Source organism: Streptococcus sp. HMSC072G04, assembly GCF_001813295.1.
In the GTDB taxonomy this organism is placed as follows: Bacteria; Bacillota; Bacilli; order Lactobacillales; family Streptococcaceae; genus Streptococcus.
This window is the reverse complement of the sequence record NZ_KV812027.1, coordinates 105,408-163,078: the sequence shown is the minus strand read 5'-3', so window position 1 is coordinate 163,078 and position 57,671 is coordinate 105,408. Positions and strand designations below refer to the sequence as shown.

At 43.8% G+C, this 57,671-nt stretch carries 55 protein-coding genes and 1 pseudogene (1 of these 56 only partly in view); 52 read left to right on the top strand and 4 right to left on the bottom strand.

All coding sequences use genetic code 11. The features are described from left to right. From HMPREF2904_RS06530 to HMPREF2904_RS06490, 9 genes are all read left to right on the top strand, one after another. Positions 1 to 980: the 3' portion of an alpha-mannosidase gene (locus tag HMPREF2904_RS06530; protein WP_070661179.1), read on the top strand. It extends 1,666 nt beyond the left edge of the window; the window shows 980 of its 2,646 coding nt (coding positions 1,667-2,646); its start codon lies beyond the left edge, outside the window; the stop codon is at positions 978 to 980. A gap of 90 nt (positions 981 to 1,070) precedes the next feature. Continuing rightward, on the top strand, positions 1,071 to 1,940 hold the full coding sequence (locus HMPREF2904_RS06525) for an ROK family protein (RefSeq protein WP_070661174.1): 870 nt from the start codon (positions 1,071 to 1,073) through the stop codon (positions 1,938 to 1,940). Continuing rightward, positions 1,934 to 3,814: a beta-N-acetylhexosaminidase gene (locus HMPREF2904_RS06520; protein ID WP_070661171.1), complete on the top strand. Its 1,881-nt coding sequence runs from the start codon at positions 1,934 to 1,936 to the stop codon at positions 3,812 to 3,814. Before HMPREF2904_RS06525 ends, HMPREF2904_RS06520 begins: the two co-directional genes overlap by 7 nt. Positions 3,815 to 4,040: 226 nt before the next feature. Continuing rightward, positions 4,041 to 4,970: an ABC transporter permease gene (locus tag HMPREF2904_RS06515; RefSeq protein ID WP_003009701.1), complete on the top strand. Its 930-nt coding sequence runs from the start codon at positions 4,041 to 4,043 to the stop codon at positions 4,968 to 4,970. A gap of 13 nt (positions 4,971 to 4,983) precedes the next feature. Next, positions 4,984 to 5,916: a carbohydrate ABC transporter permease gene (locus HMPREF2904_RS06510; RefSeq protein WP_003004100.1), complete on the top strand. Its 933-nt coding sequence runs from the start codon at positions 4,984 to 4,986 to the stop codon at positions 5,914 to 5,916. A 76-nt stretch (positions 5,917 to 5,992) separates the two neighbouring features. Beyond that, positions 5,993 to 7,474 (top strand): ABC transporter substrate-binding protein, encoded by a 1,482-nt coding sequence (locus HMPREF2904_RS06505; protein WP_070661169.1) that lies wholly within the window; start codon positions 5,993 to 5,995, stop codon positions 7,472 to 7,474. 169 nt (positions 7,475 to 7,643) lie between these two features. After that, positions 7,644 to 8,255, top strand: a complete 612-nt coding sequence (locus HMPREF2904_RS06500) for a YesL family protein (protein WP_070661166.1) — start codon at positions 7,644 to 7,646, stop codon at positions 8,253 to 8,255. Between the two features lie 2 nt (positions 8,256 to 8,257). Further along, positions 8,258 to 9,904 (top strand): sensor histidine kinase, encoded by a 1,647-nt coding sequence (locus HMPREF2904_RS06495; protein WP_070661162.1) that lies wholly within the window; start codon positions 8,258 to 8,260, stop codon positions 9,902 to 9,904. 10 nt (positions 9,905 to 9,914) lie between these two features. Further along, positions 9,915 to 11,219: a response regulator transcription factor gene (locus HMPREF2904_RS06490; protein WP_070661160.1), complete on the top strand. Its 1,305-nt coding sequence runs from the start codon at positions 9,915 to 9,917 to the stop codon at positions 11,217 to 11,219. A 39-nt stretch (positions 11,220 to 11,258) separates the two neighbouring features. Here the strand turns inward: HMPREF2904_RS06490 and HMPREF2904_RS06485 are convergent, their stop codons facing one another. Next, on the bottom strand, positions 11,259 to 12,113 hold the full coding sequence (locus HMPREF2904_RS06485; protein ID WP_070661157.1) for a putative RNA methyltransferase: 855 nt from the start codon (positions 12,111 to 12,113) through the stop codon (positions 11,259 to 11,261). 28 nt (positions 12,114 to 12,141) lie between these two features. Between HMPREF2904_RS06485 and HMPREF2904_RS11115 the strand changes: the two genes are divergently transcribed. The 5 genes from HMPREF2904_RS11115 to HMPREF2904_RS06465 all read left to right on the top strand — a co-directional run bounded on the left by HMPREF2904_RS11115 (position 12,142) and on the right by HMPREF2904_RS06465 (position 14,988). Beyond that, on the top strand, positions 12,142 to 12,258 hold the full coding sequence (locus HMPREF2904_RS11115) for a winged helix-turn-helix transcriptional regulator (RefSeq protein ID WP_080978262.1): 117 nt from the start codon (positions 12,142 to 12,144) through the stop codon (positions 12,256 to 12,258). Between the two features lie 124 nt (positions 12,259 to 12,382). Next, complete coding sequence (locus HMPREF2904_RS06480; RefSeq protein WP_049523746.1) at positions 12,383 to 13,249, top strand: ABC transporter ATP-binding protein; 867 nt, start codon at positions 12,383 to 12,385, stop codon at positions 13,247 to 13,249. Then, positions 13,249 to 14,091 (top strand): ABC transporter permease, encoded by an 843-nt coding sequence (locus HMPREF2904_RS06475; protein WP_070661153.1) that lies wholly within the window; start codon positions 13,249 to 13,251, stop codon positions 14,089 to 14,091. Before HMPREF2904_RS06480 ends, HMPREF2904_RS06475 begins: the two co-directional genes overlap by 1 nt. A gap of 18 nt (positions 14,092 to 14,109) precedes the next feature. Beyond that, entirely contained in the window at positions 14,110 to 14,565 is a 456-nt protein-coding gene (locus tag HMPREF2904_RS06470; protein WP_070661151.1) for a LytTR family DNA-binding domain-containing protein, read from the top strand. Between the two features lie 9 nt (positions 14,566 to 14,574). Continuing rightward, the gene (locus HMPREF2904_RS06465; protein WP_003004151.1) at positions 14,575 to 14,988 is read left to right on the top strand and encodes a DUF3021 domain-containing protein; all 414 of its coding nucleotides are present in this window, start codon (positions 14,575 to 14,577) and stop codon (positions 14,986 to 14,988) included. Between the two features lie 62 nt (positions 14,989 to 15,050). On the opposite strand, the gene tyrS is transcribed toward HMPREF2904_RS06465, so the two are convergent. Further along, the gene (tyrS, locus tag HMPREF2904_RS06460) at positions 15,051 to 16,307 is read right to left on the bottom strand and encodes a tyrosine--tRNA ligase (protein ID WP_003004779.1); all 1,257 of its coding nucleotides are present in this window, start codon (positions 16,305 to 16,307) and stop codon (positions 15,051 to 15,053) included. Positions 16,308 to 16,489: 182 nt separating this feature from the next. Between tyrS and pbp1b the strand changes: the two genes are divergently transcribed. From pbp1b to folK, 23 genes and pseudogenes are all read left to right on the top strand, one after another. Then, complete coding sequence (gene pbp1b, locus HMPREF2904_RS06455; protein WP_070661148.1) at positions 16,490 to 18,946, top strand: penicillin-binding protein PBP1B; 2,457 nt, start codon at positions 16,490 to 16,492, stop codon at positions 18,944 to 18,946. A gap of 351 nt (positions 18,947 to 19,297) precedes the next feature. Further along, complete coding sequence (gene rpoB / locus HMPREF2904_RS06450; RefSeq protein WP_070661145.1) at positions 19,298 to 22,867, top strand: DNA-directed RNA polymerase subunit beta; 3,570 nt, start codon at positions 19,298 to 19,300, stop codon at positions 22,865 to 22,867. A gap of 167 nt (positions 22,868 to 23,034) precedes the next feature. Further along, positions 23,035 to 26,688, top strand: a complete 3,654-nt coding sequence (rpoC, locus tag HMPREF2904_RS06445) for a DNA-directed RNA polymerase subunit beta' (protein WP_070661142.1) — start codon at positions 23,035 to 23,037, stop codon at positions 26,686 to 26,688. A 321-nt stretch (positions 26,689 to 27,009) separates the two neighbouring features. After that, positions 27,010 to 28,164: a non-hydrolyzing UDP-N-acetylglucosamine 2-epimerase gene (gene wecB, locus HMPREF2904_RS06440; RefSeq protein WP_070661138.1), complete on the top strand. Its 1,155-nt coding sequence runs from the start codon at positions 27,010 to 27,012 to the stop codon at positions 28,162 to 28,164. 30 nt (positions 28,165 to 28,194) lie between these two features. Beyond that, the gene (locus tag HMPREF2904_RS06435) at positions 28,195 to 28,953 is read left to right on the top strand and encodes a hypothetical protein (RefSeq protein ID WP_070661136.1); all 759 of its coding nucleotides are present in this window, start codon (positions 28,195 to 28,197) and stop codon (positions 28,951 to 28,953) included. Between the two features lie 9 nt (positions 28,954 to 28,962). Then, positions 28,963 to 29,103 carry a hypothetical protein gene (locus HMPREF2904_RS11755; RefSeq protein WP_003004308.1) on the top strand — a complete coding sequence of 47 codons (141 nt, stop codon included), beginning with the start codon at positions 28,963 to 28,965 and terminating at the stop codon, positions 29,101 to 29,103. Then, positions 29,096 to 30,406: a glycosyltransferase family 2 protein gene (locus tag HMPREF2904_RS06430; protein ID WP_070661134.1), complete on the top strand. Its 1,311-nt coding sequence runs from the start codon at positions 29,096 to 29,098 to the stop codon at positions 30,404 to 30,406. The genes HMPREF2904_RS11755 and HMPREF2904_RS06430 overlap by 8 nt, the downstream gene beginning before the upstream one ends. 8 nt (positions 30,407 to 30,414) lie before the next feature. Beyond that, entirely contained in the window at positions 30,415 to 31,518 is a 1,104-nt protein-coding gene (locus HMPREF2904_RS06425; protein ID WP_070661133.1) for a family 8 glycosyl hydrolase, read from the top strand. 222 nt (positions 31,519 to 31,740) lie between these two features. Then, positions 31,741 to 32,130 carry a DUF1033 family protein gene (locus HMPREF2904_RS06420; RefSeq protein ID WP_070661200.1) on the top strand — a complete coding sequence of 130 codons (390 nt, stop codon included), beginning with the start codon at positions 31,741 to 31,743 and terminating at the stop codon, positions 32,128 to 32,130. An 87-nt stretch (positions 32,131 to 32,217) separates the two neighbouring features. Beyond that, a complete protein-coding gene (gene comGA, locus HMPREF2904_RS06415) occupies positions 32,218 to 33,159 on the top strand; it encodes a competence type IV pilus ATPase ComGA (protein ID WP_070661130.1) in 942 nt (313 codons plus the stop codon). Further along, complete coding sequence (comGB, locus tag HMPREF2904_RS06410) at positions 33,092 to 34,123, top strand: competence type IV pilus assembly protein ComGB (RefSeq protein WP_176744612.1); 1,032 nt, start codon at positions 33,092 to 33,094, stop codon at positions 34,121 to 34,123. The genes comGA and comGB overlap by 68 nt, the downstream gene beginning before the upstream one ends. Continuing rightward, positions 34,120 to 34,437 (top strand): competence type IV pilus major pilin ComGC, encoded by a 318-nt coding sequence (comGC, locus tag HMPREF2904_RS06405; protein WP_003004178.1) that lies wholly within the window; start codon positions 34,120 to 34,122, stop codon positions 34,435 to 34,437. Before comGB ends, comGC begins: the two co-directional genes overlap by 4 nt. Then, positions 34,427 to 34,831, top strand: coding sequence for a competence type IV pilus minor pilin ComGD (gene comGD, locus HMPREF2904_RS06400; RefSeq protein ID WP_083307541.1), 405 nt, complete (start codon positions 34,427 to 34,429; stop codon positions 34,829 to 34,831). The genes comGC and comGD overlap by 11 nt, the downstream gene beginning before the upstream one ends. Then, positions 34,797 to 35,084, top strand: coding sequence for a competence type IV pilus minor pilin ComGE (comGE, locus tag HMPREF2904_RS06395; protein ID WP_042766464.1), 288 nt, complete (start codon positions 34,797 to 34,799; stop codon positions 35,082 to 35,084). Before comGD ends, comGE begins: the two co-directional genes overlap by 35 nt. Further along, on the top strand, positions 35,074 to 35,526 hold the full coding sequence (gene comGF, locus HMPREF2904_RS06390; protein WP_049513861.1) for a competence type IV pilus minor pilin ComGF: 453 nt from the start codon (positions 35,074 to 35,076) through the stop codon (positions 35,524 to 35,526). The genes comGE and comGF overlap by 11 nt, the downstream gene beginning before the upstream one ends. Further along, entirely contained in the window at positions 35,513 to 35,950 is a 438-nt protein-coding gene (comGG, locus tag HMPREF2904_RS06385) for a competence type IV pilus minor pilin ComGG (protein WP_256263245.1), read from the top strand. Before comGF ends, comGG begins: the two co-directional genes overlap by 14 nt. Positions 35,951 to 35,980: 30 nt before the next feature. Further along, complete coding sequence (locus tag HMPREF2904_RS06380) at positions 35,981 to 36,934, top strand: class I SAM-dependent methyltransferase (RefSeq protein WP_070661120.1); 954 nt, start codon at positions 35,981 to 35,983, stop codon at positions 36,932 to 36,934. A gap of 51 nt (positions 36,935 to 36,985) precedes the next feature. After that, positions 36,986 to 38,179 (top strand): acetate kinase, encoded by a 1,194-nt coding sequence (locus HMPREF2904_RS06375; protein WP_070661117.1) that lies wholly within the window; start codon positions 36,986 to 36,988, stop codon positions 38,177 to 38,179. A gap of 72 nt (positions 38,180 to 38,251) precedes the next feature. Next, positions 38,252 to 38,983: a CPBP family intramembrane glutamic endopeptidase gene (locus HMPREF2904_RS06370; protein WP_070661112.1), complete on the top strand. Its 732-nt coding sequence runs from the start codon at positions 38,252 to 38,254 to the stop codon at positions 38,981 to 38,983. 162 nt (positions 38,984 to 39,145) lie between these two features. Then, entirely contained in the window at positions 39,146 to 40,096 is a 951-nt protein-coding gene (gene folP / locus HMPREF2904_RS06365; protein WP_049505966.1) for a dihydropteroate synthase, read from the top strand. Further along, a pseudogene (locus HMPREF2904_RS06360) lies at positions 40,097 to 41,320 on the top strand (folylpolyglutamate synthase/dihydrofolate synthase family protein); the annotation flags it as partial. It lies immediately after the preceding gene. Between the two features lie 96 nt (positions 41,321 to 41,416). Next, the gene (gene folE, locus HMPREF2904_RS11750; RefSeq protein ID WP_003019101.1) at positions 41,417 to 41,971 is read left to right on the top strand and encodes a GTP cyclohydrolase I FolE; all 555 of its coding nucleotides are present in this window, start codon (positions 41,417 to 41,419) and stop codon (positions 41,969 to 41,971) included. A 25-nt stretch (positions 41,972 to 41,996) separates the two neighbouring features. Further along, positions 41,997 to 42,806 carry a 2-amino-4-hydroxy-6-hydroxymethyldihydropteridine diphosphokinase gene (gene folK, locus HMPREF2904_RS06350; protein WP_070661107.1) on the top strand — a complete coding sequence of 270 codons (810 nt, stop codon included), beginning with the start codon at positions 41,997 to 41,999 and terminating at the stop codon, positions 42,804 to 42,806. A 327-nt stretch (positions 42,807 to 43,133) separates the two neighbouring features. Here the strand turns inward: folK and HMPREF2904_RS06345 are convergent, their stop codons facing one another. After that, positions 43,134 to 44,618, bottom strand: coding sequence for a DUF1846 domain-containing protein (locus tag HMPREF2904_RS06345; RefSeq protein ID WP_070661105.1), 1,485 nt, complete (start codon positions 44,616 to 44,618; stop codon positions 43,134 to 43,136). A gap of 244 nt (positions 44,619 to 44,862) precedes the next feature. Continuing rightward, positions 44,863 to 45,927: a glutamyl aminopeptidase gene (pepA, locus tag HMPREF2904_RS06340; protein ID WP_070661102.1), complete on the bottom strand. Its 1,065-nt coding sequence runs from the start codon at positions 45,925 to 45,927 to the stop codon at positions 44,863 to 44,865. A 142-nt stretch (positions 45,928 to 46,069) separates the two neighbouring features. On the opposite strand from pepA, the gene HMPREF2904_RS06335 reads away from it, so the two are divergent. The 15 genes from HMPREF2904_RS06335 (at position 46,070) to groL (ending at position 57,556) form a co-directional block, all read left to right on the top strand. After that, complete coding sequence (locus HMPREF2904_RS06335; protein ID WP_003004245.1) at positions 46,070 to 46,360, top strand: DUF4651 domain-containing protein; 291 nt, start codon at positions 46,070 to 46,072, stop codon at positions 46,358 to 46,360. Beyond that, positions 46,357 to 46,674 (top strand): thioredoxin family protein, encoded by a 318-nt coding sequence (locus HMPREF2904_RS06330; protein ID WP_070661098.1) that lies wholly within the window; start codon positions 46,357 to 46,359, stop codon positions 46,672 to 46,674. Before HMPREF2904_RS06335 ends, HMPREF2904_RS06330 begins: the two co-directional genes overlap by 4 nt. A 9-nt stretch (positions 46,675 to 46,683) precedes the next feature. After that, positions 46,684 to 47,310: a YtpR family tRNA-binding protein gene (gene ytpR, locus HMPREF2904_RS06325; protein ID WP_070661096.1), complete on the top strand. Its 627-nt coding sequence runs from the start codon at positions 46,684 to 46,686 to the stop codon at positions 47,308 to 47,310. Between the two features lie 101 nt (positions 47,311 to 47,411). Then, entirely contained in the window at positions 47,412 to 47,807 is a 396-nt protein-coding gene (locus tag HMPREF2904_RS06320; RefSeq protein ID WP_070661092.1) for a single-stranded DNA-binding protein, read from the top strand. 188 nt (positions 47,808 to 47,995) lie between these two features. After that, a complete protein-coding gene (locus tag HMPREF2904_RS06315) occupies positions 47,996 to 48,979 on the top strand; it encodes a substrate-binding domain-containing protein (RefSeq protein ID WP_070661089.1) in 984 nt (327 codons plus the stop codon). Then, a complete protein-coding gene (locus tag HMPREF2904_RS06310; RefSeq protein ID WP_070661086.1) occupies positions 48,979 to 50,295 on the top strand; it encodes a sensor histidine kinase in 1,317 nt (438 codons plus the stop codon). Before HMPREF2904_RS06315 ends, HMPREF2904_RS06310 begins: the two co-directional genes overlap by 1 nt. 5 nt (positions 50,296 to 50,300) lie before the next feature. Then, complete coding sequence (locus HMPREF2904_RS06305; protein WP_037585171.1) at positions 50,301 to 50,984, top strand: response regulator transcription factor; 684 nt, start codon at positions 50,301 to 50,303, stop codon at positions 50,982 to 50,984. Continuing rightward, positions 50,981 to 52,279 carry an ABC transporter substrate-binding protein gene (locus HMPREF2904_RS06300; RefSeq protein WP_070661083.1) on the top strand — a complete coding sequence of 433 codons (1,299 nt, stop codon included), beginning with the start codon at positions 50,981 to 50,983 and terminating at the stop codon, positions 52,277 to 52,279. Before HMPREF2904_RS06305 ends, HMPREF2904_RS06300 begins: the two co-directional genes overlap by 4 nt. A gap of 140 nt (positions 52,280 to 52,419) precedes the next feature. Further along, positions 52,420 to 52,857 carry a PTS sugar transporter subunit IIA gene (locus HMPREF2904_RS06295; RefSeq protein ID WP_049472855.1) on the top strand — a complete coding sequence of 146 codons (438 nt, stop codon included), beginning with the start codon at positions 52,420 to 52,422 and terminating at the stop codon, positions 52,855 to 52,857. A 14-nt stretch (positions 52,858 to 52,871) separates the two neighbouring features. Beyond that, entirely contained in the window at positions 52,872 to 53,366 is a 495-nt protein-coding gene (locus tag HMPREF2904_RS06290) for a PTS sugar transporter subunit IIB (RefSeq protein WP_000261775.1), read from the top strand. A 56-nt stretch (positions 53,367 to 53,422) separates the two neighbouring features. After that, entirely contained in the window at positions 53,423 to 54,265 is an 843-nt protein-coding gene (locus tag HMPREF2904_RS06285) for a PTS mannose/fructose/sorbose/N-acetylgalactosamine transporter subunit IIC (RefSeq protein WP_070661080.1), read from the top strand. Beyond that, entirely contained in the window at positions 54,249 to 55,103 is an 855-nt protein-coding gene (locus HMPREF2904_RS06280; protein ID WP_037585172.1) for a PTS system mannose/fructose/sorbose family transporter subunit IID, read from the top strand. Before HMPREF2904_RS06285 ends, HMPREF2904_RS06280 begins: the two co-directional genes overlap by 17 nt. A gap of 101 nt (positions 55,104 to 55,204) precedes the next feature. Continuing rightward, positions 55,205 to 55,498, top strand: a complete 294-nt coding sequence (locus HMPREF2904_RS06275) for a hypothetical protein (protein WP_003013750.1) — start codon at positions 55,205 to 55,207, stop codon at positions 55,496 to 55,498. Positions 55,499 to 55,627: 129 nt separating this feature from the next. After that, a complete protein-coding gene (gene groES, locus HMPREF2904_RS06270) occupies positions 55,628 to 55,909 on the top strand; it encodes a co-chaperone GroES (protein WP_003013619.1) in 282 nt (93 codons plus the stop codon). 21 nt (positions 55,910 to 55,930) lie between these two features. Beyond that, on the top strand, positions 55,931 to 57,556 hold the full coding sequence (groL, locus tag HMPREF2904_RS06265) for a chaperonin GroEL (RefSeq protein WP_003004647.1): 1,626 nt from the start codon (positions 55,931 to 55,933) through the stop codon (positions 57,554 to 57,556). Positions 57,557 to 57,671 lie beyond the last annotated feature (115 nt).

The following is a 57,671-nucleotide window of genomic DNA, read 5'->3' as shown; positions in this document are numbered from 1 at the left end:
GAAATGAATATATCTACTTCCAACCAAAAGGAACCGAGCCGATCTATGCGAAGTTAACAGCTTATGAGGTTTTGGAAAACAATGCTCGCTATGCCAAAATCTTACTCAAGCATGACTTGACGATCCCGGTCAGCGCGGATGAACAATTGGATGCGGAGCAAAGAGGCATTATCGAGTTTATGAACCGCAAGGCAAGTCGCTCAGAAGAGGTGATAACTATCCCTCTTGAAACGGAGATGACCATTTTTGTAGATGATCCGCAAATTCGCTTCAAGACGCGCTTTACCAATACAGCCAAGGATCACCGCATCCGTCTCTTGGTCAAGACTCACAATACACGTCCAAGCAACGATTCTGAAAGTATCTATGAAGTTGTGACACGGCCAAATAAACCGGCTGCTTCTTGGGAAAATCCTGAAAATCCCCAACACCAACAAGCCTTTGTCAGCTTGTATGATGATGTCAAGGGGGTAACAGTAGCCAATAAAGGTTTACATGAATATGAAATTTTAGGGGATGATACCATTGCCGTGACCATTCTTCGGGCTTCTGGAGAACTTGGTGACTGGGGCTATTTCCCAACGCCAGAAGCACAATGCTTGCGGGACTTTGAGGTTGAATATGCAGTGGAATGCCATCAAGCTCAGGGCCGCTTCTCCGCTTATCGCCGGGCTAAAGCTTTGCAGACACCGATGACCAGCCTTCAAGTTGAAAAACAAGAAGGAAGTGTAGCAGCAACAGGTAGTCTCTTCAACCATCCAGCACTGAACTTGCCACAAGTTTGTCCAACAGCCTTTAAGGTAGCAGAAAATGAAGAAGGTTACATCCTTCGCTATTACAATATGAGCCAAGAAAATGTGCGCGTGTCAGAAGGACAACAAACGGTTGTCGATCTTCTGGAACAACCGTATCCGGTCCATACAGGTTTATTGGCACCGCAAGAAATCCGGACAGAATGGATTAAAAAAGAAGAAGTATAGCTGGTTGCAGCTGAAGAAACAATAAAAGGAAAGGAGGAGCGAAAAAGTAAGAACCGACTGCTGACTCGCTCCTTTTTACAGGTAAAAGCAATGACCATTGCAACGATTGATATCGGAGGGACTGGGATTAAGTTTGCTAGTCTCACTCCTGATGGAAAGATTTTAGATAAGGCCAGCACTCCGACTCCAGAGACTCTGGAAGAGTTGCTGGCTTGGTTGGAGCAACGCTTGTCCGAGCAGGACTATCGTGGGATTGCCATGAGTGTCCCAGGAGCCGTTCATCAAGAAACAGGGGTGATCGAGGGGATCAGCGCCATTCCATACATCCATGGTTTCTCATGGTATGAGGCGCTTGCTCATCATAAGCTTCCTGTCCACCTAGAAAATGATGCCAACTGTGTTGGACTGAGTGAATTGCTGGCGCATCCTGAGATTGAAAATGCAGCCTGTGTCGTGATTGGTACAGGAATCGGTGGAGCCATGATTATCAATGGGAAGCTTCACCGTGGACATCATGGTTTGGGCGGTGAGTTTGGCTATATGACAACCATCGAGCCGGCAGAAAAGCTCAACAACTGGTCGCAACTCGCTTCTACAGGAAACATGGTTCGCTACGTCATTGAAAAATCTGGTCAGTCTGACTGGGATGGCCGCAAGGTGTACCAAGAGGCGGTAGCCGGTAATGCCCTTTGCCAAGAAGCTATCAAGCGCATGAATCGTAATCTTGCTCAAGGACTGCTCAATATCCAGTACCTGATCGACCCAGATGTGATTAGCCTAGGTGGCTCTATCAGTCAGAACCCTGATTTTATCAAAGGGGTGCAAGAAGCAGTAGATACCTTTGTGTACAGATATGAAGAATATACCATCGCTCCAGTCATCCAAGCTTGCACCTATCAGGCAGATGCCAATCTCTATGGTGCCCTTGTCAACTGGTTACAGGAGGAAAACCAATGGTAAGTTTTACAGGGCTTAGTCCCAAACAAACCCAATCTATCGAAGTATTAAACAATCGCATCTCCCTACCAGATGTAGAAGTGGCGGTCGTTCAGTCTGACCAAGCTTCTATCTCTATCAAGGGTGAGAATGGGCAGTATCAACTGACCTACCGCAAACCTCATCAACTCTACCGTGCCTTGTCTGTGCTCGCAACAGCTTTAACAGAAGGGGATAAGGTAGAGATTGAGGAACAAGCGGCTTACGAAGATTTAGCCTATATGGCGGACTGTTCGCGCAATGCCGTGCTCAATGTCGCATCTGCCAAGCAGATGATTGAGGTCTTAGCTCTTATGGGTTATTCAACTTTTGAGCTCTACATGGAAGACACTTATCAAATCGAGGGACAACCTTACTTTGGCTATTTCCGTGGAGCTTATTCTGCTGAAGAGTTACAGGAAATTGAAGCATACGCCCAACAGTTTGACATGACTTTTGTCCCATGCATCCAAACCTTGGCTCACTTATCAGCCTTTGTCAAATGGGGGGTTAAAGAAGTCCAGCAACTCCGCGATGTAGAAGATATCCTCCTCATCGGTGAAGAAAAAGTCTACGACCTGATTGACGGTATGTTTGCGACGTTATCTAAACTACAAACTCGCAAGGTCAATATCGGAATGGACGAAGCCCACTTGGTTGGTTTGGGCCGCTACCTCATCCTAAACGGCGTTGTCGATCGTAGTCTCCTCATGTGCCAACATTTGGAGCGCGTGCTGGATATTGCAGATAAGTATGGTTTCCACTGTCAAATGTGGAGCGATATGTTCTTCAAACTCATGTCAGCAGATGGCCAGTACGACCGTGAGGTGGAAATTCCAGAGGAAACACGAGTTTATCTAGACCGTCTCAAAGACCGTGTGACCTTGGTTTACTGGGATTATTACCAAGATAGTGAGGAAAAATACAACCGTAACTTCCGGAATCACCACAAGATTAGCCAGGATATTGCCTTTGCTGGTGGTGCTTGGAAGTGGATTGGTTTTACGCCCCACAACCATTTCAGCCGTCTCATTGCAGTAGAAGCCAATAAAGCCTGCCGTGCCAACCAGATCAAGGAAGTCATCGTGACGGGCTGGGGGGACAATGGTGGGGAAACAGCCCAGTTCTCTATCTTGCCTAGCTTACAAATCTGGGCGGAGCTCAGTTACCGCAATGATTTAGAGCGTCTGTCTGCTCACTTTAAGGGCAATACAGGCCTCTCAGTTGAGGACTTTATGCAGCTGGATCTGGCCAATCTCTTGCCAGACCTACCAGCTAATCTCAGTGGGATTAACCCCAACCGCTATGTTTTTTATCAGGATGTTCTTTGCCCAATTCTTGACAAGCACATGACTCCTGAACAGGACAAACCTCACTTTGCCAAGGCAGCTGAGATTCTTTCTGACATTAAAGAAAAAGCGGGCGTCTACGCCTATCTCTTTGAAAGTCAGGCTCAGTTGAATGCTATTTTAAGTAGTAAAGTCGATGTAGGACGACGCATCCGGGAGGCTTATCACGCAGGTGATAAAGAGAGCTTGCAACAAATCGCTCAGGAAGAATTGCCAAAACTTAGAAGCCAGATTGAACACTTCCATTCTCTCTTTAGCCACCAATGGTTGAAAGAAAACAAGGTATTTGGTTTGGATACCGTAGATATTCGTATGGGTGGACTCTTGCAGCGGATCAAGCGAGCTGAAAGCCGTATTGAAAACTACCTAGCAGGCGAAATCCCTCGTATCGATGAACTAGAAGTAGAGATCTTGCCATTCAACGATTTCTACGGGGATCAGGACTTCGCAGCCACAACGGCTAACCAGTGGCATACTATTGCGACGGCTTCAACCATTTATACAACGTAAAAAATGCCAAGTTGGATGACAGAAGTCTCATCCACAGTGGCTAGGAGTAGAAGAGGAGCTGTCTTTACGACCACCCTTTTCTACTCTTTTTTAAAGCTATGTCATAAATTTGTAGAATTTTTTCTATAATTAGGAGTTTGAAAATGTAAATGGGCTATCTTATAATAGGTGATGTAAACGCTACCAAAGCAAATAAACACGCTCAAGGCTCAAAGGGGGGAGTTAAATGAAAAAGTTTGTAAGGACTCTGAGAGAAAATTTCATTTTTCTTTTAATGGTCTTACCTGGTGCAGCGTGGTTAATCTTATTCTTCTATATTCCGGTTTTTGGGAATATCGTAGCATTTAAGGACTATCATATCACAGGAGAGGGCTTCATCGACAGTGTCATGAAGAGTAAGTGGGTTGGCTTTGACAACTTCAAATTCCTCTTTAGTTCCAAAGATGCCTACATTATTACAAGAAACACGGTATTGTACAACTTAGGATTCATCTTCTTAGGATTGATTGTTTCCGTTGGGATCGCCATCATCTTTAGTGAGTTGAGATCAAAAAGAGTGGTCAAGGTGCTTCAAACCTCCATGCTCTTCCCATACTTCCTATCATGGGTTATCATCAGCTTCTTCACCGATGCCTTCCTTAACGTGGACAAAGGATTGGTCAACCACATCTTAACTTCATTTGGTATGAAAGCCATCAATTTCTATTCGGAATTGTGGATCTGGCCAGCGCTTCTCCTCTTCTTAGGAATCTGGAAAGGCTTTGGTTATAGCAGTGTCATGTACTATGCAACCATCATGGGAATTGACCCAACTTACTATGAAGCAGCGACTGTGGATGGTGCGTCCAAGTGGCAACGCATTCGCAACATCACCATTCCTCAGTTGTCTTCCTTGATTACGGTTTTGACTATTCTTGCAGTCGGAAATATCTTCCGCGCAGACTTCGGTCTTTTCTACCAAATCCCGCATAATGCTGGAGCGCTCTATAGTGTGACCAACGTTATTGATGTTTATGTCTACAACGGTTTGACCAAGTCAGGGGATATCGGGATGACAGCAGCAGCCGGTCTTTACCAATCGGTAGTCGGTTTGGTTCTTGTTTTAATCTCAAATATCATTGCCCGTCGCATTGATAAGAATGCCGCTCTCTTCTAGAAAGGAGGATCGTATGAAAAAATCAACCATTCAAAAAGAAAAAATTGATAATGTCGGGATCCATTCTTTCAGTAAGAAGAGCAACTTCTTCTTTACCTTGTTGTTGACCTTAGTCGGATTGACCTGTGTGCTTCCCTTCATCTTCGTTGTCATGATCTCTTTGACTGACGAACAAAGTTTGGCAGTCCATGGCTTCCAATTCTGGCCAGCAAAATTTGGATTTGATGGTTACCTCTTCTTGGTACAGTTCAAAGACAAAATCTTGCAAGCCCTCTTCATTACCTTGTTTGTGACCATTGTGGGAACAGCATGTAATGTCTTTATCACCACAACCTATGCTTACGCAATCTCACGGAGTACCTTTAAATACCGCAAGTTCTTTACCGTATTTTCACTCCTTAGTATGCTCTTTAGTGCAGGGTTGGTTCCAAGCTACATTGTGACCACTCAACTCTTGCAGTTAGGTGATACCATCGGGGCTTTGATTATCCCAATGTTGCTCAGTCCATTTAACATCATCTTGATGCGGACCTTCTTTAAACGGACCATTCCAGAAGCCATCCTTGAATCCGCTCGGATCGATGGGGCAAGTGAAACACGGATCTTCTTCCAAATCTGCTTGCCATTGTCTCTACCAGGGATTGCGACTATCAGTTTGTTCACTGCTTTAGGGTTCTGGAACGATTGGTTCAACGCCCTCCTCTATATTAAGAGTGACAACCTTTACCCATTGCAATACCTCTTGATGCAAATCCAAAACAATATGGATTACATCGCTAAAAACGTCGGGGTATCCGGCCAATTGGCAGGAGCTGTACAATCCATCCCACGGGAAACAGGACGTATGGCCATGGTGGTTGTGGCAACAGTGCCAATCGCCATTCTCTATCCATTCTTCCAACGCTACTTTGTAAAAGGCTTGACCATCGGTGGTGTGAAAGAATAGGAATCATCGAAAATCGACAAGATTTTCAACTTATCATTTAGTTTAAAAAGAAAATAACATAAAGGAGATTTTTCTTATGAAAAATTGGAAAAAATACGCGTTAGCATCTGCTAGTGTGATTGCTCTTGGAGCTACTCTTGCTGCTTGTGGAAGCCTTACAGGTAACAACAAGAAATCTGCAACAACTGAAGACGGTAAACCAATCATCAAGATGTACCAAATCGGTGATAAACCAGATAACTTGGATGTTCTTCTTAAAAATGCCAACAAGATCATTGAAAAGAAAGTTGGCGCAAAATTGGATATCCAATATCTTGGTTGGGGTGACTACGCACAAAAAATGAACGTTATCATCTCATCTGGTGAAAACTATGATATTGCCTTTGCTAATAACTACGTTATCAACGCTCAAAAAGGTGCTTATGCTGACTTGACAGAATTGTACAAGAAAGAAGGGAAAGACCTTTACAAAGCACTTGACCCAGCTTACATCAAAGGGAACACTGTAAACGGCAAGATCTATGCTGTTCCAGTAGCAGCCAACGTGGCATCTTCTCAAAACTTTGCTTTCAACGGACCACTTCTTGAAAAATATGGTATCGATGTTTCAAACGTCAAAGACTATGCTTCTCTTGAACCAGTCTTGAAAGCTATCAAAGAAAAAGATCCGAACGTTGTTCCATTTGCAATGAACAAGAGCTACGGTGGACCTTCAGATGACTTCGACTATGTGGCTGTTGATGGACTTCCATTCGTTGTTGACTTGAAAGGTGATACTACTAAGATCGTTGACCGTTACACAATTCCTCGTTATGTAGAAAACTTGAAGACTCTTCACAAATACTACGAAGCAGGATACATTCCAAAAGACGTAGCAACTAGCGACACTGGTTATGATCTTTCTCAAGATACATGGTTGGTTCGTGAAGAAACAGTAGGACCAGCTGACTACGGTAACAGCTTGCTTTCTCGTGTAGCAAACCGTAAGATCGAAATCAAACCATTTACTGAACTGTACAAGAAGAACAACACCACTCAAGTAGCTAACTTTGTTATCTCAAACAACTCTAAGAACAAAGAAAAAGCAATGGAAGTGTTGAACCTCTTGAACACTGATCCAGAACTCTTGAACGGCCTTGTTTATGGACCAGAAGGCAAGAACTGGGAAAAAGTTGCCGGCAAAGAAAACCGTGTCAAAGTCTTGGATGGCTACAACGGAAACACTCACATGTCTGGATGGAACACTGGTAACAACTGGATTCTTTACATCAACGAAAACGTAACTGATGAACAAATTGCACAATCTAAGAAAGACTTGGAAACTGCAAAAGAATCTCCAGCACTTGGCTTCATCTTTAACACAGATAAAGTGAAATCAGAAATCACTGCTCTTACAAATACTTTGAACCAATTTGCAGGTGCTATCAATACTGGTACTGTGGATCCTGAAGTAGAAGTTCCTAAGATGCTTGAAAAATTGAAATCAGAAGGTGCTTACCAAAAAGTGCTTGACGAAATGCAAAAACAATACGACGAATTCCTTGCTTCTAAAAAATAAGAACAGGTAGTTCGAAAAAGGCTTTGGAGGAATCTCCAGAGCCTTTTCATGTCTTTATGAAAATAGAACTGTAAATGAAAATCAATATTTCAATTTACCAATGCAAATAAGGGAAAGCGTTTTATTTTTATGGTATAATAGAATCACTAATTGGAAAAGAGGCTGAATGATGGGAAAAATCATCGAGTTCATTTTTACGAGAGTCTATGTTGCTATGCTGGTAACAGGGATTTTTTGGGTCTTGACGATCTGTGGGGGTGTTCTACTAGGAGTAGGACCGGCTAGTGCCACTATCATGAGCCTCTATGCGGAAAATGGCATGACCTACAAGGACTATCATTGGTCACGCGCTTGGGAACTCTTCAAAGAAAATCTACGCCCGGCTAATCAAGTCTTTTATACCTTCTTTGCCATTGAAGGGGTTATCCTCTATGGCATGTACCTCATGGTCCAGATTCCTCACTTGAATTTCTTCCAAATTTTGGTTCTCTTGTTTAATCTGGTTTTCCTCTTGGTTGCGCCTCTAGCTTACGCCGTTTATTTGAAATTGCAAGTTCATTTTGATCTCTCTTATGCCAACAGTATCAAGCTCAGTTTGATCGGAATGTTGCTGGACGTTCGTCCGGTTCTCAAGCTCATCCTTGGAACCGCGCTACTTGGTGTCATTAGCTACTATATGCCAGCTCTTCTCTTTTTCGTCTTGATCGGTGTATGGCATTTCTTTGTCAATGATATCTTTGACCCTGTTTATCAAAACATCCACGAAAAATTGGTATCCTAACGATGAAAAAAATCTGGTTAAGTACGCTTTTAAAATTCTACGCCTATGTCATGGTGGTCATTTTGACCATCATGGGCCTGGTCGTCGCGGGGATCTCTTGGAAAAACCAGCAAGCTGAAGCCGACCGGATCGCCCAACGGGTCTTAACCGAAGTGGTGACGGATCTTGAGACCTCTTATCAGCGGGTCACACAAGAAGGCCGTAGCCTCGTTGAAAACCCTGCAAAATTAGAAGGGGTGTATCGCTATTTTACCTTGTCGCCATCGGAGTATGAGACTTGGCGATTGAATGCCCAATTCCCTTCCTATATCCAATTGTCCCTACATAAGAATATTGACAGCCTCTATTTGAGCAATAAAAACATCGAGGGTATCGATGTCACCTTGTCTGATTACAAGACGGTATTTGTCTCTACTCGGCAATCAAAGGGAGGCAAGCAGGTCTCAGCGGACCATTACAAGGCTCCTGCGACAGCCATTCCGGTTCCTTTGACAGATCCGACTACGGGTGCTGGAGTTGGGATCGCTTATATGACGCTGGACCAGGAAATTTTGACGGCAGCGATTGATAATGCCAGAGGCGATCTTCCGATCGCTGTGTGGATCTTCACTCCCTTTGGGAAAGAGATGTACCATGAAGGGGATAAGGAGCAATCAAAAGATGTTAAATGGCAAACCCGTAGCACGATCTATGGCTACAAGGTGGATGTAGCTGTTTCTGAAAGTTATCTGGTCAAAAAGGGTCTAGCTAACCTGACCACTTTTCTCTCCATTGCTTTCCTAATTTTCTTGATCCTTTACTTGTTGTTACGGCAAATTTTCAAAAATTACCGGCGTCAAGTCCTCGATTTGGTCGATACCATGAATCAGATCAGTCAAGGCGATAGTGAACGACGGATTGATACCTCGACCAAGGACCAAGAACTGCTGGTTATTGGTAATATGATCAATACCATGTTAGACAATATGGATAAGAATATTCGGGATATCTACCAGTTGCAGCTCAGCCAAAAAGATGCCAATATGCGGGCACTACAAGCCCAGATCAATCCCCACTTCATGTACAATACACTGGAATTTATCCGGATGTACGCCGTCATGCAAGAGCAGGATGAATTGGGTGATATTATCTATGAGTTTAGTAGTCTCTTGCGCAATAATATTTCAGATGAGCGAGTGACGACAGTTGAAAATGAGCTCGAATTTTGTCGCAAATACAGCTACCTCTGTATGGTGCGTTATCCAAAATCGATTGCCTATGGCTTTAAGATTGATCCAGGCTTGGAAAAAATGAAGATTCCAAAATTCACTATCCAGCCTTTGGTCGAGAACTATTTTGCGCATGGAGTAGATCACAAACGCAAGGACAATGTGATTAGTGTCAAAGTCTTGCAAGGAGAAGGGCAAGTCATCATCTTGATCACTGATAATGGGCGCGGAATGGAAGAAGAGCAGCTAGAAAAAATTCAAGAGATACTAGCCAATCGCAATCCTCGCTCAGAAATCGAAGAAAAGAGTGGCCGGCAGTCCATCGGAATTGTCAATGTCCATGAACGCATGCTACTCTATTTTGGAGATCGCTACCATATCCAAGTCTTCTCCCAACCTCACCATGGAGTGACTTATACGATAACTATTCAAGATGAATAAAGGAGACAGAATGTACAAAGTCTTATTAGTAGACGATGAGTATATGATTACAGAAGGGTTAAAAAAATTAATCCCCTTTGACCACTGGAATATGGAAGTGGTCGCAACTGCTGAAGATGCAGATCAGGCTCTTGATTATGTGCGAGAACATCCGGTGGATGTGGTGATCACGGATGTCAATATGCCTGGAAAGACCGGACTTCAGATGATTGCAGAGATGAAGGATTTAATTCCAGATGCTGCTTTTATCATTATGTCAGGCTATCAGGATTTTGAATATGTCAAGACAGCCCTCAATTTGCGCGTGGCAGACTACCTGCTCAAACCTGTCAATAAGGTGGAGATGGGCAATATCCTAGAAAAAATCCAGCACCAAATCCAGCAACCAAGCCAAGAGTTGGCCAACCGCTTGATTCACGATGACATCTCTGAGGAAGAGTTTTGTCGGTATATCGCAGGCCGGAATTCACTGTGGATTGGGATTGCTAAGGAGAAAAAAGGTTTTATCAGCTCGTCTTACCAAGTTCTCGGGCAAAATCTTCAACTCTTTATCTCAGATCAAGAAGAAGAAGCCATGATTGAGAAGGCCTTTGAGCCACCCTATAAGGAGCACTTTCATCAATTTAAGGACCTAGTGGAGCGGAGACTCTTTTATGGAGCGACTCCTCTCAATCAAGACGAAGAGGTCTTCCGTTACTACGAGCCGGCCTACCGGGTGATCATGCAAGGAAATATCCAACAGATCTTAGAAGAACTGGACTGGTTGGAAAAAATGATCCTTGAGAAGACACCCAAGGTTTCGCTGACCAAGCAACTCTTTATCCAATTTTTGATGGATGTCTTTCATTTGTTTGAATACCTGCAAGGAGATGATTTGGCCGATGTGGTCAAGAAAGTCCAAGAAGCTGCTACCTTTAGCGAGATGATTAGCTTCATCCAGGAAGAGTTGTCCCGTTTCTTATCTCACTATCGAATGAACGAAAATGTAGCGAGTGTCCTCCAAGTGATTAGCCGTGATTACCAAAAAGAGCTGTCACTTAAGGACATCAGTCAGGCTCTCTTTATCAATCCAGTCTATTTAGGCCAATTGATTAAACGAGAAACCAATGCAACGTTCGCAGAACTCCTCAACAAACAGCGGATTAAGGCTGCCCAGCAGCTCCTCTTATCGACCAATGACAGTATTGAAGATATCTGCTATAAAGTCGGTTACAGCAATGTGGGCTATTTCTACAAGGTTTTCCGTAAACTCTGTGGAAAATCACCTAAAACCTATCGCTTACAAGTCATGACAGAGCATATAGAAGATGAGTAAAAGGCTGAGACGATTGTCTCAGCCTTTTCACTTTTCATTTTAAATCCTCTGTATCTTGATTTTCCCAACCAATATTTGGGCCTCAATGGTGATTTCTGTGAGTTGGGTCCAATCGATTTTTTCTTGGTCTACGTGAAATAGAAGAGGGGTCATGGCGAGGAGCGCCTGGCGTTCTTCCGGAGTTAAACTCTTGGTGAGGCTGACTGTTTCGGATGAGAGGATCTGGCAGTGGTCTTCAAAGTGCTCCAAAATTTCCTGGTTGGAGTAGGATTGCTTGGTCAATTGATCTTGGGCCAACTGACGAATCTCTTTCAGATGAGAAGAGGTTGGGACAACCTTAATGATCACCCCTTCATCCTTTAAGACACGCTCAAATTCAGCGTAATTAGCCGGGGAGAAGATGTCCAAAATGACCTCCATACTCTTGGATTGAATGGGTAGATGAGCTAAGTCTCCTACAAACCAATTGACCATCCAGCTAGCGTCACTCTTGGCAGCTAGTTGCACAGATTCCTTGGAAAGATCAAATGCATAGAAAGTAGCCTTGGGATAGGCTTCTTGTAGTTTTCGGGAGTAATAGCCTTCTCCGCAACCGATATCTAAAATCTTGGCATCACTGGTCGGAATTTTTTGTCCGATCGCTGTTAGAATCGGCTCATAAAAACCTGCTTCTAGGATCAGCTGGCGATTCTGGAAATTTTCTTTGTCATAGTCCTTCGATTGCTTGATCTGGGGAGCCAGGTTGACATAGCCAAATTTCGCCAAATCAAAAGAATGGCCCTTGGGACATTTAAAACTGGTCTCCACAAGTTCTAGGTCCAGTTGACAGATGGGACAGGCAAAAGCAGTCGCTGTTTGAAATCGTTGTAATTTTGGTTTGATCGGTGTATTCATATTAGTAGTGTAACAAAAGAGCCTCTAGATAGCAACCGATGCTCTAATAGAGCACCAAACAAAATATGAGCTGACAAAAAAAGGTAATTCACTGATGTCGATTTTAAAGGACTTGAATCAATGGGGAAAAGAATGGCTGCAATAAATTTTTTCCTCATTTTAATCTCTTCTATCTCGCCACTCATCTCTTCATTTTGACCACTTATCCCCAAAAGTCGTTTTTTAAACGTTTTTTTTGCTAGACTGGTTCTATCAAAAGGAGAGAGAACATGATATTACAAGCTAAAAACATCAGTAAACGATATGGAAATCATTTAGCCGTAAACAATATTCACTTACAGTTTGAAAAGGGAACCTTTAATGCGATTCTAGGACCAAATGGAGCAGGGAAATCAACAACGATTTCCATGTTGATTGGTTTGAAACAACCAACGCAAGGTGAAATCATCTATGAACCAGGTACTAAAATTGGTGTGGTCTTCCAGACTAGTGTCTTAGATGAGATGCTAACGGTTAGAGAAAATCTGACCATTCGTGCCAGACAGTATAAAGGCTTGAAACCCAATCGTGTATCTAGTCTCATTGATCGGCTAGGTCTATCAGCTTTCCAAAAGCAGAAATACGGGACGCTTTCAGGTGGCCAAAAGCGTCGGGTTGACATTGCGCGTGCCCTGCTCTCACAACCAGATATTCTATTCTTAGACGAACCAACGACAGGTTTGGATATCCAAACTCGGAAGTCTATTTGGGATTTGCTCTATCAATTGCAGAGAGAAGAGGGAATGACCGTTGTATTGACCACGCATTATCTTGACGAAGCAGATGAAGCTGATCAAATTTATATTGTAGACCATGGGAAAGTGATTGCTCAGGGATCAGCACTAGATATTAAGAGCCAGTATGCAAAAAACATCTTGAAGATTCGTTTCAAGGAGATGCAGCAGATAGAAAGTCTCAAATCTTCGGGAATGTCAGTAGAACAACAAGGACCATTAGAATATGTTTTTCAACCCAAGAGTGAAAGGGAAGCCATTGATTACCTGGCGCAAGTTAGAGATAATCTAGCCCATTTTGAGTTTCGTCCAGGGACCATGGATGATGCCTTTATTGCACTTACAGGAAGGGAGGTCCGCTAATGCTAGCCTTACTAAAGCGAAATTTTTTATTGTATTTTAGGAATCGTTCAGGAGTTTTCTTCTCCCTGTTGGGAGCCTTGATTTCCTTTGTTCTCTATATTATTTTTCTTCAAAAAAATCTAACAGATGCTTGGGCTCAGCTCCCCAATAGTGGTCCTGTGTTAAATAATTGGTTAATGAGTGGGACGCTGGCTGTGACAGGGATTACGACAAGTCTGGCTGCCCTGACTCAGTTAGTAAAGGACCGTGAACATCAAGTAGATCAGGATCTTTATTTATCCGATCAAGGAAAGTGGCGGTTGCCATTTTCGTATCTAACGAGCGCAATCATCATCTCTTTTTTCATGCAAGTCCTTATGTATGTGCTGATGTGTGGCTATTTTAGAGAAGTTCCAACCCTTTCTCTATTACCTGAAGTGCTCCTCATCATGTTGCTTAGTAGCCTGCTTTCTAGCTTAGTAAATGCCATTTTTGTTTATTTTTTCCAATCCGTAGACAGTCTTGGGAAGTTTTCGACCATAGTGGGGACAGCTTCTGGTTTTTTGGTAGGGACTTATGTACCTTTAGGTGTTCTACCTGATTTTGCACAACTACTAATGAAATGTACTCCAGCAACTTATATTGCATCACTTTATCGGCAAGTACTCATGAAAGAAGCATTAAGTGAGACCTTTAAAGGTCAAGATAATCTTCTTCAAGAGTTTCAAGAAAAAATGGGTGTTCAGCTCAAATGGCAAGCGTTATTGACAAAGGAACAAACATACCTTATAGTGTTAGGAGGCATTCTTCTAGCTTTGGGGATTTGGATTTCCTTAGCAAAAAGATCGAGTAAAAGAAAGTAAGTGAGAATTGGAGTAGGAATGAAGATTCGTTTTGAGGTAAAACAGGATATCCCAGAAAACGACCCTTGTGTGGTCATTCAAGCCAAGCAATTATCTGATCAAGCACGAGAGGTGATGGACTATCTCGAACAGTTTTCGACAGTGAATCAAGTAGTGATCCCTATCAAAACAGATGATCATTTGATCATGGTGAAAATTGATGACATTATTTTAGCCGAAATTGATAAGAATCAGCTAACCATTTATACGACAGACAAAACGTTCACCGTCAGAGATACTTTGACAAATTTTCAACACCGGATTAATCGTCGTAATTTTTTACAGATATCACGCCACGCGGTGATGAATATCGACCATTTGGAATCGCTATCGGATAGTTTTTCAGGCAATATGATGGCTAAACTGACACGCGGAGTAAAATCAAGTGTCAGTCGGAAATATGTCAAATCCTTGATGGATTATTTAGGGGTATAGGAGAAAGTGATGAAACGAGTTATAGCTTATTTTGTATCTGGTATGAGGACAGGATCCTTCTTTTATTTGTGTTTGGTGTTATTATCCCATGTCTATCCTAACATCGTCTATCCCGCTGTAAATGTCCGCAATATCCTGGCGATCTTTTTGATGAGTGGGACAATGGGGGTCTTGACATTCATTCTTGAGGAAGAAGAGTTTTTGACCTATAGTTTGCGTGTGGCCTTGCATTTAGTTGTGACAGCTGCCATCTTAGCATTAACCTACTTGTTTTTTGGCTGGGGGACAGCCTTACGGAGCCCGATTCCTTGGTTGATCTTTCTAGCCATTTACGGCCTGATCTGGCTGTACCAGATTTGGCAGCTCCATAAAAAAACTCAACGAATTAACCAAGCTTTGTTGCATCGCAGAAAAGGGAAATAGCCCCAGAAAAAAGTATATAAGAAAACCACGAAGTTTCGTATTAACTTCGTGGTTTTGCTTTCTTAATATGTCAAAACAAAGTATTTTTTCTTACCGCGACGGATAACGGTCAATTCATTTTCTAATTTATCGCTATCGCTCAAGACATAGTCAAGGTCTTGGATGCGTTCGCCGTTAACGTAGATAGCACCATTTTGAACATCTTCGCGGGCTTGGCGTTTAGAATTTACCACACCAGCTGTGACCAAGAGTTCAACAATGTTGAGGTTATCTTCTGCTTGGACCTGGTAGTTTGGCACACCACGAAGGCCTTGTTTGAGTTCTTTAACAGAAAGGTTTTTGATGTTTCCTGCAAAGAGTTGTTCGGTGATGTTGAGGGCTTCCTTGTAGGCTTCTTCGCCGTGGACGAGGGTAACCACTTCACGCGCCAAGATCTTTTGAGCCAAGCGTTCATGAGGAGCGGCCTCAAACTGTTTGCGGATCTCTTCAATCTCATCAAGTGACAAGAAAGTGAAGATCTTCAAGAAACGCACAGCATCCGCATCCATCACATTCATCCAGAATTGATACATTTCGTATGGAGATGTTTTGTCTGCATTGAGCCAGACCGCATTACCTTCTGATTTACCGAATTTCTTACCAGTTGCATCTGTGATCAAAGGCACAGTCATAACATGACCAGTTTTATCTGCTTTACGACGCATCAACTCAGTACCGGCTGTCATGTTTCCCCATTGGTCAGATCCACCGATTTGAAGGGTTACATTGTGTTCTTGGTTGAGGACGTAGAAGTCATAGCCTTGCATGATTTGGTAGGCAAACTCTGTGTAAGAAATCCCTGTTTCAATCCGTTTTTTAACAGATTCTTTACTCATCATAGCATTAACCGTAAAGTATTTTCCGACATCACGAAGGAAGTCAATAAAGCTAATGCTTCCGAACCAATCGTAGTTGTTGACCATTTCGGCTTTATTGTCACCATTTTCAAAATCGAGGAAACGAGACAATTGCCCTTGAATGGAGCGAACCCATTCTTGTACAGTTTCTTTTGTTTGGAGACTACGTTCAGCATCTTTGAAGGACGGATCACCAATGAGACCAGTCGCACCGCCAACGAGCGCATAAGGTTTGTGGCCTGCTAGTTGAAGGCGACGGCTCGTCAAGATGGCAACCAAGTGACCAAGGTGAAGGCTGTCAGCAGTTGGATCATAACCAGTATAATAAGAAACCTGACCTTCTTCCAGTGCTTTGCGTAAGGCTTCTTCATCCGTCGTTTGAAATACCAAACCACGCTCTTTTAGCTCATCAAAAATGTGCATGTGTCTTTTCTCCTTTATAAGTTTATTCATTTCTCTATTCTACCATAAACCACGGAAATGGCAATGGTTTCCATCATTTTCTTGTCCTTACCCAGGAAGAATGAGTGACGATTTCTACGCTCTTGTGATTGAAAACAAAGGGCCTAATCTGCTATAATATAGGGAACAAGGAGAAAGAATCAGTGAATCAATTAAAAGAGAAGCTGCAAGAGTTTTGGAAGAAAGTCCAAAAATTCTTTGCAAAGATGTATACAGAAACTCCGAATAAGGAAAAAAATGAGGAAAGTAGCTGGTCTGTCGGCGATATTTTTGCGACATTTTTGAGGACCCTCAAACTCTTGTGGGATGTCATGATCGCCCTGTTCGTGTGCCTCTTTTTATTTGGTGCAGGGATCGGGATTGGTTATGCGGCGAGCCTCTTTAGCAATGTCAAGGTTCCAAAGACAGAAGAATTGGTCCAGCAGGTCCGCAACGTCAGCAGTGTTTCAAAACTGACTTATTCCGATAAGAGCTTGATTGCAGAAGTGGACAGTGATTTGATCCGCACGCCAGTCGCAGGAGACGCCATTTCAGATAATGTCAAGAAGGCTGTGATCGCTACTGAGGATGAGAATTTTGAAAGCCACAAGGGGGTTGTACCTAAAGCCGTTCTTCGGGCAACACTTGGATCCGTAGCCGGTGTGGGTTCCTCTAGTGGGGGATCAACCCTGACCCAGCAGTTGATCAAACAGCAAGTCGTGGGAGACGCTCCAACCTTTACTCGTAAGGCGACAGAGATTGTTGATGCCCTAGCTTTAGAGCGGGGAATGGATAAAAATGAAATCCTAACCACCTACTTAAATGTTTCGCCTTTTGGACGAAATAATCGAGGACAAAATATTGCAGGTGTGGAAGCTGCAGCTCAAGGGATCTTTGGCGTCTCTGCAAAAGACTTGTCTGTTCCACAAGCGGCCTTTATCGCTGGCTTGCCACAAAGTCCGATTGTCTACTCTCCTTATGCTGCAGACGGTAGCCTAAAGAGCAAGGAGAATCTCGAGTTAGGTCTGGCGCGTGCCAAAGACGTTTTGTTCAATATGTACCGGACGGGAGTCTTGTCGAAAAAAGACTATGAGACCTATGCTCAATACGACTTGACCAAAGACTTCATGGCTCCAGATGGCATCGAGAAAACACCGCATGACTACCTCTACTTCCAAGCCATGGAAGAAGCAAAAGAGGCCATGTATGATTACTTGATCAAGCGAGACAATGTCACCAAGCAAGACTTGAAAAATAATGAAACCGTCAAGGCTTACCAAGAATTAGCTGAGAGCGAGTTGCGCGAAGGTGGCTACACCATTCAAACTACGATTAACAAACCGGTTCACAATGCGATGCAGGCCGCAGTAGCGAATTTTGGAAGTGTCTTGGATGATGGGACGGGTCTTGTAGAAGTTGGGAATGTCCTTATGGACAACCGGACGGGTGCTGTTTTAGGATTTATCGGTGGACGGAATTTTGACGGCAACCAAAACAACCATGCTTTTGATACAGAGCGTTCCCCAGGGTCGACTATCAAACCGCTGTTGGCATACGGAATTGCCATCGACCAAGGCTTGATGGGAAGCAATAGCATCCTTTCTAACTATCCGACTAATTTCTCAAGTGGTGAGCCAATCATGCACGTGGATAGCCGAGGGACAGCGATGATGGATCTCCGTGAGGCCCTCAATACCTCATGGAATATTCCAGCTTACTGGACTTACCGGACCCTTCGTGAAAAGGGTGTGGATGTCCCATCCTACATGAAGAAAATGGGCTATGATATCCCTGAATATGGCATTGAGAGTCTGCCGATGGGGGGAGGAATTGAGGTCACTGTTGCCCAACATACCAATGGTTTCCAAACCATTGCTAACAATGGGAACTACCTCAAACGCTACATGGTAGAGCAAATCATTGATCGAGATGGGGATGTAGTCTACAAGCACGAGGCAGATCCTGTTCGTGTTTACTCTCCAGCAACGGCAACGATTATGCAGGATCTCTTGCGTGGGGTTATTACGTCTGGTGCTACAACGACCTTTAAGTCACGAATTAGCCAAGTCAACCCAACGCTGGCAGGTGCTGACTGGATTGGAAAAACCGGTACCACTAACTCAAATGGGGATATGTGGCTCATGTTGTCCACCCCTAATGTTTCTTTAGGAGGTTGGATTGGCCATGACAACAATGCTTCTATGCAGACCTTGACTGGATACAACAACAATGCCCAATACATGGCGCAGTTGGCGAATGCAATCTACCAAGCAGATCCAAGTCTCTTTGGAATTCAAGATAAATTTACTCTCGATAAGAGTGTGATCCGCTCTGAAGTGCTCAAATCGACTGGTGAAAGACCGGGCCGCGTCAATGTCAATGGTCGGGATATCGATGTGAGCGGTCAAATGGTGACGAGCCTTTGGGCCAAAAACGGAGCGCCGACCACTCAATACCGCTTTGCCATCGGGGGATCGGATAGCGATTATCAAAGCGCTTGGGCGGCCATTCTCGGCAATAGCAGTGGAACTCAGTCGAATAATAAGAACAATTCGACAACCAATAGTTCATCAAGCAATAGTTCAAATCGAAACAGCTCAAATCGTGGCAATCGACGCTAGTCTGATCCAGTAGAAAACCTAGAGAAAGCCTTGATTTTTGGAGCAAAAAACGGTATAATAGTGATAACTAATTTGTCGTGTGCTTTATTTGAAATATTGTCCAAATAAGAGCTTACAGCAGTTAAATCTTACTTGAATAAGTCGATTTAGCTGCTCTTTTTGTGCCTATTTTTCAGGAAAAACCTAGTTTGTTACACAAATTTAATTTTTCTAAAAATTACAAAAAGCGACGAATGAGGTGAAGAGACAGCTCTTCACGTGATGCAAATCACACAATTGTAGTTAAAACCGGATAGGTGGTAAAGATTATTTTGCCAAGCTATCCTAGTATGGAAAAAGGAGCTAAAAACTTTGGCAGGACATGACGTTCAATACGGGAAACATCGGACCCGTCGTAGTTTTTCAAGAATCAAAGAGGTTCTTGATTTACCAAACTTGATTGAAATCCAGACAGACTCATTCAAAGATTTCTTGGATCATGGCTTGAAGGAAGTATTTGAAGATGTGCTTCCCATCTCAAACTTCACGGATACAATGGAATTGGAATTTGTGGGTTATGAAATCCGCGAACCTAAGTATTCGCTTGAAGAAGCGCGCATCCACGATGCCAGCTACTCAGCACCAATCTTTGTGACCTTCCGTTTGGTCAACAAAGAAACCGGTGAAATCAAGACCCAAGAAGTTTTCTTTGGTGATTTCCCAATCATGACTGAAATGGGAACCTTTATCATCAATGGTGGAGAACGGATTATCGTATCTCAGTTGGTCCGCTCACCAGGTGTCTACTTCAATGATAAGGTGGACAAGAATGGTAAGGTTGGTTATGGATCAACTGTTATCCCTAACCGTGGGGCTTGGTTAGAGCTTGAAACTGACTCAAAAGACATTGCTTACACACGTATCGACCGCACACGTAAGATTCCATTTACAACTCTTGTGCGTGCTCTTGGATTCTCTGGAGATGATGAAATCATCGATATCTTTGGGGACAGCGAATTGGTTCGCAATACCATTGAAAAAGATATCCACAAAAATCCAATGGATTCACGGACAGATGAAGCCCTCAAAGAAATCTACGAGCGTCTTCGTCCAGGTGAACCAAAAACAGCGGAAAGCTCACGTAGCTTGTTGGTAGCCCGTTTCTTTGATCCACGTCGTTATGACTTGGCACCAGTTGGTCGCTACAAGATCAACAAGAAACTCAATATCAAGAATCGCTTGTTGAACCAAACAATCGCAGAACCATTGGTAGATGCTGAAACAGGGGAAATCCTTGTAGAAGCTGGTACTGTCATGACGCGCGATGTGATCGACAGCATCTCAGAACAATTGGATAACGGTTTGAACAAAATCACCTATATTCCAAATGATGCTGCTGTTTTGACAGAGCCAGTAGAATTGCAAAAATTCAAAGTTGTCGCTCCGACAGATCCAGACCGTGTTGTCACCATCATCGGAAATGCTAACCCATCTGACAAAGTACGGATTGTGACTCCAGCTGACATCTTGGCAGAAATGAGCTATTTCTTGAACCTTGCAGAAGGTATTGGCCGCGTGGATGATATCGACCACCTTGGAAATCGTCGGATTCGTGCCGTTGGTGAATTGCTTGCCAACCAAGTGCGTCTTGGACTTTCACGGATGGAACGAAATGTTCGCGAACGGATGTCTGTACAAGATAACGACGTCTTGACACCACAACAAATCATCAACATCCGCCCAGTAACTGCAGCAATTAAAGAATTCTTTGGTTCTTCCCAATTGTCACAGTTCATGGACCAACACAACCCGCTTTCTGAGTTGTCTCACAAACGTCGTTTGTCTGCCTTAGGGCCTGGCGGTTTGACACGTGACCGTGCCGGATATGAAGTGCGTGACGTGCACTATACCCACTATGGTCGTATGTGTCCAATCGAAACACCTGAAGGACCAAACATCGGTTTGATCAACAACTTGTCATCTTATGGACACTTGAACAAATATGGTTTCATCCAAACGCCATACCGTAAAGTGGACCGTGAAAAAGGTGTAGTGACCAACGAAATCGTTTGGTTGACAGCCGATGAAGAAGATGAGTACATCGTCGCTCAGGCCAACTCTAAGTTGAACGAAAAAGGTGGCTTTGCTGAGCCGATCGTTATGGGACGTCATCGTGGTAACAACCAAGAGTTCCCATCTGATCAAGTCGACTACATGGACGTATCTCCAAAACAAGTAGTTGCCGTTGCGACAGCATGTATTCCTTTCTTGGAAAACGATGACTCCAACCGTGCCCTCATGGGTGCCAACATGCAGCGTCAGGCTGTGCCATTGATTGATCCAAAAGCCCCTTACGTGGGTACTGGTATGGAATACCAAGCAGCCCATGACTCAGGAGCTGCAGTCATTGCTCAACATGATGGTAAAGTTACTTATGCAGATGCAGACAAGGTAGAAGTTCGTCGGGAAGATGGAGCTCTTGATGTTTACCATATCCAAAAATTCCGTCGTTCAAACTCAGGTACGGCTTACAACCAACGTACCCTTGTAAAAGTTGGCGATGTCGTTGAAAAAGGCGACTTTATCGCTGACGGTCCATCGATGGAAAAAGGGGAAATGGCCCTTGGTCAAAACCCAATCGTCGCTTACATGACATGGGAAGGGTATAACTTCGAGGATGCCGTTATCATGAGCGAACGCTTGGTGAAAGAAGATGTCTACACATCTGTTCACTTGGAAGAATTCGAATCAGAAACACGCGATACCAAGTTAGGCCCTGAAGAAATTACCCGTGAAATTCCAAACGTTGGGGAAGATGCTCTTCGTGACTTGGATGAAACAGGTATTATCCGTATTGGTGCGGAAGTAAAAGAAGGCGATATCCTTGTCGGTAAGGTAACACCGAAGGGTGAAAAAGACCTTTCTGCTGAAGAACGTCTCCTTCACGCGATCTTTGGAGATAAATCTCGTGAAGTGCGTGATACTTCTCTTCGTGTGCCTCACGGTGGAGATGGAGTCGTTCGCGATGTTAAGATCTTTACACGTGCAAACGGAGATGAATTGCAATCGGGTGTCAACATGTTGGTTCGTGTTTACATCGCACAAAAACGCAAGATCCGCGTCGGAGATAAGATGGCCGGTCGTCACGGAAACAAAGGGGTTGTGTCTCGTATTGTTCCAGTTGAAGACATGCCTTACCTTCCAGACGGTACACCAGTTGATATCATGTTGAACCCTCTTGGGGTGCCATCACGTATGAATATCGGTCAGGTTATGGAACTTCACCTTGGTATGGCCGCTCGTAACTTGGGTATCCACATCGCAACACCAGTCTTTGACGGAGCAAGCTCAGAAGACCTCTGGGATACTGTAAAAGAAGCTGGTATGGATAGTGATGCCAAGACGATTCTTTACGATGGACGTACAGGTGAGCCATTTGACAACCGTGTCTCTGTCGGTGTCATGTACATGATCAAGCTCCACCACATGGTTGATGATAAACTCCATGCCCGTTCAGTCGGACCTTACTCAATGGTTACCCAACAACCACTCGGAGGGAAAGCTCAATTTGGTGGACAACGTTTCGGGGAAATGGAAGTGTGGGCCCTTGAGGCTTATGGTGCATCAAATGTCCTTCAAGAAATCTTGACCTACAAGTCAGATGATGTCAACGGACGTTTGAAAGCTTATGAAGCAATTACCAAAGGTAAACCAATTCCAAAACCAGGTGTACCAGAATCCTTCCGCGTTCTTGTCAAAGAATTGCAATCTCTTGGTCTTGACATGCGTGTCTTGGACGAAGATGATCAAGAAGTGGAACTTCGTGACCTCGATGAAGGGGAAGACGATGATGTGATTCATGTGGATGACCTTGAAAAAGCACGTGAAAAAGCAGCCAAGGAAGCAAAAGCAGCCTTTGATGCTGAAGAATCAGAAAAATAATCAGTAAAAATGATTGTCTTGTGAGAAACCAATGCTTCTGACAGGATGATTCGATAACAAGATACAGACACAAGGAGGTGGCAAGAAAGTTTTCTTTCTTTCTTTCTTTCCCCACCTAAGCTGTATCCAAATGAAACAAGTATGAAAACAAGGAAAGGTAAGAAATAGTGGTTGATGTAAATCGTTTTAAAAGTATGCAAATCACCCTAGCTTCTCCAAGCAAGGTCCGTTCATGGTCTTATGGAGAGGTCAAGAAACCTGAAACAATCAACTACCGTACATTGAAACCAGAACGTGAAGGTCTCTTTGATGAAGTCATCTTTGGACCTACAAAAGACTGGGAATGTGCGTGTGGGAAATACAAACGGATCCGTTACAAAGGGATCGTTTGTGACCGCTGTGGGGTTGAAGTAACACGTGCCAAGGTTCGTCGTGAACGTATGGGACACATCGAGTTGAAAGCGCCTGTATCACACATCTGGTACTTCAAAGGCATCCCTTCTCGTATGGGATTGACCTTGGATATGAGCCCTCGTGCCCTTGAAGAAGTCATTTACTTCGCAGCTTACGTGGTGATCGATCCAAAAGATACACCACTTGAGCACAAATCCATCATGACAGAACGTGAATACCGTGAACGCTTGCGTGAATACGGACCAGGTTCCTTTGTAGCTAAGATGGGTGCAGAAGCGATCCAAGACCTCTTGAAACAAGTGGATTTGGAAGCTGAAATTGCTCTCTTGAAAGAAGAATTGAAGACTGCAACTGGTCAAAAACGTGTGAAGGCTGTTCGTCGTTTGGATGTCTTGGATGCCTTCTACAAATCTGGTAACAAGCCAGAATGGATGGTTCTCAATATCCTTCCGGTTATTCCACCAGATCTTCGTCCGATGGTCCAATTGGATGGTGGCCGTTTTGCTGCCTCTGACTTGAACGACCTCTATCGTCGTGTGATTAACCGGAACAACCGTTTGGCACGTTTGCTTGAGTTGAATGCCCCTGGTATCATCGTGCAAAACGAAAAACGGATGCTCCAAGAAGCCGTTGATGCTTTGATCGATAACGGTCGTCGTGGTCGTCCGATCACAGGACCAGGTAGCCGTCCATTAAAATCATTGAGCCACATGCTCAAAGGGAAACAAGGACGCTTCCGTCAAAACTTGCTCGGTAAACGGGTCGACTTCTCAGGACGTTCTGTTATCGCCGTTGGTCCAACTCTTAAGATGTACCAATGTGGTGTACCACGTGAAATGGCGATCGAGCTCTTCAAACCATTTGTGATGCGTGAAATCGTTGCGCGTGATATCGTGCAAAACGTCAAAGCTGCAAAACGCTTGGTCGAACGTGGAGATGAACGCATCTGGGATATCCTAGAAGAAGTGATCAAAGAACACCCAGTTCTCTTGAACCGCGCACCGACCCTTCACCGTTTGGGGATCCAAGCTTTTGAACCTGTATTGATTGACGGGAAAGCTCTTCGCTTGCACCCACTTGTCTGTGAAGCCTACAATGCCGACTTTGACGGGGACCAAATGGCCATCCACGTACCGCTTTCAGAAGAAGCCCAAGCAGAAGCTCGTATCTTGATGTTGGCTGCTGAGCACATCTTGAATCCAAAAGACGGTAAACCAGTTGTTACCCCATCTCAGGATATGGTATTGGGGAACTACTACCTCACTATGGAAGAAGCTGGTCGTGAAGGCGAAGGCATGGTCTTTAAAGACCGTGATGAAGCGGTCATGGCCCTTCGCAATGGCTATGTTCACTTGCATACCCGTGTCGGAATTGCGACCGATAGCTTGAACAAACCATGGACAGAAGCGCAACAACACAAGATTCTCTTGACAACTGTTGGTAAGATTCTCTTTAACGATATCATGCCTGCAGAACTTCCATACCTTCAAGAGCCAAATAATGCCAACTTGACAGAAGGCGTTCCAGCTAAGTACTTCTTGGAGCCTGGTCAAGATGTCAAAGCAGCGATTGAAAAATTGGAATTAAACGTTCCATTCAAGAAGAAAAATCTTGGAAATATCATCGCAGAAATCTTCAAACGCTTCCGTACAACTGAAACGTCTGCTTTCTTGGACCGCTTGAAAGACTTGGGTTACCATCACTCAACCCTTGCTGGTTTGACAGTGGGGATTGCCGATATCCCGGTCGTTGAAGACAAGGCAGAAATCATTGAAGAATCTCACAAACGTGTGGAACAAATCACCAAACAATTCCGTCGTGGTTTGATCACAGATGACGAACGCTACAATGCCGTTACAGCTGAATGGCGTGCAGCCCGTGAAAAATTGGAAAAACGCTTGGTGGATAACCAAGATCCGAAGAACCCAATCGTTATGATGATGGACTCTGGAGCCCGTGGTAACATTTCAAACTTCTCGCAACTTGCCGGTATGCGTGGTTTGATGGCCGCTCCAAACGGACGGATCATGGAATTGCCAATCCTGTCAAACTTCCGCGAAGGTTTGTCAGTACTCGAAATGTTCTTCTCAACTCACGGTGCCCGTAAAGGGATGACCGATACGGCCTTGAAGACAGCCGACTCAGGTTACTTGACGCGTCGTTTGGTTGACGTGGCCCAAGACGTCATTATCCGTGAAGACGACTGTGGAACAGACCGTGGACTTGTGATCCGTGCCATTACTGATGGTAAGGAAATGATCGAGCCACTCGAAGAACGTTTGACTGGTCGTTATACCAAGAAATCTGTTAAACATCCTGAAACAGGTGAAGTCATCGTTGGTCCAGATACCTTAATTTCAGAAGACCTAGCACGTGAAATTGTCAAAGCTGGTGTGGAAGAAGTCACTATCCGCTCTGTCTTTACATGTAACACCCGCCATGGTGTCTGCCGTCACTGTTATGGTATCAACTTGGCGACTGGTGATGCGGTTGAAGTGGGTGAAGCAGTCGGAACTATCGCTGCCCAATCTATCGGGGAACCTGGTACACAGTTGACCATGCGTACCTTCCACACGGGTGGGGTTGCCTCAAATACCGATATCACTCAGGGTCTTCCTCGTGTCCAAGAAATTTTTGAAGCCCGCAATCCAAAAGGGGAAGCGGTCATCACTGAGGTCAAAGGGGAAGTCACAGCCATCGAAGAAGATGCTTCTACACGGACCAAGAAAGTCTTTGTTAGCGGAGCAACTGGTGAGGGCGAATACGTTGTCCCTTACACTGCCCGCATGAAAGTCGAAGTGGGAGATCAAGTTTCTCGTGGTGATGCTCTGACAGAAGGATCTATTCAACCAAAACGTCTCCTTGCCGTTCGTGATGTCTTGTCAGTTGAAACATACCTCCTTGCGGAAGTACAAAAAGTATACCGTAGCCAAGGGGTAGAAATCGGCGACAAACATATCGAGGTAATGGTGCGTCAAATGATCCGTAAAGTACGTGTCATGGATCCAGGAGATACAGACCTTCTCATGGGTACTCTGATGGACATTACAGACTTTACAGATGCCAATAAGGATGTCCTTATCTCTGGTGGAGTTCCTGCAACTGCTCGTCCAGTCCTTATGGGAATTACCAAAGCCTCTCTTGAAACCAACAGTTTCTTGTCAGCGGCTTCCTTCCAGGAAACAACTCGTGTCCTTACTGACGCAGCGATCCGTGGTAAGAAAGACCATCTCCTTGGACTTAAGGAAAATGTTATCATTGGTAAGATTATTCCTGCAGGTACAGGTATGGCTCGTTACCGTAACTTGGAACCACAAGCAGTCAATGAAGTTGAAATCATCGAAGAAGTGCCATTAACAGATGGAACAGTCGATGAAGTTCAAACAGCTGAAGTCGTAGAAAAATAAGAAAATAAGTCGGAACTACAAGTTCCGGCTTTTTTTGAAAAAATTATAAAAATTTATTATTTAAAAAATAATTGTATAATTATTGAATTGTTTTTTTACCAAAAATATTAGCCCGGTAGAACCCATGCTGTAAATACTTGCAATTAGTGATTAAATGGATATGTATTCTAAACGTCAAAATAATAAAATGACTAACTATTAGTAATTTCTTTATAAAACCAAAAATCGGTTTGACAATTAAAGTCATTGGGGGTAGAATGGAAAAAGATATACACAATTTAAAAAAATGTTGAATTACATGCATGTCAACGGGGGAAGTTTATGGGAAAATTGAAAATTATGGTTGTGTTTGGAACCCGACCGGAGGCCATCAAAATGGCCCCTTTGGTACTGGAGTTGCAAAAACAAAAGGAGGTTATTGAGACTATCACAGTGGTCACTGCCCAGCACCGTCAAATGCTGGACCAGGTCTTAGAAACCTTTAACATCGTACCTGATTACGATTTGGATATTATGGGGAGAAGCCAGACCTTATTGGACATTACTTCTAAAATCCTGAATCAATTAGATCCAGTTATCAAAAAAGAAAAGCCGGATATGGTGCTCGTCCATGGAGATACGACAACCACCTTTGCGGCGAGTCTGGTTGCCTTTTACAATCAAGTCCGCATTGGTCACGTCGAAGCTGGTTTGAGAACCTTTGATAAATATTCTCCATATCCAGAAGAGATGAACCGTCAAATGACGGATGATTTAGCGGATCTGTATTTTGCGCCGACGGGCGAAAGTAAGGCCAATCTCTTAAAAGAAAATCATCCGGAATCCTCTATTGTGGTGACAGGAAATACTGCCATTGATGCGCTGAAACTCACGGTTCAAGAGGACTATCACCACGAAGTGTTAGATCAATTAGATCCAGCTAAAAAAGTCATACTGGTCACCATGCATCGAAGAGAAAATCAAGGCCAACCCATGCGAGCGGTCTTTGGGGCTCTGAGAGAAATGGTGGATCAAGAACCGACTATTGAAGTGGTTTACCCAGTGCATCTTAGTCCAGCGGTCCAAGAGGCGGCAAACGATCTATTAGGAGATCATGATCGGATCCACCTCATTGAGCCTCTAGATGTGCTGGATTTCCACAACTTAGCTTCGAGAAGTTACTTTATCATGTCGGATTCAGGTGGGGTGCAAGAGGAGGCACCATCATTAGGAAAACCGGTATTGGTATTGCGCGATACAACGGAACGCCCAGAAGGGGTCAAAGCGGGGACTTTGAAATTAGTTGGTACGGATCCTACCGTCGTCAAATCCACGATGACAGAGCTCTTAACCAACGAAAGCCTGTATCTTCAAATGGCAAATGCCCGAAATCCTTATGGGGATGGAAAAGCTTCTGAGCGAATCGTACAAGCCATTAAACATTACTTTGGCCAGGGAGAGGCTGCCGAAGAATTTCATGAGGGAGAGAAAGAATAAATGAAAAAAACGTAAAAGTTAAGTAGATGGTTGCTGATTTTGATTGTTTTCGAAGTACTTCTTTTACTTTACTGCTTGTTTTTTGCAAGAGAGATTCTGATTGAAGAAGGATTATTCTTTGTTTTAGGATTATTTTCTGCTATTGTTTTATCGGATTTATTGTTGACATGGACCATCCTGTTGTCATTTGCCCTTGGGATTGTCTTTTTGGTGGCGGGTGTTGCCTATATCCCATTTCATCAAGCCTTGCTCTTGCTCTTTAGTTTTCCGATCTTGATTGGAATCTTGACCCGAATTCGCTATCACCTCTTTAAAGAGATTGCAAAAGTGAAGGATCAAGAGGCAGAAGCTTACGCAGATTACCGCAACCGCATTGCTTCTTATGGCGGACAAACCAATGATACGATTCAGGCCTTACTCATTCACTGGTCGCACGAGGAATTGTTCTTCCAATTGCAACCGAGAGAGTACAATCGGACCTTGAACCAAATCAACTATTTGTTAACGCATCATCTGAAGCCAAATGAAAGCTTGTATTATGTATCAGACGGTAATTTCTTGATTTTATCTTCTGATAGCGAGCGGGATCTGAAGAGCGATTATATGACGGTCTTAAAACCACAGTTGGAAGGACTGGTGTTCCAAGGAGAAGATGGGGTTCAGGGCATCCAATTTCAGTCAGGATTTCTTGTAGTGGATCAATCCAATCGAACCAAATACCATCGCTATAAAGAAATGATTCGTTACTTAAAACGTCAACTTGAAACAGATATTATTGTGGAATATTAGGAGGAAAACATGTCTCTTACAAATATATTTTTTAATATAGCTGTAGGCATCAGTGTATTTTTTGCCTTGTGCTTTATTGTATTATTTGTAGCTTATACGGTGATTTACCGCCGTGTCAATAAAAACTTTAAGGCGGTGGACCATGATTAGTCAAATTGTGATGATTATTGCCTTGATTTCGATTTGGTTGTCCTTAGCCTGGGGCTTAGTAATCCTCTTTTCAGCCGTTCATTTTTGGTTTAAACACAGTGATTTTCGTGTTAATACGGATCCGCTTCCTTATTATCCAAAAGTGACGATCGTTGTACCCGCCCATAATGAGGATGTGGTCATTGCACAAACAGCCAAAGCGATCCTTGATATGAACTACCCACATGATCGTGTTGAATTACTGCTCTTTGCGGATAATTGTTCCGATCGCACCTATGAGGAGTGTTTGGCGGTTAAAGCATTGCCAGAGTATGCAGGACGTGATTTGACCATTATCAATCGAAGTGGGACAGGTGGGAAAGCCGGTGTGCTAAATGACGCTTTGGCGATGGCGACTGGAGACTACATCTGTGTCTATGATGCAGATGCCATGCCTGAAAAGAATGCTCTTTATTTCCTTGTGAAAGAAGTGCTCAAAGATCCAGAACGTCATGTGGCTTCTTTCGGCCGCAATAAAACGCGGAATGCCAATCAAAACTTCTTGACCCGCTGTATCAACCAAGAGATTGTCGTCACCCAACGGGTCCACCATGTGGGCATGTGGCATCTCTTTAAGATTGGACGTATTCCAGGAACTAACTTCATTATTCAAACCGAATTTGTCAAGAGTATCGGAGGATGGAAAAACGGTGCCTTGACTGAGGATACGGATATTTCCTTCAAGATTATGCAAAGTGGGAAGTTGATTGCGCTAGCCTATAATTCAGAAGCCTTCCAACAAGAGCCAGAGACTCTGAAGAGTTACTATATGCAACGGAAACGTTGGGCCAAAGGGAATTATGAAGTGGTTCTTTCCAACTTCAAGCATTTATTTGGTAAGGGAAATTGGCGCGTGAAGTTAGAAGTGACCAACTATTCCTGTGTCTTCTTCTGGTTTAACGCGGCCATCGTCTTATCGGACTTGATCTTTTTTGCCAATATTCTGGCCATGTGTATCCATACAGTGGTGCCAGGTGTGCAAATTCCATTTGCCTTTGATTCTGAAAATATCTACATTGCGCAATTGATGCTCTTCAATTGGGTCTTGATGATTGGACTTTATCTGCTTCAGATTAATGTGGCTCTTGCCTCACAATTTGGTCAAGCCACTACCAAGCAAATTTGGTTGGCCTTGGCTGCCTATTTCACCTATTCTCAACTGTTTATCATTGTGTCGATTGATGCCATCTCTTCGATTGTGATGGATAAACTATTGCACCGGAAAGAAACCAAATGGGTTAAAACAAAACGATTCACAGGATAGGAGAGATTATGAATACGAAAAAGATGAGATATGTATGGTTTCTAGTCATCCTTTGCATTTTCTGTTTGACCTTGTTTTTAGCGAGAACGAGAAGTAAAGTGGAGATGCGAAATCGAATTTATCGTCAGTGGAATGAGCATTTTGTTGTTTCAAAAGGGAAAGAATCCTATGTTCGAACCACCAATGATAGCAATCAAACGGTAGTGTTATCCGAGGCGCAAAGTTATGGAATGCTTATTACTGTTGCGGCTGCTGAAAAAGGACAAGCCCAACAAGCAGACTTTGACCGACTCTATCACTATTATCTAAATCATCGCTTGGAAGGTACCCAATTGATGTCTTGGAAACAAACCATCAGCAATGGGAAAGCAAAGGATGAGGATCATAACGCCACAGATGGTGATCTCTACATCGCCTATGCTCTTCTAAAAGCCGCTCAGCAATGGCCAAAGCAAGCCAAAGACTACCAGGCTCAAGCCAAAGCGATTTTAGAAGATATTCTCGCACACAACTACAATGAAGAAACTGGTGTGTTAACGGTGGGGAATTGGGCTAATCAGGACTCGGAGTTTTATTATTTGATGCGGACATCTGATACATTGCCAGCGCAATTCCAGATCTTTTATGAAGTGACGAAAGATTCGAAGTGGTTGGATATCAAAGAAAAGATGTTGCAGCAACTCCAAACGATCAGCTCCCAAACCAAAACAGGTTTACTACCTGATTTCATCTGGGTAGATGAGCAAGGAACGCGCGTAGCGGATCCAAAGACGATTGAATCCAAGTATGATGGTGCCTACTCGTATAACGCTTGTCGCCTTCCATACAACCTTGTTCAAAGTAAGGATAAAACCAGTCAAAAATTGGTGAAAAAGATGCTTAACTTTTTCAAGAGTCAAAGAAACCTGTATGCAGGTTATGATTTGAAAGGGAAGGCCCTGAACAATCATCAGGCAGCAAGCTTTTTGGCACCGATTGTCTATGCCTCTGAACATGAAAAAGGCTATTTGAAGTTGGTTCAACAGAACAAGTATATCTTTACACAAGATCTACCTCTGAACAACTATTACGATGCAACCATGACAACCATGATTGCACTTGAATTGTTCTAAATACTTGAGAAAAGAGAGTTCCCCAAGATGGCTCGCCATTTTGTTGGGACTCTCTTCTTTTGATTCTCGAAAAAAGGACCCAATAGCAATTAGGCAGTCTATTTTTGAAAAACAATGGTGAAAATCACCTGAAAACTACCTGAAAAATCATGCTCTGAGCAGAAAACTTTTATTCTCAAAGGATTTTCTATATAATAGAGGATACAAAGGATGGAAGAGTTTATGTATCGAGTGATTGAAATGTACGGGGACTGTGAACCCTGGTGGTTTTTAGAAGGTTGGGAAGAAGATATCGTGAGTAGTCGGAAGTTTGAAGACTATTACCAGGCTTTGAAATACTACAAGCAGAAGTGGTTGGAGTTAAATGAGCACTTTCCAAGTTATAAGAGTCGGAGTGATCTCATGACGATCTTTTGGGATACCAAGGAGCAAGAGTGGTGTGAGGACTGCAGTGAAGATGTGCAGCTTTTCCATTCGATTGTCCTCCTAGAAGACGAGCACAAGATCCCTAAAAGCAAGCTCCGTCCAGGTTACGAAAAGGAAAGAGGCAGTCGCAAGCACCGTTCTTGTCAATATACACTCGATTCAAAAAAGGGGACAACCCTGTCATAAGAGACATTCGGAAGATTTTTTAGAGCGATCTAGAAAGTCTTCTTTTTTTGTCTTCTTTTTCGAATAGTATAAGTGAGAGGAGGAACTATGGTTCAAGAAATTGCAAAAAAATTGATCCGCATGGGGAAAAAGGAAGAAGCTCAGGATCTTTACTTCATTCCTCGGAAGGAGGAGTACCAGGTTTTTATGAGGGTGGGAGATGAGAGACGCTTTGTGCAGTCCTTCCCTTTTGAGGAGATGACGGCTATTATCAGCCACTTTAAGTTCGTGGCAGGGATGAATGTGGGAGAAAAAAGGCGCAGCCAGCTAGGATCGTGTGATTACCCTTTGGAGGATGGAGTAGTCTCGATCCGCTTGTCGACTGTGGGGGATTATCGTGGTTATGAAAGCTTGGTTATTCGGCTCTTGCATGATGAGGAACGCGAATTACGGTTTTGGTTTGATCAATTGCCAGACTTGAAGAAGAAATTGGCTGGTCGTGGGCTTTATCTTTTTGCGGGTCCTGTTGGTTCGGGAAAGACTACTCTCATGCATGCTTTGGCGCAAGAGCGCTTTGCGGACCAGCAAGTCATGTCTATTGAAGATCCTGTCGAGATCAAGCAGGATAATATGCTTCAGCTTCAGCTGAATGACCAGATCGGCATGACCTATGACAACCTGATCAAACTCTCCTTACGCCATCGGCCGGACCTTCTCATTATTGGAGAGATCCGAGATAAGGAAACAGCTCGTGCAGTCGTACGAGCTAGTTTGACAGGGGTCACCGTCTTCTCTACGATTCATGCCAAGAGCGTTCGAGGTGTTTATGAGCGCCTTTTAGAGCTTGGAGTGAGTGAGGAAGAGCTCAAGATTGTTTTACAAGGTATTTGCTACCAACGATTAATTGCAGGAGGAGGTGTGGTCGATTTTGCGACGGAAAACTACCAAGAGCACTCAGCCAGCCGCTGGAACCAACAAATGGATCTCTTGGCTCAATCGGGATATATCCAGCTGGCTCAGGCCCAAGCCGAAAAAATTATCTACCGCTAAACAAAAGCAAATCATTGAATTGTTTTTGAATCTTTATTCGAGTGGTTTTCATCTGTCTGAGATTGTCGATTTTCTGGATCGCTCTCACCTAGTGGAGAGTCGTTTGGTTTCCCAGATGCGAGAGGACCTTTCTCGGGGGCGGAGTTTTTCAGAGATGATGGCAGGGATCGGTTTTTCAGATGCGGTGACGACACAGCTGTCTCTCGCTGAGCTTCATGGTAATCTTGCATTGAGCTTGGAGAAAATCAGTGCTTACTTAGAAAACATGCGCAAGGTCAAGAAAAAGCTGATTGAGGTGAGCACCTATCCTCTTATCTTACTTGGATTTTTAGTTTTGATTATGCTTGGCTTGCGTAATTATTTGCTCCCTCAAATGGATGCTCAAAATATTGGGACGCAATTGATCAGTTCCTTCCCCCAACTCTTTTTGGCCTTAGGAGCGGGACTGGTGACCTTCTTCTTACTCGGCTTTCTCTATTATCGAAAGTCAGGCAAGATCAAGGTTTTTAGAAGTTTGTCTCATTTGCCTTTCGGAAAAGGCATGATTCAAGCTTATTTGACAGCCTATTATGCTAGAGAATGGGCCAATCTGATTGGGCAAGGATTGGAGTTGTCTCAGATTTTTTCCATGATGCAGGAGCAAAAATCCCAGCTTTTTCAGGAAATTGGAAGGGACTTAGCTCTTTCTTTAGACCGTGGCCAGTCCTTTTCAGAGACGGTCAGGGGGTATCCTTTTTTCAAAAAAGAATTGCCCCTTATGATTGAATATGGTGAAGTCAAATCAAAGCTCGGAAGTGAACTAGAGATCTATGCTGAAAAAACATGGGAAGATTTCTTTCGTCGGGTTCACAAGGCCATGAATGTGATACAACCCTTGGTGTTTGTCTTTGTAGCTCTTGTGATTGTCTTACTCTATGCAGCCATGTTGCTGCCGATTTATCAAAATATGGAGGTTCATTTATGAAAACATTAAAAACCTATAAGGTTAAAGCCTTTACACTTATTGAAATGTTGGTGGTCTTATTGATCATCAGTGTGCTCTTATTGCTCTTTGTGCCGAATTTGACCAAGCAAAAAGACTCCGTGAAAGAGACAGGAAATGCAGCGGTTGTGAAGGTGGTCGAAAGCCAGGCTGAATTGTACGAGCTCAATCATACCAATGACCAAGCCACTCTAGCAAAGCTGATTGCGGATGGAAATATTACCAACAAACAAGCAGAATCTTATCGTGCCTATTATGCGAAAAATAGTGGAGAAACTCGTGCGGTTGCAGATTAAGGCCTTCACCTTGGTGGAGACCCTTCTGACCTTGATGATCGTCAGTTTTATCTATCTGGGCTTATCGGGATCGATCAGGACGAGCTTTCAGCAGGTGGAAGAAAAAGTATTTTTTGCAGAGTTTGAACACCTCTATCAAGAAAGCCAAAAGATAGCCTTGGCAAGGCAAACGGAATTGGATGTTGAAGTGACTGCAAGGAAGATTCAAACGCCCTACCAGACGGTGGATATTCCTGATTCTGTCACGCTGCAAGATCCCAAAACTATTCGCTTGGACCGAGCAGGTGGCAATTCATCCCTGGCTAATGTTCACTTTCAGACACAGAGAGGAGTGGTGACCTATCAGCTTTCGCTTGGAAATGGAAAAATTAAAAAGAGCATCCGTTCCCGCTAGTATTCTCATAGAATCCCTAGTAGCTTTGAGTTTATTTGCCATGATTACGACCCTATTATTAGGGGAGATCCGGCGTTCGCGCAAGGAGCGACTAGCGGATTTCAATGAGGTAGAGGTCTTATCTGTCGCCCAAATGGCGCTTCAGACAGGGCAAAATCATCTGGAGGCTAATGGCATTCAGGTTCATGTTGACAAAGATGCCGATCAAATTACGGTCTATCATCAAGGAAAGGTGGTACTGCATGTGGAATAAAGGAAGGGTTAAGGCCTTTACCTTGCTCGAAGCCTTGGTCGCTCTCTTAGTGCTCAGCGGAGGTGTGTTAGTTTTTCAAGGTTTGACCAAACTCCTGCATGCTGAATTGGACTACCAAGCGCATCAAAAGCAGGAAGAATGGATCTTATTTCAGCAACAAATGCAGGTGGAATTGGACCGGAGTCATTTTGAAAAAGTGGAGAACAACCATATCTACTTGATTCAGGATCAAAAACCAATTGCGATTGGCCAGTCTAAAGGAGATGATATTCGAAAAACAGATGCTAAGGGCAGGGGCTATCAGCCTATGATTTCAGGAGTTCACTCTAGTCAGATTTGGCAGGAGGGAGAGTTGATTCATCTGCGTTTGAATTTTGAAGAAGGTCTAGAAAGGGAGTATGTCTACCATGTGGTACCAGCGATGCAAAATGAAAAAAGTTAAGGCTGGTGTCTTGCTCTACGCCCTTTTGATGGCAGCGATTTTTAGTCTCTTGCTTCAGTTTTATCTCCACCGTCAGGTCGCGGGAAAACGGATCTTAAAGACAAGTCAAGATCGACTTCGGGCCTATGCTTTGGTACAATTGGCTCTTGAAAAAGGAAAGGGTGATGAGAAGGCATCAGAGATTCACTTAAAGTCTGGAGTTGTTCAGCTACAGCAGGATTCTGGTTTTCTTCATGCCCAGGCTAAGATGGATGGAGAAAGCTATGAGTTTGTTCTTCCTGTAAGGGAAGAAAAAGAAAGTAGAAAGAGCAAAAAAGAAAAGAAGAAGACACAGAAAGATAAAGAGCAGATAGGGAGCGAAAAGCCTTCTGAAGAGACGCCAAAAGAGACGAAGGAGCCATCAGAAAATAGCGAAAAAGACTAATTTTTGGTATGATAGGGTGCGGAGGAAATCATGAATTTCGAAAAAATTGAACAAGCCTATACCTATCTATTGGAAAACATTCAAAGTATTCAAAATGAATTGTCGACTAACTTTTATGACGCCTTGATTGAGCAAAATGTCATGTATTTAGAGGGCAAGACAGATCTAGACATTGTCAAAAATAATAGCCAAAAATTAAAAGAACTAGGTTTAAGTAAGGAAGAATGGCGCAGAGCCTACCAGTTCCTTTTTATGAAAGCTGCTCAAACAGAGCCTTTGCAAGCAAATCACCAGTTCACCCCAGATGCGATTGGTTTTATCATTACATTTTTGATCGATCAGTTGGCTAAAAGTGACCAACTGGATGTCTTAGAAGTGGGAAGTGGAACCGGAAATCTCGCTGAGACCATTGTCAACAATAGCCGTCTCAAGATTGATTACTTAGGATTGGAAGTGGACGATCTCTTGATTGACCTATCTGCTAGTATCGCAGATGTGATGGAGTCTAGTGTTGTCTTTGCGCAAGGAGACGCGGTTCGTCCACAAGTTTTGAAAGAAAGTGACTTGATTGTTAGCGATTTACCAATTGGTTATTATCCAGATGATGCGATTGCACAGCGCTATCAGGTAGCGAGCTCCGAAGGGCATACTTATGCCCATCACCTTATGATGGAACAGGCACTGAAATACTTGAAACCTCAAGGAGTGGCTATCTTTTTAGCTCCCAACAACCTCTTGACGAGTCCTCAGAGTGATCTTTTAAAAGCTTGGTTGAAAGACAAGGCTCAAATCCTGGCCATGCTGACCTTGCCAGAGTCTCTTTTTTCAAATCCAGCCTATGCTAAGACGATTTTCGTCCTACGAAAACAAGAAGAAGAGTCTGTTCAGCCCTTTGTCTATCCGTTTACCGATCTCCAGGATCAAGACCAGGTGGTTCACTTTATGGAAAGTTTCCAAAACTGGTTAAAGGATAGTGAAATTTGATCAAAGATCTGATATAATAGAGGAAGTGAAAACGCTTAATGAGGTGAATATATGTCGAAAACAATTTCTATTAATGCAGGAAGCTCTAGTTTGAAATGGCAATTGTACCAAATGCCAGAGGAAACTGTTCTTGCAAAAGGGTTGATTGAACGGATCGGTTTGAAAGATTCTATTTCAACTGTTAAATTTGATGGACGTTCAGAAAAACAAGTATTAGATATCCAGGACCATACACAAGCTGTAAAAATTTTGTTGGATGATTTGATTCGCTTTGATATTATCAAATCCTACGATGAGATTAAAGGCGTGGGCCACCGCGTCGTTGCTGGTGGAGAATACTTCAAGGATTCTGCCTTGGTAGATGACGAAGTCCTTCGAAAAGTAGAAGAATTGTCTTTGTTAGCACCTCTTCATAATCCTGCAAATGCAGCTGGAATTCGTGCCTTTAGAGAGATTTGTCCAAATATTACCAGTGTTGTGGTATTTGATACTTCTTTCCATACAACCATGCCGGAAAAAGCTTATCGTTACCCTCTTCCAACTAAATATTACACAGAAAATAAGGTCCGTAAGTACGGCGCTCATGGAACCAGTCATCAGTATGTAGCTGGTGAAGCTGCTAAACTTCTTGGAAAACCATTAGAAGAATTGAAATTGATCACCTGCCACGTTGGAAATGGTGTATCTGTTACAGCGGTTGACAAGGGAATCTCTGTCGATACCTCAATGGGCTTCACACCTCTAGGTGGTGTCATGATGGGAACCCGTACAGGGGATCTCGATCCAGCGATTATTCCATACTTGATGGAACATACAGAGGATTTCAATAAACCTGAAGATATTAGCCACATCCTCAATCGTGAATCCGGTCTTCTGGGTGTTTCTGGATCTTCTAGTGACATGCGGGATATTCATACAGCGATGCATAATGGAGACGAAAAAGCCAAATTGGCTTACGATATCTTTATCGATCGTTTGCAAAAATACATCGGTCAATACTTGGCTGTCTTGAATGGTGCAGATGCCATCATCTTTACAGCAGGAATCGGTGAAAATGCAGTAAACGTTCGTTCTTCTATTATCAATGGAATCAGCTGGTTTGGCTGCAAGGTCGACCCTGAAAAGAACGTCTTTGGAGTTGTCGGAGATATTTCCACAGATGATTCCCGTGTGAAGGTATTGGTGATTCCAACTGATGAAGAGTTGGTGATTGCGCGTGACGTTGAACGTTTCAAAAATCAGTAAACTGAAATAAAGTGAGAAGGTTGGAGGCGAAAGCCCCAGTCTTCTTATTTTATACAAGAAAGAGGTTGTCCATTGAAAAATATACAGTCTTTTATTCGAGAGCACCCATTATGTCAGAATGCCCTCTGGCTCCTTCTTTTTGTGCCCTTATTCTTTCTCTCACAATTCCCCCTCATCACCATGGTTTATTCCCTTCAAGAAGGAGTAGATGCAAGGTGGGTCACTATCCTCACTCTCTTGGTAACAGTGGCGGTGCTCTTTGTTTTTTATAAGGTCATCAAGATGAGTCCTCTGGAGAACTTAGATGTTCGGGTCATAACCTGGCCGGCTCTGGGGAGAAATTTTCTTTTTCTTCTCTTGTTGATGGCTAATAACCTGCTCGCCTATCCCTTGTTGAAACAAGAGGCAGGTGGTACGACGGCAAACCAAGCGGCTCTGAATGAACTGCAATCTCATGCTCCTTTTCTTGCTATGGGCATGGTCGTGATCCTTGTTGCTCCGATTCTAGAAGAGCTGCTCTGTCGGGCCATCATCCCTCGTTTGATCTTTCGAGGAGCAGAACCGATCGGTTACTTAGTCGGTGCTCTCTTTTTTACTTATTTGCATGGACCGAGCGCCTTGGGGGAATGGGTAGCCTACGGAGGTATGTCTTTGATCTTAACTTGGGTGGCTTATCGCTACCAGCGGATCGAGTACAGTATTTGCCTCCATATGACCTTGAATGCGCTAGCTTATTATTATCCTGCTGTATTCCTCCTTTGTTTATTGCCGGTATCGAGAGTTTTCTTCCATGATAAATTATGATAAAATGGTAGGTACCAATGAGTTTTGATGCAGAACCATCCTACAGAAGGTCAGATAAAATCAGAAATCCGTATGGAGAGTAGACTCAGAGGTTTAGAACAATTGTTCTAGCCTCTTTTGTTCGCAATCATGCTGTAGGAAGGGAATCAAAGGAGAACGAAAATGATTGATAATAAATGGCTGAGTGGCCAAGGGACCCTTCTTTGTGGGATCTTAAATGTCACTCCGGATTCATTTTCTGATGGCGGTAAGTATACGAGTGTGGATGCAGCCTTGCAGCAGGCGAGAAAACTGATCCAAGAAGGAGCTCAGATCCTCGATATTGGAGGAGAATCAACCAGACCAGGTAGTCATTATGTAGAGATCCAAGAAGAGATTGACCGCGTGGTTCCAGTGATTAAAGCCATTCGGAAAGAAAGTGATGTCTTGATCTCAGTGGATACCTGGAAGTCCCAGGTGGCGGCGGCGGCGCTCGAAGCTGGGGCTGATATTGTCAACGATATTACAGGTTTTCTTGGAGATCCTAAGATGGCTGCTGTCGTCGCGGAGCATGAAGCGAGCGCAGTTCTCATGTTTAATCCAGTGATGGCAAGACCGCATCATCCAAGTTCCACTATCTTTCCAAGTTTTGGTTTCGAACCAGTCTTTTCAGAGCAAGAGCTTCAACAGATGGCTCAAGAACCGATTCAAGACTTGATGTGGACCTTCTTTGACCGCTCGCTTGCGGTAGCGAAAGCAGCTGGTGTCCAGACGGATCGTATTATGTTGGATCCTGGGATCGGTTTTGGTTTGACCAAGCGAGAGAACTTACTCTTATTACAAGAACTTGGGACGATTCACCAAAAGGGGTATCCGATCTTTCTAGGGGTCTCCCGCAAACGCTTTGTGGTCAACATTATTGAGGAAGCTGGATTTGAGACAGATCCTGCAACGGAGACTGGTTTTTGGAATCGGGACCTGGCTTCGAGCCATTTGACCAGTATTGCAGCCAGTCAAGGAGTCGAAGTGGTGCGGGTGCATGATATTCCCCTTCACAAGATGGCAGCCAGTCTGGGGCAAGCCATTTTCCAAGCCCAAGAGGCAGCAGATACCAATTTAAAACAATACAAGTAAATGAAGACAAAAGAACATCAGTTGGATCTTCGTTGGCTAGAAGCCTATCGTTCCCAAGATCCACATTTCGGCTTGGAGCGCATGGAAGCTCTCTTGGCTTTGAGAGGAAATCCTCACCTAGACTGTCGGGTTATTCATGTTGCGGGGACCAATGGCAAAGGCTCTACCATTGCTACCTTGTCCCAACTCTTGAGGCAGGCAGGTTTACGCGTTGGAGTCTTTACCTCTCCTTATCTGATCCATTACAATGACCAAATCACCATTAATGGCGAAGCCATTTCAGATCAAGACCTGCAAACCTACCTGGATAGTTACCAGCAGCTCCTGCAAGCTGAACAATCAAAGGCCGTCTTTCAAGGGTTGACTGAATTTGAAGTGATGACGGCCATCGCCTATGATTATTTTGCTCACGAGGAGCTGGATTATGTGATCATGGAAGTCGGTATGGGGGGACGACTAGACAGTACTAATGTCTGTCAGCCCGTTCTGACCGCGATCACTTCGATTGGCTTGGATCATGTTGCCCTTCTTGGGCCAGATCTGGCTTCCATTGCCCGTGAAAAGGCAGGCATCATTAAGCCAGGAATTCCTCTGGTTCTAGGGAAATTAGAAGCAGAAGCCAGCCAAGTCATTGAAGGTATTGCGATTCAGAAGCAGGCACCGATAACAGCCTATGACAGAGATTACCAAGTTGAGCTAGAAGCCTCTTGTCTATCAGGCCAATCATTTTCTTATCACAGTTCTAAAAGAGAAAAAGCCTCTTATCAAGTAGCGCTCTTAGGTCATCACCAGGCCAGAAATGCAGCTCTTGCGATCAGTATCTGTGATGTACTTTTTGAAAGAGAAGGGCGTGAACTCTTGTCAAGAGAGTTAGTGGATGAGGCCTTGCATCAAGTCGTCTGGCCTGGCCGGATGGAAGTGGTCTCGCAAAATCCCATGATCTTGCTAGATGGGGCCCATAACCCCCACGCCGTTGCGCCTTTAATCGCAAGTCTTCGGGAACTGTTCCCAGGCCAAAAAAAGACCATTCTTTTTACCTGCATCCGGACCAAAGCCTTAGAAGAGATGCTCATTCAGTGGCAGGAACTAGAAAATAGTCGCTTGATCCTCACGACTTTTGAAGATCCAAGAGCCTATTCTCAAGAAGAGATAAGAGCTGCTGCGAAAAACCATCAGCTTGAGGAAGTCAATTGGCAAGAGTTTCTACAAAACTGGCAAGCAAAAGGCGATGAGCTCCTCATTGTAACGGGGTCGCTCTACTTCCTTAGCCAGATACGACCTTATTTATTAAAAAACAGAAAAATCCAACTAGGAGATGATATGGATACAAAGAAAATTGAAGAAGCAGTGAAAATGATCATCGAGGCAGTCGGTGAAGACGAGAACCGTGAGGGACTTCAGGAAACGCCAACCCGCATTGCCAAGATGTATCAAGAAATCTTTGCAGGACTAGGGCAGACAGCAGAAGAGCACCTGTCTAAATCATTTGAAATCATTGATAACAATATGGTGGTCGAGAAGGATATCTTCTTCCATTCCATGTGTGAGCATCACTTTTTACCATTTTATGGAAAAGTGCACATTGCCTATATTCCAAATGGCCGTGTGGCTGGGCTTTCAAAACTGGCTCGTACGGTCGAGGTTTATGCTAAAAAACCACAGATTCAGGAACGTTTGACGGTAGAAATCGCAGATGCCTTGATGGAATATCTTGGAGCGCAAGGAGCACTTGTCTGGGTAGAAGCAGAGCATATGTGTATGAATATGCGTGGTGTCCGTAAACCTGGGACCGCTACAGTGACAACTGCTGCGCGTGGACTGCTTGCGACAGATAAAGACTTAAAAAATGAAGCCTATAAACTCATGGGCCACTAATGGCTGGCTATAAGAGGTGAACAGAGTGGATCAATTACGGATCAAGGACTTAGAGGTATACGCCTATCACGGTGTTTTTCCAGCAGAAAAAGAATTAGGACAACGCTTTGTCCTAGACCTATGGGTAGATTATGAGATGACCCGTGCTGCTCGTACAGGTGATTTGGAAGCTTCGATCCATTATGGGATCTTGGCGGAACAGTTGACCGAGTGGATGCAGGCAGAAAAAATCGATCTGATTGAAACGGTGGCCTTTCAATTGGTTCAAAAGATTTTCGAAAGCTATTCCTTTGTAGAAAAAGTTCGTCTGGAGTTGAAAAAACCTTGGGCTCCTGTTCCCTTGCCACTCGAGACTTGTTCGGTGACAATCGAACGGGAGAAAAAACGGGCCTTTATTGGGCTTGGCACCAATATGGGAGATAAACAACTGCAACTAGAGACGGCGCTAGAAAAACTCAAGGATCGAGGCATTCGCCTTCTCCAGACATCCACAAGGATTGAAACAGAACCTTGGGGAGGAGTGGAGCAGGACACCTTTTTGAATCAGGTGGCAGAGGTTGAAACCTGGATGACCCCAGAGGATTTATTAGAGACCTTACTGGCCATTGAGCAGGAAATGGGGCGTGTCCGTGAGGTCAAGTGGGGGCCACGTGTGATCGATCTAGATCTGCTCTATATGGAGGACACCATTTGTTACAGTCCAAACTTGATCTTGCCACATCCTTATGTGGCAGAACGTGCCTTTGTCCTAGAGTCTTTGAATGAAATTGCTCCTCATTTTGTGGACCCTGTTCAAAGAAAGCCCATTCGCCAATTATGGGAGGCTGTCAAATAGTTTCTCTTCTTTGCATCATAATAAAAAACAATCCTTGTTCGAGGGATTGTTGAGATTGAAGACAAAGTCTTATTAAAAAACTTTCCTTAGGTGAGTACGGACGTCAGCGACCTTCGTAGAAGTTCCATGACTAATTATTGAGCCTAAGGTCTCAATAATTCCGAGTGCCTGAAACTGTATTGTTTCAGGCACTTTTCTCACAGTGGAAAGTTTCAGAATATGATTGAATAACTATAACGAGTATAATTTTTAAAGAATTGATTAGATTTTATTAAAGATTCGTTTATCTACGCTCTCAACAATCCCTCGAACAGGGATTGTCTCAGTTTATTTACGATACAAGCGATCGTATTGGTAGACGGGATCCATGGTGACGTTGATACCGAGCTTGCGAAGGACATTCTTGTCTTCGTCTGTCAGCATCACGGTTGAGTGGGCTTCGCTACCTTTCAACTTGCCTAATTCTTGCATAGCAAGCTTAGCATCTTCGTTGCTCATGGCTGTAATGGCAAGGGCGATGAGGATTTCGTTTGAGTGAAGACGAGGGTTACGGCTACCCAAATGATTGATCTTCAAGCCTTGGATAGGTTGGACGTATTCTGGCTCGATTAATTTGGTTTCTTTATCAATATGCGCCAATTTCTTAATCGCATTGATTAAGAGGGCTGCGGTTGGGCCAAATAGATCAGAGGTTTTTCCGGTCACCATCTCGCCGTTTGGTAATTCAAGGGCCAAGGCTGGCTCGCCTGTTTCTTCTTCTTTCTGACGAGCAAGCACGGTCACTTTCCGGTCATTTGGAGTAATGCCCAAATCATTCATCAAGAGCTCGATCTTCTTGACAGCTCCTTCACCGACACGCTCTGCTTTGACATCCAAGATGGTTTGGTAATAGCGACGGATGATTTCTTGTTGGGAAGCTTCAATCGCAGCGTCATTGTCCACAATGGCAAGGCCAACCATGTTGACGCCCATGTCTGTTGGAGAAGCGTAAGGAGAGGTTCCTAAGATGCGTTCCAACATGCGCTTCAAGACAGGGAAGATTTCGATATCGCGGTTGTAATTGACCGTTGTTTCCCCGTAGGTTTGGAGGTGGAAAGGATCGATCATATTGACATCGTCTAGATCTGCAGTCGCTGCTTCATAAGCCAAGTTAACTGGGTGGTGCAAAGGAAGATTCCATACTGGGAAGGTTTCAAACTTAGCATAACCGGATTTGATCCCATTTAATTGGTCATGGTACATATTGGACATACACGTTGCCAGCTTACCTGAACCAGGGCCAGGAGCCGTCACAACGACCAAATTGCGGCTAGTTTTGATGTAGTCATTCTTCCCCATCCCTTCAGGAGAGATGATGTGGTCCATGTCGGTCGGATAGCCCTTGATCGGATAGTGGAGATAAGAGGCGATCCCGCTCTTGTCCAGTTGTTTGCGAAAGGCATCTGCTGCAGCTTGTCCAGCATATTGGGTGATTACGACAGAGCCTACAAAAATCCCCAATTCATTGAATTTGTCGATCAAACGCAGTACTTCTTGGTCATAAGAAATTCCTAGATCCCCACGAGCTTTTGAGTGCTCAATGTTGTTGGCGTTGATGGCAATGACAATTTCCACCTGGTCGCGCAATTCTTGTAGCAGCTTGATCTTATTGTCTGGTTCGTATCCAGGGAGGACACGAGCAGCGTGAAAGTCTTCTAACATCTTACCACCAAATTCAAGGTAGAGCTTGCCATCGAATTGGTTGATCCGCTCAATAATGTGGTCACGTTGCAAGTTCAAATACTTTTCAGAACTAAAAGCTTGTTTTTTCATGTAAAACTCCTGTATATAAGGGAAGGGTCTGCCACACGAATCCAAGGATGAGTGTTCCGTTCCCTACCATTTCATTCTTTCATATTATATCAGAAAACAGATGGAAGATAAAATATTCTAAGATACTTTCCTAAGGGGAGTGTGGATGCCAAAGGGCTTAATGGTGACTCACGCTGGAAAGTTTCAAAGAGAACCTTGTTTTCCCTCTAAAAAAGCCCCTTACGGGGCTTCAGATCGATGTTGCTTAATAGTGTTTGATCAAATCAACTGTAGAGCGATCCAATTTCTTAACCAATGCTTGTAAGAAGGCTTGCGCTTGCAAGAAATCATCCATGGCATAGAGGGTTTGGTGAGAGTGAATGTAACGGGCACAGACACCGATGGTGGTAGATGGCACTCCACCATTCTTCAAGTGTGCGGCACCGGCGTCGGTTCCACCCTTACCACAGTAATATTGGAATTTGATGCCCGCTTCTTCAGCAGTAGTGAGCAAGAAATCTTTCATATTTGGTAGCATGATGTGACCTGGATCGTAGAAGCGAAGCAGTGTTCCTTCCCCAATCGCGCCTTGGTCTCCAAAGACATCGGCTGCTGGCGAACAGTCTACAGCAAGAAAGATTTCAGGATCAAATTTAGTAGTTGAGGTGTGAGCTCCACGAAGTCCCACTTCTTCTTGAACGTTGGCCCCTACATAGAGTTCGTTGTTTAAGGCTTGTCCAGAGAGGTTCTTGGCCAATTCGCTGACCATCAAGACGCCATAGCGGTTATCCCATGCTTTTGAGATGACGTTTTTACCATTAGCAGTGAGAATCGCAGAGCTATCTGGGACCAAGGTATCTCCAGGACGAACCCCATAGCTTTCAGCTTCGGCTTTAGAGCTAAAGCCTGCATCAAAGACGATGTCGCTAATGGCAGGTACGGTTGGTCCACCTGTTCCACGTGTCAAATGAGGAGGAACAGATCCTGAAATAGCAGGGTATTCACGTCCGTCACGTGTAAAGAGTTTGAAGCGTTGGCTGCTGACGACCATCGGATTCCAACCTCCGATTGGGACAACACGGAAAGTTCCGTCAGCTTTGATTTCGCTGATCATAAAACCAACTTCGTCCATGTGGGCAGCTACTAAGATACGAGGAGCATCGGCAGCTGTTGAATGTTTGACCCCAAAGATCCCACCGAGACCATCTGTCACGATTTCGTCAACATGAGGGGTCAATTGTTGGCGCAAATAATCCCGTACAGGAGCTTCATGACCTGAGATAGCAGGGATTTCAGTTACTTCTTTGATTTTAGAAAATAAATCAGTCATAGGTTACCTTCTTTCTGATGCTATTTTATCACTTTTTCTACAAGGATGGTAGCGTTATTATGGAAATCAGTCTCTAAAATCGGAGGGAGAGATCCAGCTTAGACCGTTGTCCCTCTGCTTATTTTGTGTTACAATAGGCACTATGAAAGCTAAAAAAATTATTTTGTCTAGTCTGGCTGTAGCAAGTGCAGGAGCTCTTGCGGCTGGTGTTTATAAAATTGCCAAAGATCAAAAGCGTCTCCGTACCCAAGAAGAGTTGGTAGCAGAAGTACGGGAGCAAATGGAAGCCATGGGGACGATTGCGACCCTGTACGTGGAACTCTACGAGTCTAGTGAAGAGCGCTTAGTAGGTGGTGTCATTTTTGAAGATGAGCGCCATTACCGCTTTGTCTACGAGGACGGTCTCTTGCATTACGAAGAGGAAAAACTATGATTATACCGAGTTCTATAGAAGAAATTGCTTCATATGTAGAGCAAGATGGCAAGAAAGTGTTTGTCTTTTCAGCAGATTGGTGTGGGGATTGTCGTTACCTCAAGCCTTTTTTGCCGGAGATTGAGACTGAAAATCCTGAATTTACCTTTATCTTGATTGACCGAGATGCCTATATGGATCTGGCGAAAGTCTGGGATGTTTATGGGATCCCTAGTTTGGTTGTTCTGGAAAAGGATAAGGAAATCGGTCGGTTTGTCAATCGAGATCGGAAAACCAAAGCGCAGATTACAGCATTCTTAGCAGGATTAAAATAGGAGAAAATCATGATTGTAACATACAACAAAGAACAAGTCGGCGATGTCTTGATGCTGACCTTGAAAAATAGTGGAGATGCAAAGCTCGCGGTGGAGAGAAAAGGGAAAGTGGCACGCGTTTACCGTGAGGACAAGCAAGAAACCGTTGCCTGGAATATCTTTGATGCCTCATCTTTCTTCGCCATCGAAGGCAAGGGACAAGTCTTTTTGACAGATGAGCAAGTGGATCGTTTGAACCAAGAATTGGAAAAAGAAAGCTTCGCAGAACGTTTGGTCAATGATCGGGAACCAAAATTTGTGGTGGGAGAAATCCTTGAAATGGTAGCCCATCCAGATAGTGACCACTTGAATATCTGCCAAGTAGCAGTTGGACCAGATAAGACGGTTCAGATCGTAGCAGGAGCTCCAAATGCGCGTGTTGGCCTCAAGACCATTGTCGCTCTTCCAGGTGCTATGATGCCGGATGGTAGCTTGATTTTCCCAGGGGCTCTTCGTGGAGAAAAAAGCTATGGCATGATGTGCAGCCCGCGTGAATTGCACTTACCAAATGCTCCTCAAAAACGAGGCATTATTGAATTGGATGACGCAGAAGTAGCAGGGACACCTTTTGATCCTGCTCGTCACTGGCACGAATAAAGAGAAGAATCTAGGATGTTTTGGATCCTAGATTTTTTTGATTTTGGTTTGTCACCTCCATTTTTTGAAATTTTTTCGAATAAATAGATAGGAGGTAAATGATGTATAATAAAGTTATTTTAATCGGTCGCCTGGTGGCGGCCCCAGAATTGCATAAAACCAGCACAGACAAATCCGTTGCTCGAGTGACCGTTGCGGTCAATCGTCGCTACAAGGATCAAAACGGGGAGCGAGAGACTGATTTTGTCAATGTCGTTGTCTGGGGGAAATTGGCTGAAACCATGGCTAGTTATGCCAACAAAGGGAGTTTGATCTCTTTGGATGGAGAGATTCGGACGCGCCGCTACGAGAAAAATGGGGTCATGCAGTATGTGACAGAGGTCCTCTGCCAAAGTTTTCAGTTGCTAGAGAGCCGTGCTCAGCGAGCGATGCGTGAAAATGGTGGAACGGGAGATTTAGCCGATATCATCTTAGAAGAGGAAGATCTTCCATTTTAGGATCAAAAAAGAAAGCTGGTTCGTTTATAGACCAGCTTTTTTGCTACTTGCTAGGGGTTTCATTCGGGAACTACTCTTTTAAAAATAAATCAAAAATATGCATCTGTACAATAAAAGCCAGCATTTATCTTGAAAAAGTAGTAAAATTAAGTAATATATATTCAAAATTTTCAGAAAAGGAATGGAGTTTGAAGGGGAAAGAAGAAAGAAAAGAACGGTTAAAATGGCTGATAAAACGGGTTCTACTGGTGATTCCAGTGACCTGCATCCTCTTGTGGATCTATGCCGTTTGTCAAACCAGTAGCATCAAGGATCAGACCAAGATCGGTGTCACCTATATGACCATGAACAATGAGTTCTATAAAAGTATTCATTCGGAAATTAGTCGAATTGCCGATGAGAAAGGAGCTCTTGTATCTGTCCGAGATCCGGAATTGGATGAAAAAAGGCAGAGCCAGCAGATCGATGATTTTTGCGCTCAAAAAGTAAATGTGATTGTGATTAATCCGGTCAAAGGGGATAGTCAGCCGATTTTAAGGGCTCTTAAAAAAGCTAGAAAACAAGGAATTAAGATCATTGCAGTTGATACCCAGCTCAAGCATTTTAAGCCGGATGCCAGCATTGTCTCCGACAACTACCAAGCAGGAGTCTTGATTGCGAAAGAGCTGATGAAACGCTCTTCAAATGCTCGGATCCTTCTCTTGGAGCATCAGGGGACTGTTTCAGCAGATACGCGGATTCAGGGATTTAAGGATACCATCAAAGGACATGGGTCATATGAGATTATCTCGGAACTAGAAACCAAGGGTCAGACGGAGATCGCCATGCCAGCTGTCCGTAAGTTCTTGCAGTCAGGGGGGAATGTCGATACTCTAGTCTCCTTGAATGACCGTTCAGCTATAGGAGCTTTAGCAGCGATCAAGGAGCAAGGGATCACCCATCCCATTGCGATCTATGGGATTGATGGCTCACCAGATATGAAAGCCTTGCTGCACTCGACAGATGATGTCGTAGGAACCGTTGCCCAGTCTCCGTTGAAGATGGGAGACCGGGTGATGGAGGTCATCCAAGATATGGCTGATGGGAAGAGCTACCAAAAAGAAATAACCATTCCGGTTCAAATGATGACAAAGGAAAACATCGATCAATTTGATGTGAATGGGTGGCAGTAATGAGAAAATTTAGAGGTGTGAGATACAGTTTGGCCATCCTGATGGTCGTAAATTTTATCGCTGTGATGCTCAACAGTATCATCTATCTTCAAGCAACCAATTATATCATTGCCCAACGGCAAGCTTCTCTATTAGTAGAACGCTTAGAGCGCATTCCTTTTGCGCCCTCTACAACTTTTTGGTTGTCTGCATTCTTATTTGCTGGGATTGCCTTGATCTCCATGAGTCGTTACCGGTCTCAAACGAGTCGATGGTCCATTTTTGATAAGTGGAATATTCTGGAGATCCTCCTGATGTTGCTCTTGATGTGGGTCCAAAATGTAGCTTATAACGGGCTGATTCTCTTGGTTTTTGCGGATATCTTCTATGGTTCCAAAGAGTTGAATACCAAGCGAGACCGCAAGTATTGGTTTGCGTTTATCCTAGTGAGTTTCTTGATGCTTCTTGTGACCAATTCAGACGTCTTTTCGCTTTTCTTTCCGATTCCTTCTCTGGATGTCTATATTCATTTTTATCCTGCCTCCATTCGGATTCTGGCCTTTTTCTTAAAGAATTCCCTCTATGCCTTGAATATGGTGCTCTTCATTATTTCGCTTTTGTTCTATATTATGAATGTTCTTGCGGAAAACCACGAAGTGGAAGAAGAGTTGGCCATGGTTTCGAAGGTCAATACGGAGTTGAACAACTATATGGCCTTGTCTGAGAAGATTGCAGAAGATCGGGAGCGCAAGCGGATTGCTCGGGAGATTCACGATACCTTGGGACACGCACTAACAGGGATCTCGGCAGGGCTGGATGCTGTCGGAGTCTTGATTGATATCGATCCCAATCGGGCAAAAGAGCAGGTAAAAAGTGTATCAGAAGTGGTTCGTGAAGGAATCCAGGATGTGAGGGGCTCTCTCAACCGCCTCCGTCCAGGTGCCCTTGAGGGACGAACCCTCAAAGATGCTTTGGAAAAGATGATCCGCGAGTACCAGACGCTTTCCAACTTGCAGGTTGGTTTACACTATGAATGGGTCGATGTCGATATGGACGTCATGATTGAAGATACGATCTTTCGTGTGATTCAAGAGTCTATGACCAATGCGGTTCGCCACGGTCATGCCAGTCAGATGAGCCTTCATTTTTTTGAGGACGAAGAAGATTATTTGATCGAGTTGCAGGACAATGGGGTTGGATTTGAAACCTTGACCTATGGCTATGGGCTCAAGCAGATGATGGAACGAATTTCTATCCTAGGAGGACAGCTTCAATTTGAAAACCGCGATGGATTTTTCACGCGCGTCAGTTTACCGAAATATAAAGAAGGGAGATAGAGATGGTGATAAAAGTAATGGTGGCAGATGACCAGGCCTTGATTCGAGAATCTCTAAAAATTATTTTGTCAGCCCACCCCGATATCGAAGTGGTGGCCACAGTGGAAGACGGCAATCACGTCCTGTCTAGCATTCCCCAAACCCATCCTGACCTAATCTTGATGGATATCCGGATGCCAGGGATGGATGGGGTTTTGGCGACAAAAGAAGTAAAAGAACACTATCCGGATATCAAAATTATTATTTTAACGACCTTTGACGATGATGAATTTATCTATAGTGCACTCAAGTATGGTGCTTCAGGTTATCTTTTAAAGGGAGCCTCGACAGAGGAACTCTATGAAGCGATTAAGGTGGTGTATCAAGGCGGAGCCATGATCAATCCGAATATCGCTAGTAAAGTCTTTCAAATTTTCTCACAAATGGCCAAAACCAACTTCTCTATTGCTGTAGATGAGGACAATGTCAAGGATTTGAGCACGACGGAATGGCGCATTATCCAAGAAGTCGGCTATGGGGAGTCCAATAAAGAAATTGCGGCCAAACTTTTCTTGTCAGAAGGAACCGTGCGCAATTACTTATCAACGATTTTGGCAAAATTAAACCTACGAGATCGAACGCAATTAGCGATCTGGTCAGTCCAAACAGGAGTGACGAGACGTGATTTTTCTAAAGGAAATACAGAATGAAATTGAAGCGAAAGCATCTTTGTTGGGGGATCGGTCTCCTTGTTGTACTCTGTGTGAGCGCAGGTTTTTATTGGTGGAAACAGCAACCGACCGTACTCCATATCGGCATTTATGCAGGTTCTAGCTGGGATGTGCCGACCAGTCAACGTTCCCATGCCTTGGATCGTGCGATTCAAAAATTTGAAAAATCCCATCCCCACGTCCGTGTGGAGTATGAAAATGGGATTCCGCAGTCAGATTATTCAGACTGGCTCTCCGAAAAGATTGTCTCAGGAAAGACGCCAGATGTGTTTATGGTCTCTGAGCAAGATCTTTCTTTATTAGCAGCGCGAGGCGTATTAGAAAAGTTAAACGGCTATATGGATCGAAAAGATCAAGCTGCCTTTTATCCCGTTGCCTTTGAATCGGGTGTCTATCAGGGGCAAACCTATGCCTTGCCTTATGAAAGCAATCCTATTTTGATGTGTGTCAATAAAGATCTCTTGGATAAAGAAGGCATCGCGGTTCCCAAAGAAGGTTGGACCCTTGAAGAGTTCTATACGATTTGCAAGAAACTAACCAAAGATACCAATGGAGATGGGCAATTGGACCAATTTGGAAGCACAGAATACACCTGGAAAGAAGCCTTGGCAGCAAATGGAGGTCATCTCTTCCAAGGTGGCATGCTCAAGCTGACAGCTCCAGAAGTGAAAGAGTCTTTGACTTTTCTGCAAAAATTGGAAGATCTAAATAAAAATTACAAGGTGAGCTCTAAAGATTTTGACCAGGGGAAAGTCGCCTTCTATCCCATGACCTTGGCCCAATATCGGACCTATAAACCTTATCCCTACCACGTTTCAAAATATTCAAACTTCACCTGGACCTGTATCCCGATGCCTGCTAAGTCAAAAACGACCAAGGCAACCTTAGTCACGACGACTTCTTTTGCTATGTCAGCTCGGAGTTCTCATTCCAAGTTGGCTTGGGAATTGATGCAACTCTTAACAGAGGATCCAGAAATTCAACAAACCCTCTTTGCTCAATCCCAAGGGATCTCTGTCATGCCACAGGTAGTCAAGAGTCGCTCTAGTAAAGACCTTCTGCAGGTGGATGATTTTGGAACAGATTCCTTGACCAATCAGACCTTGAACCGCATCATGGAACAAGCTGTTGAAAGTAGTCCGAAAAATGTCTCAAAAGAGGTGTTAGAAAAGCTAGACTACTTGATCGGCAATGCCTTGCGCGATCAGGATGTCGAGAACCGCTTGCCTCAAATTCAGAGGGAGATTGAAAGTAGTCTACAGGTAGGAGTTTAGAGTAAAATAAGATGGCATTTTGTCAAGTGACAGATGTCATTTTTTTATTGCTAAATGTCATATTGGGAATGTGACATTTGACAATGTAAAAGCGCTTTCAAATAGTCTACAATAGAGTCAAATAAAGGAGGCGTAGCAAAATGAAATACCTCGTTTTGGTCAGTCATGGTGGACTGGCAGAAGGTCTAAAAACATCACTAGCCATGTTTGCTGGTGATAAGATGGATCAGGTCATCGCGGTTGGACTCAAAGAAGGAAAATCGGTCGATGACTTCGCAGTTGATTTCAGAGAGAGCATTTCAGGATTGACAGCTGATGATTCTGTTTTGGTCTTGGCAGATATCGTAGGTGGTAGTCCATTAACCACTGCAGCCACGGTTCTAGAAGAAGCTGGAAAGCTCGATGGAGCCTTGATCCTTGGTGGGATGAACCTTACCATGGCCTTGACGGCAGTTGTGATGAAGGATGTATTGGATGGAGACGATTTGTCAGCCACCATCTTATCAGAAGCACGATCTGCACTACAGCCTTTTGAAGTTTCAGCCACTAGTGCTGAAGAAGATGATGACGATATTTAATAGGGAGGTACCTTATGGTAGTAACATTTGTACGGATTGATGACCGCATGATTCACGGTCAGACAGTCACACGCTGGGCAAAAGAAAAACCATGTGATGGTTTGATTGCCGTAAACGATGCAGCAGCATCAAACAAGGTTTTGATCCAAGCTTACAAAGGCGCATCAGACAAGAAAACCTTTGTATGGACAAAGGAAGCCTTTAAGGAAAAATCAGCAAAAGTAACGGAATCAGATAGTCGTTACTTCTTGATCACCAAAAATCCAATCGATATGAAGGAAATTTTGGTCGACCAAGGGTTTGTCCCAGGTGATGTCAAAGAAATCATCGTTGGCCCTGCAAATGATCGTCCTGGAGCTGTGAAATTGGGGAATAACCAATCCATCACTCAGGAAGAAGCAGAAGCTTTCCAAGCCATTCAAGCAGCAGGCTACAAGGTGAAATTCCAATTGTTGCCAGATGTTTCCATCGGTTATTGGGATGATTTCAAATCAAAATTTGGTTTTTAAACCCAACAGTCTTATCTGTTAGGTAAATAAATTTACAAACAAAAGGAGCGTTTGTTATGACAATTTCATGGATTCAAGCAATCTTGCTTGGTATTTTCGCCAGCTTGTCTTCAATGCCTGGTATGGGAGGTTCCAGTATCGGGAACTATACACTCGGTCGTCCCTTGATCGGTGGGTTGATTTCAGGTTTAATTCTTGGAGATGTGACAACTGGTATTATGGTCGGGGTTGCCCTTCAAGTCGTTTATATCGCCTTGGTAACACCTGGTGGTACCGTATCTGCCGATGTTCGTGCCATCTCTTATATCGGTGTTCCTCTTGCTATCTTGTTTGTGCATGCCAATAACATCACAGATGAAGCAGGAATCGCCGCAGCTGCAGCTCCAATTGGTGCAGCCGTTGGGACAATCGGTACAGTTCTTTTCTACGGTACCGCTACTATGAACTTGGTATGGCAACACATTGGTTGGAAAGCCGTTGAAGAAGGAAACTTCAAAAAACTCTACGCAGTTGACTGGTTTTACCCTTGGATCTCTCACTTCCTCTTCTCTTTCCTTCCAACAATGATTATCACCAAATACGGTGAAAACATGGTTGATTTGATGAAACAATACCTTCCTATGGATGGTTACTGGATGAAAGCCCTCTTTACAGTCGGTGCTCTTCTCCCATGTGTCGGTATTGCCATCTTGTTGAAACAAATTGTTACAGAAGCAACTGACTTCATTCCATTCTTTGTTGGATTTACCTTGGCGAAATCTCTCGGATTGAACTTGGTATCAAGTGCCGTTGTTTCATTAATCTTTGCAGTAATCTACTATGAACTTGAAGTGATCAAATCGATGAAAGCTGCTCCCGCTGGAGTGGTGGATCTAGACGATGATGAGGAGGATATTTAAAATGGCTGATAGAAAGAAAATTTCAAAGAAAACATTAGCAAAAGCATTCCATCATTGGTATTATGGTCATTTGACTTGTTTCTCTCAAGAACATATGCAAACCTTCGGGTACTTGACTTCTATGCTTCCAATCGTAGAAGAAATGTATGACACAAAAGAAGAACAAAAGGATGCTATGCAAACCTATACGGCCTTCTTCAACACTGAACCACAACTTGGATCTCTTGTTGTAGGGATCACAGCTGGTTTGGAAGAAGCGCGTGCAAACGGAGATGCAGTAGATGGCGAAACTATCAACGGTATGCGTGCCGGTTTGATGGGACCAATCGCTGGTATTGGTGACTCATTGGTCGTTGGTACCTTGATTCCAGTTCTCTTGGGGATTGCCCTTGGACTTTCTAAAGGTGGTAACGTCGCTGGTGCTCTCTTCTACATCGTCGTATGGAACCTCTTAGTCTACTTTGGTATGCGCTTTGCCTTCTTCAAAGGTTACCAATTAGGGGATAAAGCCGTTGAATTCCTTGTAGGACCAAAAGGACAAGCTCTTCGTAAAGCGATCAGCGTTGTCGGTGGTATGGTTATCGGTGCCGTAGCAGCTACTTGGGTATCTGTTACAACAGCCCTTCAATTCAAGAATTCTGAAGGAAAAGTCTTCTTGAACATTCAAGAAAAGATCGATGGTGTTTATCCAGGTCTCTTGACAGCAGCCTTCATCACTCTTTGCTGGTGGTTGATGTCTAAGAAAAAAATTTCACCAAACAAAGTTATGTTACTTCTCGTTGTAGTGGCTTTGATCGGTGTTGCCCTTGGTATCTTCGACCCACATCTTAAATACTAAGGTCAAGAAAAAACGAATTTGCTAGTAGGAGTTTTTGAGAATGAAGTGAATGGACCTCCTTTACTTGCACTTCATTCTCAATTTTTATCAGGAGGAATCCCATGGTTACAAAACAAGAACTTGTCAATGGATATGAAACAGAAATCAACTACCAACGCCACATGCTTGAAAACCTTGGTCGTTGGTTCAGCTTACTCTTTATCATTGCCAGTATTGGTGTGGTATTGATCTATCTCTTTCACAAAAGTTTCCTTCCACTCTTGATCCTCGGGATTTTACTAGCCTTGGTTGGAATTTTAGGCATGATTGTTTTTGGATATGGCATCTACCGCGGGCGGATCAATCTTCAAAAAGTGATCGATGATTTCAATCAAAAATTGACAATTTTAAATTGATATTTTAGAAACATCTCATCTATTTTTGAGGTGTTTTTTTCTTGACTATTTCTGACCAAGTGATACAATAGAAACATAAGTTAGCACTTACGTATAGAGAGTGCTAAAAACACGTATGGAGGAATGAACATGTTAAAACCATTAGGAGACCGTGTGGTCTTAAAAGTAGAAGAAAAAGAACAGACTGTTGGAGGTTTTGTCCTCGCAGGTGCGAGCAAGGCTGATACAAAAACAGCTGAAGTAGTGGCCGTTGGTGAAGGTGTGCGTACCCTAAGTGGTGAACTCATCGCTCCAGCCGTAAAAGCAGGAGATCACGTTTTGGTTGAAAGCCATGCAGGAATTGAAGTTAAAGATGGGGAAGAAACCTACACCATCGTTGGAACATCAAACATTCTTGCAATTGTAGAGTAAGAGAAGAAAGAGGTAAGAGAAATGGCAAAAGATATTAAATTTTCATCTGATGCACGTTCTGCAATGGTCCGTGGTGTCGATGTCTTAGCAGATACAGTGAAAGTCACTTTGGGCCCTAAAGGACGCAATGTGGTTCTTGAAAAATCATTTGGTTCACCCTTGATCACAAATGATGGGGTGACCATCGCAAAAGAAATTGAATTGGAAGACCATTTTGAAAATATGGGTGCCAAATTGGTGTCAGAAGTGGCTTCTAAGACCAATGATATCGCAGGTGACGGTACAACTACCGCAACGGTCTTGACCCAAGCCATCGTCCGTGAAGGGATCAAAAACGTCACTGCAGGAGCTAACCCAATTGGCATCCGCCGTGGGATTGAGACCGCTGTTGCAACAGCAGTAGAAGCTTTGAAAAACAATGCGATTCCAGTATCGAGCAAGGAAGCCATTGCTCAAGTAGCTGCTGTGTCTTCTCGTTCTGAAAAAGTCGGTGAGTACATCTCTGAAGCCATGGAAAAAGTTGGTAAAGATGGGGTCATCACCATTGAAGAGTCTCGTGGAATGGAGACAGAACTGGAAGTCGTTGAAGGCATGCAATTTGACCGTGGTTACCTCTCACAATACATGGTCACTGACAATGAAAAAATGGTGGCAGACCTTGAAAATCCATACATTTTGATCACTGACAAGAAGATTTCAAATATCCAAGAAATCTTGCCATTGTTGGAAAGCATTCTTCAAAGCAACCGTCCACTCTTGATCATCGCAGATGATGTCGATGGCGAAGCTCTTCCAACACTTGTCTTGAACAAGATCCGTGGTACCTTTAATGTTGTAGCTGTCAAGGCACCAGGATTTGGAGATCGCCGCAAAGCCATGCTAGAAGACATTGCCATCTTGACAGGTGGTACAGTCATTACAGACGATCTTGGTTTGGAATTGAAAGATGCAACCATTGAAGCGCTTGGTCAAGCAGCTAAAGTGTCAGTTGATAAAGATAGCACTGTCATCGTTGAAGGCTCTGGTAACCCAGAAGCGATCGCTAACCGTGTTGCAGTCATCAAGTCACAAATCGAAACCACAACCTCTGAATTTGACCGTGAAAAATTACAAGAACGTTTGGCCAAATTATCTGGTGGTGTTGCCGTGATCAAGGTCGGTGCTGCAACAGAAACAGAATTGAAAGAAATGAAACTCCGTATCGAAGATGCCCTTAATGCGACTCGCGCAGCCGTTGAAGAAGGAATCGTTGCCGGAGGTGGTACAGCTCTTGTCAATGTTATCTCTGCAGTCGCAGCCCTTGAATTAGAAGGGGATGAAGCGACCGGACGCAATATCGTTCTTCGTGCTTTGGAAGAACCTGTTCGCCAAATTGCCCACAATGCCGGTTACGAAGGATCTATTGTGATTGATCGCTTGAAAAATGCCGAAGTCGGAACAGGTTTCAATGCTGCAACAGGTGAATGGGTGAATATGATTGATGCAGGAATCATCGACCCAGTTAAAGTGAGCCGCTCAGCCCTTCAAAACGCCGCTTCCGTAGCGAGTCTTATCTTGACGACCGAAGCAGTCGTAGCCAACAAACCAGAACCAGCAGCCCCAGCAGGACCAGGAATGGATCCAAGCATGATGGGTGGGATGATGTAACACACTTAGCCTAATGGGTGCTAAAGCACCTCATTAGGCTACGGCAAGCACCATGGTGTCTTGCCGAAGTGTCTTACTAGCTCAAAGAGAGTGGGACAGAAATCGGTAATTCGTT

Coding starts and splice junctions, on each gene's coding strand:
- HMPREF2904_RS06525 (WP_070661174.1), top strand. CDS start 1,071: ATGACCATTGCAACGATTGATATCGGAGGGACTGGGATTAAGTTTGCT.
- HMPREF2904_RS06520 (WP_070661171.1), top strand. CDS start 1,934: ATGGTAAGTTTTACAGGGCTTAGTCCCAAACAAACCCAATCTATCGAA.
- HMPREF2904_RS06515 (WP_003009701.1), top strand. CDS start 4,041: ATGAAAAAGTTTGTAAGGACTCTGAGAGAAAATTTCATTTTTCTTTTA.
- HMPREF2904_RS06510 (WP_003004100.1), top strand. CDS start 4,984: ATGAAAAAATCAACCATTCAAAAAGAAAAAATTGATAATGTCGGGATC.
- HMPREF2904_RS06505 (WP_070661169.1), top strand. CDS start 5,993: ATGAAAAATTGGAAAAAATACGCGTTAGCATCTGCTAGTGTGATTGCT.
- HMPREF2904_RS06500 (WP_070661166.1), top strand. CDS start 7,644: ATGGGAAAAATCATCGAGTTCATTTTTACGAGAGTCTATGTTGCTATG.
- HMPREF2904_RS06495 (WP_070661162.1), top strand. CDS start 8,258: ATGAAAAAAATCTGGTTAAGTACGCTTTTAAAATTCTACGCCTATGTC.
- HMPREF2904_RS06490 (WP_070661160.1), top strand. CDS start 9,915: ATGTACAAAGTCTTATTAGTAGACGATGAGTATATGATTACAGAAGGG.
- HMPREF2904_RS06485 (WP_070661157.1), bottom strand. CDS start 12,113: ATGAATACACCGATCAAACCAAAATTACAACGATTTCAAACAGCGACT.
- HMPREF2904_RS06480 (WP_049523746.1), top strand. CDS start 12,383: ATGATATTACAAGCTAAAAACATCAGTAAACGATATGGAAATCATTTA.
- HMPREF2904_RS06475 (WP_070661153.1), top strand. CDS start 13,249: ATGCTAGCCTTACTAAAGCGAAATTTTTTATTGTATTTTAGGAATCGT.
- HMPREF2904_RS06470 (WP_070661151.1), top strand. CDS start 14,110: ATGAAGATTCGTTTTGAGGTAAAACAGGATATCCCAGAAAACGACCCT.
- HMPREF2904_RS06465 (WP_003004151.1), top strand. CDS start 14,575: ATGAAACGAGTTATAGCTTATTTTGTATCTGGTATGAGGACAGGATCC.
- tyrS (WP_003004779.1), bottom strand. CDS start 16,307: ATGCACATTTTTGATGAGCTAAAAGAGCGTGGTTTGGTATTTCAAACG.
- wecB (WP_070661138.1), top strand. CDS start 27,010: ATGGGAAAATTGAAAATTATGGTTGTGTTTGGAACCCGACCGGAGGCC.
- HMPREF2904_RS11755 (WP_003004308.1), top strand. CDS start 28,963: ATGTCTCTTACAAATATATTTTTTAATATAGCTGTAGGCATCAGTGTA.
- HMPREF2904_RS06430 (WP_070661134.1), top strand. CDS start 29,096: ATGATTAGTCAAATTGTGATGATTATTGCCTTGATTTCGATTTGGTTG.
- HMPREF2904_RS06425 (WP_070661133.1), top strand. CDS start 30,415: ATGAATACGAAAAAGATGAGATATGTATGGTTTCTAGTCATCCTTTGC.
- HMPREF2904_RS06420 (WP_070661200.1), top strand. CDS start 31,741: ATGTATCGAGTGATTGAAATGTACGGGGACTGTGAACCCTGGTGGTTT.
- comGA (WP_070661130.1), top strand. CDS start 32,218: ATGGTTCAAGAAATTGCAAAAAAATTGATCCGCATGGGGAAAAAGGAA.
- comGC (WP_003004178.1), top strand. CDS start 34,120: ATGAAAACATTAAAAACCTATAAGGTTAAAGCCTTTACACTTATTGAA.
- comGE (WP_042766464.1), top strand. CDS start 34,797: ATGGAAAAATTAAAAAGAGCATCCGTTCCCGCTAGTATTCTCATAGAA.
- comGF (WP_049513861.1), top strand. CDS start 35,074: ATGTGGAATAAAGGAAGGGTTAAGGCCTTTACCTTGCTCGAAGCCTTG.
- comGG (WP_256263245.1), top strand. CDS start 35,513: ATGAAAAAAGTTAAGGCTGGTGTCTTGCTCTACGCCCTTTTGATGGCA.
- HMPREF2904_RS06380 (WP_070661120.1), top strand. CDS start 35,981: ATGAATTTCGAAAAAATTGAACAAGCCTATACCTATCTATTGGAAAAC.
- HMPREF2904_RS06375 (WP_070661117.1), top strand. CDS start 36,986: ATGTCGAAAACAATTTCTATTAATGCAGGAAGCTCTAGTTTGAAATGG.
- folP (WP_049505966.1), top strand. CDS start 39,146: ATGATTGATAATAAATGGCTGAGTGGCCAAGGGACCCTTCTTTGTGGG.
- folE (WP_003019101.1), top strand. CDS start 41,417: ATGGATACAAAGAAAATTGAAGAAGCAGTGAAAATGATCATCGAGGCA.
- HMPREF2904_RS06345 (WP_070661105.1), bottom strand. CDS start 44,618: ATGAAAAAACAAGCTTTTAGTTCTGAAAAGTATTTGAACTTGCAACGT.
- pepA (WP_070661102.1), bottom strand. CDS start 45,927: ATGACTGATTTATTTTCTAAAATCAAAGAAGTAACTGAAATCCCTGCT.
- HMPREF2904_RS06335 (WP_003004245.1), top strand. CDS start 46,070: ATGAAAGCTAAAAAAATTATTTTGTCTAGTCTGGCTGTAGCAAGTGCA.
- HMPREF2904_RS06330 (WP_070661098.1), top strand. CDS start 46,357: ATGATTATACCGAGTTCTATAGAAGAAATTGCTTCATATGTAGAGCAA.
- ytpR (WP_070661096.1), top strand. CDS start 46,684: ATGATTGTAACATACAACAAAGAACAAGTCGGCGATGTCTTGATGCTG.
- HMPREF2904_RS06320 (WP_070661092.1), top strand. CDS start 47,412: ATGTATAATAAAGTTATTTTAATCGGTCGCCTGGTGGCGGCCCCAGAA.
- HMPREF2904_RS06310 (WP_070661086.1), top strand. CDS start 48,979: ATGAGAAAATTTAGAGGTGTGAGATACAGTTTGGCCATCCTGATGGTC.
- HMPREF2904_RS06300 (WP_070661083.1), top strand. CDS start 50,981: ATGAAATTGAAGCGAAAGCATCTTTGTTGGGGGATCGGTCTCCTTGTT.
- HMPREF2904_RS06295 (WP_049472855.1), top strand. CDS start 52,420: ATGAAATACCTCGTTTTGGTCAGTCATGGTGGACTGGCAGAAGGTCTA.
- HMPREF2904_RS06290 (WP_000261775.1), top strand. CDS start 52,872: ATGGTAGTAACATTTGTACGGATTGATGACCGCATGATTCACGGTCAG.
- HMPREF2904_RS06285 (WP_070661080.1), top strand. CDS start 53,423: ATGACAATTTCATGGATTCAAGCAATCTTGCTTGGTATTTTCGCCAGC.
- HMPREF2904_RS06280 (WP_037585172.1), top strand. CDS start 54,249: ATGAGGAGGATATTTAAAATGGCTGATAGAAAGAAAATTTCAAAGAAA.
- HMPREF2904_RS06275 (WP_003013750.1), top strand. CDS start 55,205: ATGGTTACAAAACAAGAACTTGTCAATGGATATGAAACAGAAATCAAC.
- groES (WP_003013619.1), top strand. CDS start 55,628: ATGTTAAAACCATTAGGAGACCGTGTGGTCTTAAAAGTAGAAGAAAAA.
- groL (WP_003004647.1), top strand. CDS start 55,931: ATGGCAAAAGATATTAAATTTTCATCTGATGCACGTTCTGCAATGGTC.